The sequence below is a fragment of the Shewanella sp. GutDb-MelDb genome (genome assembly GCF_002836075.1).
Classification (GTDB): domain Bacteria; phylum Pseudomonadota; class Gammaproteobacteria; order Enterobacterales; family Shewanellaceae; genus Shewanella.
The window spans coordinates 1-42108 of the sequence record NZ_PJBM01000249.1; the positions used below are offsets into that span (position 1 = coordinate 1).

Consider the following 42108-nt stretch of genomic DNA (forward strand, 5'->3'; position numbering starts at 1 on the left):
AACATTAATAACGATCCTCAAAAAAAATGCAGAAAATAGATCTTTCTTGATAAGTTATACTCAGAAAAAAAACTTTAAATATTTCAGCCTGTGTAAAAGTGGATCAGCAGTAGTTAAGATCATCAATTAGTCGTATTGATCTTTACTCGAAGATCTACGCCAATATTACTTGATATCAATAACACGACTCGCTTTGCGGTATTGGATCTTCCAACCTATCCAGCGCGGTAATTCCCAACGTGTAGGCCCCTGCTTACGGCCACCTTTAACGTAATCTAAAATAACCAACTTACGTTTTGGTTCATACGCAACCGTCAACTTAAGCTCAGGCAATTGCAGTACCGCAGGATAGAGCTGATCAAACTCTTCGCGCTGCCAATCAGGGATACCGTCAAACAGTAAATCATCACCCTCAAGCAAGCTTAAATCCTCAAAGCTCTCAACCCCTAATTGCACCAGCTTGTCTTTAAGATAAGTATCGAGCACTAAAGGCTGTTTAATCTCATTTTCAAACTCTGCTGTTTTTCCCAGTGCAAACCATATATTCCATGCCGCAATATCAGCCGTTAAGCGCTTAGCAACACCTGACAATTCACGCCCTTGTATAATGCTACGGGCAATAGCCTCTGTCGCCTGCTCACCCGATGCCCGCTCAAAACGAGAATCTATCACTCTGCCAGCATATAGCCGCTCGATAAGCACTTTACGCGTCGATGAGCGCTCTTTATTTTCAGCTAACCTGTCTTCACCTAATCCCGCTTGGCAAATTAGCTGAGTTGAAATGGGCGCCATTATTGAAGCCAAGTTCAATGTTTGCTTCACCCCTTTACCCGCAATAGAGTGTTGGTCAAATACCACCGCAGCAATTGCCGCCTCTTTACCGGCATAATCTTTAAGTTCAGCACTAAAGCGGCTATCACGGCCTATCTGTACTTCACTAAAGCCATTACCTAACGCTTGTACCCGTTTAATACGCCGAACAAACGCCAGCTCTGGTAGTGCCTTAATCACCGCCAACAACCAACGAGTTCGCAAAGCCTCTGATTTACGATCTAACACCGCGGCCTTATTCAGTTTAGGCAGACCTAAACCTTGTCTAATTTGGTTCGCTAGCCTGCGGGCTTCTTTAATGCCGTGATGGTCAATATTAACAAAATCGACAGCCGGCTCTCGAATCAATTTAACCAGGGTAAATGCGTCACATCCCAGCGGTTCCCATTCATGCAGCGACTTAACATCGTATTCTGCCGTTGGTTGCTGATACAAACGCTGTGGCACACTAATCGCCGCAGCTAAATCCACCATTAACTCAGTGCATTCATCATCTGGCATAGCACTAATCAAATGCGCGAACTGCGTATCTATCGGCAACGGGAATAACTTTCTGCCATGAGCTGTGACTTTGCCCTGATTATCAATGGCCCCCATAGCAAGTAAGCGGCTTTCTGCTATTGCTAGCGGTTTACTGTTAATCGCATCAACAAAGGTTAATTCCGCTAAGCGCACACCACTGCATGCCGCGGCCAACATAGGTTCAACTAACTCTTCGCGCTGTAGTTCTGGTGGTGTCATCGCCTCTAATGGCGCGTGCTCACCCCATAAACGCACACATAAGCCCGCTTGAGTTCGGCCCGCGCGCCCTTTTCGTTGATCAGTACTGGCTCTTGATATTCGGGCCAACGACAACACCGTTCGACCATTACGTTGATGTGTGCGCCGCTCAAGCCCTGAATCAATCACGGCCGTCACGCCAGGAATAGTCAAAGAGGTTTCAGCAATATTGGTCGCAAAAATAACCCGCTGTGTATCCGCATTGGCTAACAGCGACTGTTGCTCAGTGGCAGATATTCCGCCATGTAGCGCAACCAGATCAATATGGGGTGTGCTACCCGCTGATGACGTTGATAGAGCTAAAGACTGACACGCCTGTAAACAAGATTGGATTTCGCGTTTACCGGGTAAAAACACCAGAACATCGCCAGTCGTTTTACTCAGAAGTGATGTCAGTGCGGTTTTGACCTTTTGCTCTAAACTGGATATATCCGGTAACTGCTGACTGTCCATTGACTGGTACGTTAGTTCCACGTGAAACATTCTACCTTTTGCCAACAACCTCTTGGACTTAACTCCAATAGAATCAGACAAGTAGTCATTCAACCTTGCACCATCAATCGTCGCAGACGTGAGAATTAAACGGTGTTGTGCACGCTTTTTAAGTAATGCTAACAGTAAATCGGTATCCCAACGGCGCTCATGAAACTCATCAATAATCACCGTATCAAAACAAGCCAAGCCCGCTTTTTCATCTATACCATTGTGTTGCAGTGACAACCCGTCCATAGACAGCCAACGCAACGCGATACCCGGCGTCACAAAGGCAATATCGGTATTTTCATCAACAGTTGAATCAAAACGAATGGCATGGCCTACGTTTAACGGCCTAGCACCTTTTGATAAAGAGCCTTTAGCTAACTCGCCGACAAAACTGGCCAACGCCAAGCACGCCACCCGCCTAGGCTCCACCACCAACACTCGCCTTCTTCTGCCATCACTCTCAGGTTCAGCACACCAAAGCGGTAAACGCGTCGATTTACCCGACCCCGTATCAGACTCAACCACCAAGTGATGGTCTTTAATGGCAGATTTAAACTCATCATAGAGTGCATCTATCGGTAAAGAGTCGATAGCGAAAGAATCGCTGGGAAGAGGAGCTTGCGGTGATTGACACTGTTCGGCTTGAGGCTGCTTTTTCATAGTGGTCGCGTATGGCTAATTATTAACATAGAGGTTGGAAGGCTTATCGGCTAATTTATAATCGAAGTATTTACGATTCTTGGGGCCGGCGACGTTGGCGCTGATCTTATTGGGCTACTTGAGGACTAATGGATCTGTTTGCTGGCTTATGAAGATGTTATTCATGGCTTTGACATATTGTACACCTGTCGTCTGCACCTTGTCTGTTCACAAGATTGAAAGAACTTTTAGCTTTCATCAGCTTTTGTATTCTTGGATAAAGTTATGCTTGGCTTAGCAGAAAGGTAATCTATCTCCTCCATGCAGATACTTCTGCGAGTCGCCGCAAGCACATCTGACCTACAGGGTCTTCTTTAAAGACATTTCCCATATCCCTATGGGTCAGTGGAGGAAATGCCAAATTTTGTAAGGAACAAAATGGGCCCTGTGGGCTCAGCGATTTCAAACAACCTCCATGTTTAAAAGCCAGTTCGGCATCCTTGCCTCTCGTTCGAAGACTATCACTTCTATTTAGCATTTATTTATGATGACCGATTCGGATATTTTCAGTGATGAGTCAATTAAATAGACTATTCGCCTCAACAAATGAGGCGATTAAACCTATTATTTGCCTCATGCTCAATTATCACTTCGATTGAATGACTTAGATATTTCTAAACGGGATAAAAAGGTTCGATTGATAAATTGGATAGATATAGAGCCAGCGCTTCGCTCTCTTCGGTTTCGAACAGGGTGAAACTATGCTCATCATGGCCAATGTTTAGAGAAGTTTCAGGTTCATGCAGTGAGCCAAGATTAGTGGCGGTAACGATAGAATAGCCACTCGTAATCGTGTTCTCTCGTTCCTCTTTATTTGGATAATCGACCCAGAGGACTAGGTATTAGCTGCTGTCCTCTAAGCCTGAGATCTCAGAGTCTATCTTTGCCTTAAACATAAAGCTTGGGCACACATCATTGTGCCAGCTCTTATCGATATATAATGGATAATAACTAAGTTCAAACCCCAGTTCAAATTTTACTGAACTACTGTTTATATTCAATAATTGTGAAAAACACATGAGTTTTTAGATACTTAATTATAGTTTATGAAATGAGTATAAATTTGAGTATTCTTAGATTATCTAAACCAACAAGGATATCAGCGGTTAATTCTGTTAATTGCCTATTTTGAATTTCAAAAGCACCTTCCATGAAGACTGTACTATTACATCTGGTATGAATGGATTAAAAAGTATCGCGATTAAATGGATGTGAATAAACAACCATTCTATCAACGTCCACAGTAGCATCTGCATATGTAAGTCACTCCAAGAGTTATTTTTTCAATATAAATAGTCATAAATTACACAATACGATAAATGTGACTCATAGTCCGTAGACTCATTGTCTACATACAAAGATGATCTTGAAAAACTTTCAAAGGATTCTTCATGGATGATCACTTACTGGTAGCGTTCGGTGCTCATGTAAAAAAATTACGTTTATCTAATTCCTTATCTCAAGAGCAACTAGCTCTCAAAGCAGATATAGATCGAACTTATATCAGTGGTATTGAACGAGGAAAGAGAAACGTTAGTATCATCAATTTGTTCAAAATTGCTCACGCATTGAATATTCCAGCAACCAAACTTTTAGATTTTGCAGTTGAGGATAGATGATGACTCAACGAGCATTTTATTCCGCCACTTTTAAAGAGTTTTTATCCGCAGATTCATGCACTATTGTGGGGGAAATAACTAGCCGTCATACCCAACAATTACAGTTTTTACAAACAAAATCATGGTTAGCAGAAATTGAACTACTAAAAAGTTTATTATCCAAATATAGAGATTTTCAAGGACATATATTCTTCGAGTTTATGATCCCAAGAATGGGGCGTAGAGCGGATGTAATAATAGTATTTAAAGGACATATTTTCGTTATTGAATTTAAAGTTGGCAAGGTGGGTTTTAATAATTCTGATATGAGACAAGCGCACGGATACGCCTTAGATTTGAAGAATTTTCACAGTGCTAGCCATAATAAATTTATAACTCCAATACTCGTTTCAACTAAAACTCACAGCCTCTTTTTTCCGCCAAAATTCGCAGATGATGGTGTTGCAGAAACCTTATGCATTAACGAAAAAGAACTGATTAAAGCCATTAATCAGATAGCTACAACATCTAACCAAGAAAACTTTGATGCTATAGATTGGTCTGAATCCGGATATCTACCAACTCCTACAATTATTGAAGCTGCTCAAGCCCTTTATGCAGAGCATAAAGTCGAAGATATAGCTCGTAGTGAAGCTGACTCACAGAATCTTGGACAAACAAGCTATCGATTACAGCAACTCATTCATGAAGCACGTTCAGAAAAACGAAAGATTATTTGTTTTGTAACAGGTGTACCTGGTGCAGGGAAGACATTGGTAGGTCTAAATATTGCCAGCTCTCACTCAAACCCCGAAGAAGAGGAATATTCTGTTTTCTTAAGTGGTAATGGCCCTTTAGTTTCTGTATTGCAAGAAGCTTTAGCTAAAGATAGGAATTCGCGTACGAGTGAAGGTTTAGGAGAATGTAGACGCTATACAGAACAATTCATTCAAAATATTCATAAATTTAGAGATGATTCCCTTGACGGGAATAAGCCCCCTGAACAAGTTGCTATTTTTGACGAAGCACAACGTGCGTGGAATGCTGAGCAAACAAGTAAATTCATGCAAACTAAGCGCAATCAAATTGGCTTTAATAAATCTGAACCAGAATATCTAATTGAAGTAATGGATCGTCATAAAGACTGGGCAGTTATCGTTGCACTTATAGGTGGTGGCCAAGAAATTAACACCGGTGAAATAGGCTTATCTGGTTGGTTAGACGCTTTAAAAAATAAGTTTTCACATTGGAATGCATATTACTCAGCAGATCTGCTAAACGGAGAATATGTTTCTACGGGACTAGATTCCAACAGTTTATCCAATGGCAACCTAATGCCTTGTCTACATCTAGCAACATCCATGCGTTCATTCCGAGCCGAAAAGCTATCTAGCTGCATTCATTATTTAATAGCTGGAAACAGTGAATTGGCAAAGCAACTCTATGGGACTTTTAAGCACCTATATCCTATTAAAATTACGCGTAATTTGGAGGTAGCAAAGAGTTGGATAAAACTCAAATCTCGAGCAAACGAAAGTAAAGGAATGCTAGCCTCTTCCAATGGTATCCGTTTAAAAGCAGAAGGAATATTTGTTAAAAATACCATAGAACCTAAAGCTTGGTTCTTAGGACAGTCTGAAGATATTCGGTCTTCACATTTCTTAGAAGACGTAGCAACTGAATTTGATGTTCAGGGCTTAGAAATAGACTGGGGGTTAGTTGCTTGGGATGCTGATTACCGGTTTGGTACAAATAAATTTGAGCATTGGAGGTTTAGAGGAACAAGATGGGAGCAGCGAAAAAAAGCAGAAAACCAAAGATACTTAGAAAATGCTTACCGTGTATTAATGACACGATCACGTCAAGGTATGGTCATATTTTTACCTGAAGGTAATGATAATGACATCACCAGAAAAGTAGAGTTTTACGATAATACTTTTAAATACTTAAAAAAATGTGGGATTGAAGAAATTTAATATGCTTACCCATAAAACAACTAAATAGAAGAAACACCGCTTTTAGATAGCAAGTGTAGATACGGCTGCGAGCTTCCAAAACAAGGCCAATAATGTTCCCGACATTATTAGGCATTCCTACTATCCATGTAGGTCAGATGTTTTGGAAGAGCCCAAATGGAAGAAAATGTTCCAGGCATTTTTCTCCATTTCCTACTGTCCATGTAGGTCAGAAGTACTTGCGGCTACTCGCTGAAGCATCTGCACTTTCTGCGAACCGCGGATTATAAATTAAACCAACACCTAACAAAAAATGCTTTCAACCGTATGAATATACAACAACCAACTCTTTGTTTAGCAGCGGTCTAATTCAAACAACACTTCTTGTATTTCTTGCCACTGCCACAGGGACAGGGATCATTGCGACCGGCTTGAATATCGGCAATAAAAGGCTGCTTAGCATCAAGGTTTTCAAAATAGCTATCGTCAAGTTCCTTTGGCGTATTCATCAGGTCGTCAAAAACTGCCATTAGGTCATCATCATTCATATCAGATTCTGAGTTGAAACCCGCCCACTGGCTTAGGGAGTCGATAACATCATAATCCCCGCTAATTAGACCACTTTCCCACTCTGAATAACCGATAGACTGATTATCCCAATCGATGATGCACTGATTCTCTGCAGGGCCTTCGTCTATCACTTTGCTTTTAACATAACCAACAAACTGGCTATGGTATTGATTAAACTCATTAGAAATTAACAGATTAATCAATTCAAAAAGTGCTATTGAGTGATTACTTTTGAGCAGATTTTCGATAAAGCCAGGAACACTTTGATTAAGTGTCTCTCTATCAATTTGGCCGGTATGCAGTTGAGAAAAAAGTGCACTTAAGGCAGACATCTTAACGATTTCGCCCGCTTGATCAGAGTTAACTAATAAACAAAGTTGCTCAGGCTTACCCTCAGCCAAAATGTAGTAAGCAGTGGAAAGATCTGAAGCGATAAAGTCACCGAGTAGCACTTCTAACGGACTATTACAGTCGTCCTTGTTAGTGAGATTTATCAGCGAATCAAAACAACTATATTGCTTACGATCGACAATAAGGCATAACCCGAAGAAAAGAAGGTTGGACTCAGGATCGGTCAGCTCCTCTTTAACGATAAACCTCTGCATCAATTCATCGATAACCGGCAGTAGCTCAGGCCACTGAAGCCTTGCCGCCTGCAAAGCATCAACGGGGAGTTTTGTTAAGTCGCCACGACTCAGTGTGGTCATTATCTCAGCTAATTTCATATTACATTCAAGGTAAAAGGTGATGTTGTCTCATAGAGTAGCAAAAGAGGGCCTTAAAGCCCCAAGTAAAATGGTTATAGCAACGGATAGGCCAATATTGAGCATAAAAAATGGTTAAACAACTCATGCTGTGGCAGTGAGAGTCCAATAGAGAAGATAAATACCATGAGATTTGTGAACTTAAATTAGATTAACTAAATCGGAACCAACGATGCTCAAGCTATGAATATAACGTGGGAACGGCACGACCCTATACCCAGTTCCCTTTGGACAGAGGCTGCAACATTAGTGACTAATTAACGTGAGTCGTATTAACAACCAGAATCGACAATCTCAAATACTGGTGGTGTGGTAGGGCTTTGTGCCTCGGTATACTTGAGGTAGCAATTATCACCACTGAATTTCTTAGTTTGTGGCATAAAACGGATAAATGGCTTAGCTGGATTATTATTAAAATACCAATCAGCTGGTCGTTCGGAGTTAAACACCGAATCTTCAAACTTGGCCATGATCAGTTTACTCCAGCTATTAGCGGCATCAGCAGCGGGATAACCGTAAACTAAATCAATGTCTTCACCATCGATAATGATAACGTTATCTTCACCTGGAGCGGGTTTAGGCTTGCTCTCTAAGCCTTGTAAAACTGACTTGGCATATAGCACACTCATAGCGCCATTCATCTCGGCTTTTAAGCCTTTTAAAGATGAAATTCGAGCATCTGATTGTAGTTCAATAAAACGAGGGACTGCGATCACAGAAAGTATGCCTAAAATAATAATAGTCACAACTAACTCTATAAGAGTAAAACCATTTTTCCGCATTGAATAGTTCATTTTATTAAACAATAAGTGGAACACTATTATATTGAATACTATCCATTTTAAAAAGGTAATTCGCAAATGGTTAACTAACTCAAATTATGCAAAAAGGAATAAATACAGCCTCTAACCTATTAAAAATATCAACCTGAGTCGCGCCAGGCCTAAAGCGGCTTGTACTCGCGTAAACAAAGCCTGCCAACTGTAGATCTCATTTAAACACTACATGACTTTCATTCATGTTGGATAACTGTAGAATCCGCGCCTTGTTTGATTCTTTCCTTTTATATAGTGCATTAATGATGATCGATCTGGCTTTACTTCCTCTTTATTTAACTACCGTAGTCGCCCTACTGTTAATTCCTGGGCCTGACATGTTACTTATCGCCAGCTCAAGCTTGAGCTATGGTAAAAAAGTAGGCGTGTATGCCAGTTTAGGTAATGCCACATCGGGCCTTATTTTGACTTTTCTTGCGGCTATGGGCGTGTCAGCTTTAGTGGCTATGAACCCAATGGCACTAGAGTTATTACGCATTTTAGGTGCCGCCTATCTACTGAAAATGGGTTGGGATTGCATGCGCAGTTCTGCTGCTGAAACACCAGAGATAGAACAACAACATAATCTGGCTAAACAGTTATATCGTCGAGCGGTGATGAGTAATTTGTTAAACCCAAAGGCACTGATCTTCTTTGTATTGTTTCTACCACAGTTTGTTTCAACTCAACTAAGCGCAAGTTCAGGTGAGCAGATGCTAGCTTTGGGCTTATTGCTCAATGTGATGGGATTACTGTTTAACCTACTGCTTGTCGCTATGGTTGGAAGCCTGGGTAAACCACTATTGAAAAATGAGAAATTCAGGGCGAATCAGAATAAGTTTATGGGCTTTATATTCTTTGCCCTCGCCATCTGGTTGTTGGCCTCTCAAGTTCAAACCATGAGCTAAGTAATATAATTGATAAACTGGCACAGCCGGTTATAGATGACTACGGAAGTGAATCTCTCGTAGTCAATTCTCGTTTTTTGCCGTCATGATCCTCAGATACAACTCCCACAAAAACAAAACCATAAGATTTTCCCAGCCGTTTTACAGAAGAGTCACCTAGAACTATTTTTTTTATTAGCGAACACTCCCTCAATATTTGGCGAGTTTGGTCGATAAAGAACATACGCTGAGGGCAGCGATGACCTCATTCCCCCCCAGCCTTAGTGTTTTCGAAAGTGATAAAAGAGATGGCCAGATAAATACCTTCAAATTATTTTAATAAGCTGTATTCAAATAATTTATTTGTTAATACTTTGTTGATTTGAGGCCCTGTATTTTACTTTTATAAAGCAAGAGTTGATATGTTCACCATCATGAAGATGGCTAATGAACACTCCATTTTCTTTTGTTCTGTGACAGAAAAAATGAAGAAAAACCTGATATTAGATCGAATTTTCATTAACACTTTTACCTCAATCTTGTTCAAACAAAGCATCTATTGAAGTAAAATATTTTCAAGCTGTAGCAACAAGTAGACAAAGTGCTGCTTACTGTTAAAGCAATATAATTTGAGCCAGGATGGCCAGCCAACTATCACGCCAAATTTAGGATGATCATAATGAAAGAAGTCGCTTTCCGTTGGATAGACAAGTTTCTGGTAAATATCAAATTACAGGAGAATTTTTTAATCCTGTTTTTCTCTTCGCTGCTGGTAATGCTTATCGTTAGCCTAACTTTAATCAGTGCCGAACAAGATCAGAAAAATAAACAATTACAGCAAGAAATTCACTTGGTATCTAATCTGATATCTAAAACAGAATTAAGTCAAAATGAGCTGTCAGGTATTCTCGCTAACAGTAACCTCAAGCTTGGAAATCAGGGGGCATACGCCACTCAAGTTCCCAATACAAACGTGTCTATAAGCGCCAAAGCACTACCTGGGATTTTCTCTACCTTAGGTCTCGGCCATTACGCCATCATCCTGTTTTGTATCGGCTTTATCATCATCAGTTATTATTACATTAGATCATTTATGGGCGGTGCCCTCTTTAATATCTACGATGCTGTTAAACGTCTGGCCGATGGCGATCTCGCATCCCGCATTGCTTATGCTCCGGCGCGTAATGAATTCAACATTATTGCTCAGACGATCGATAGAGTTTCGGAACGTGAGCATGTATTGGTAAAAACCACTCAGGAAGCCATCGCCCTTATTCAACAGATCAGTTCTCAGTTGCGTCAACGTAGTAATGAAAACGCCACATTAACCAGTCAACAGCAAGAACGTATCGATTCACTGGCCAGTGCAACCGAACAGATGGCCTCCTCTATTCGTGAGGTGGCGAGTCATGCCCATGATTCTTCGACTCAAACCAGTGATGCTACCCAAACCGCAACATTAGGACTATCTCAGGTAGAGTCGACTCAGAGAGCAATTAAAAAGCTGACCTCAGAAATTAATGCCGCATCCGGTGCCGTAGCAGATTTGGACTCGAGTGCCTCACAGATCGATGATGTAGTTTCCACTATTAATGCCATCTCTCAGCAGACAAACTTACTCGCACTCAATGCTGCTATAGAAGCCGCTCGAGCGGGTGAACAGGGACGAGGTTTTGCTGTTGTCGCGGATGAAGTACGCACCCTGGCCGGTCGAACACAAACTGCCACAGTAGAAATTCAGAAGATGATCGAGGCACTGCAGAGTAACAGTCAGGGCCTTATTACAGTGATGAAGCAGACGGTCGCGGAAGCAGAAACCAGTGAGTCCCTCATGGAGTCGGTGAGTAAGAACATCAGCCAAATAACGAGTCAGAACCAATATATCGCCGATCGCAGTGTTGAAATTGCCGCAGCAGCCGAAGAACAAGGCGCCGTGGCAGACAATATCGCCTCCGATGTGGATCTGGTGCGAACAGGTTCAGAAAGTGTTGCCTTAATGGTGACTCAGACAGCCAGCGAAATAGAAACCTTAAACAGCCAAGCCGATGTGCTAGAAAATCTGATGAAAGATCTCAAAGTCTAAGATCTCAAAGTCTAAGATCTTAACGTCTAATATTAATGTAAGCTGTCGATGTCATTCGTGACTCGACAGTTTTTTTCATTAAAATCAATCTCATACCAATCATAATAAAAATTGTTCGCTCAGCGAGAATGTAGTATTTCAGAGGCAAGGCCCTCTATTGCGCCTCGGTTCTGGCATGCTCACAGTAACTCCGTGACGGTAGACTATCGGCATCGTTTAGCTGAATCACTATTAACGACTGGAGAGAAAGAGCTAATAAGTGTGACTAATCAGTATGATGTTGTACTCAACACTGAGGTCATCGAACATGTAGACGCTCAAGAAGCATTGATTAATACCTGCTGCCAATGACTTAAGCCGGGTAGATTGCTGATCATGCCGACACTTAACCGCATAATAAAATCATACCTGATAGGCATATCAGCGCCGAATATCTGATGCATTACCTACCCATAGGGACTCGAGATTGGCGTTTTTTTCGTTACACCGAAAGAGATTCACGCCCCACGGTTTACGCAGCGTAAAAGCAGAAGGAATGAGCTTTAACCCGGTGGAAAGTGACCAATAACGCTGACGAAAACTACCTGCTATATGCGATAAAAAGCTAATACGTTCACTCTATAAACTCAATGATTAGCACTGTAATCACTCTTGCTAGGCAACTCATATAAACCTATTGGCATCGTTCGATTGAGTGCTTCAATTCCATTAAAATCAAGCCAGTACTGACCTAACATAGTCGATGTGCACACTTTCATAGACCCTATTATATTGTTTTCACTTTAGTTAACTGACAATGCCTCAGTCCCCATTTACACATATTAAACGGTAATCTGCTTAGTAAAAATCGGCTTATACCTTATGATTAGCGCAAACATAACGCAGATCGTAACGATAAATTAGATAGATTAGTGATGATCTTATGCGTTAAACACGTACTAAATAGCTCAGTTGAAGATGAGATCAGGAACATATATGGCAAAAGTAGAACTATTAGTAGGCACAACGCTAGGAAGTGCAGAGTATGTTGCTGATGAAATGTCGGCGCAATTGAACGATCTAGGCCATGAAACTATCGTACATTTGGCTCCTAATTTGGATGATCTGGACCCAAAATCGCTATGGTTGATCGCCTGTTCAACTCATGGAGCAGGCGATCTTCCAGACAATATAGTGCCGTTTATGGACGAGATCTTAGCTAAAAAACCGGATCTGCTGACCACCCAATTTGCATTATGTGCGATTGGTGATTCGAGTTACGATACTTTTTGCCAAGGCCCCGAAAAATTAGTGGAAGCACTGGCCTTATGCGGTGCACAAGTTTTTGTGGATAAGATCCAGATCGATGTACAATACGATCCAATTCCAGAAGAACCCGCCCTAGCTTGGTTGAGCGGCTGGCAAGATCAACTTTAAGATCCTTTTCTTGATCGCTTTTACCTATTAACTTTTAAAGCACTCACAGTTTAGATCATACTTATCCACATATTAAGTCAAAAAATAACAAATATGTGGATAACCTATTATTTAGATCTGATTAACCTCTGTATTAATTCACCCTCGATCTGGTCAATGATCCACCCTGTGGATAACTAGCCGATCTATCCCCAAGCTTAGGTGAGTTTGATCGCGATCTAATAACAGGTTTGATCGCTCATTAACTCATGATTCTAATAAGGAATTCGGGTTATCCACCGAAAAAGCCGCCCTTAATAATAAACATAATAAGAGATCTATCTAAAGATCTTAAGATCTATTAAGCAGATCGGTGTTGATCAAAACAAGCAAAATTGATCGTTCACCTTAGGCAAAGCAAATGCTAAAATGATCCGCTCAGAAACAGAATTTTATCCTTTTAACAATCGAAGGCTGTCGAATGCATTTTCATGAACGGTTTGATGTAATCGTTGTTGGTGGTGGTCATGCTGGAACTGAAGCTGCGTTAGCTTCTGCCAGAATGGGTTCCAAAACACTTTTGCTAACCCACAACATAGATACCTTAGGACAGATGTCCTGTAATCCAGCTATCGGCGGCATCGGAAAGGGACACCTGGTTAAAGAAATTGATGCGCTCGGCGGAGCCATGGCAATTGCCACGGATTTTGCGGGGATTCAATTTAGAACATTAAATTCGAGCAAAGGCCCAGCAGTACGAGCAACTCGTGCTCAAGCGGATAGAGCCCTTTATCGACATAAGATCCAAGAGATTTTACAGCACCAACCCAACCTGCGTATTTTTCAACAAGCGGTAGACGATCTTGTGGTTGAAAATGAAACCGTGGTGGGTGTTGTTACCCAAATGGGTTTAGCGTTCGAAGCCCCTGCAGTCGTGTTAACGACAGGTACTTTTTTGAGTGGCAAAATCCACATAGGATTAGAAAATTACAGCGGCGGCCGAGCTGGCGATCCTCCGGCGATAGCCCTGGCTCATCGTCTGCGTGAGTTACCTATTCGAGTGGGTCGTTTAAAAACCGGAACACCACCACGCATAGACTCAAACACCATTGATTTTTCTCAAATGACAGAGCAAAAAGGTGATAATCCTTTGCCGGTTATGTCGTTTGTGGGTGACGTTAGCCAGCATCCAGAACAAGTCTCATGTCATATCACTCATACCAATGAGCGAACCCACGATATTATTCGTGCAGGACTGGATCGTAGCCCGATGTATTCGGGTGTTATCGAGGGTATTGGCCCACGTTACTGCCCTTCCATCGAAGACAAAATTAATCGTTTTGCAGATAAAGATTCGCATCAAATATTTATTGAGCCAGAGGGATTAAATACCACAGAAATTTATCCTAATGGTATTTCAACAAGCTTACCTTTTGACGTGCAACTCAACTTGGTTCGTTCGATAAAAGGCATGGAAAACGCAGATATCATGCGTCCTGGCTACGCGATCGAATATGATTATTTTGACCCACGCGATCTTAAAAATTCATTAGAAACCAAAACTATCAATGGTTTATTCTTTGCCGGACAAATTAACGGCACCACAGGCTATGAAGAAGCGGGTGCACAAGGCTTATTAGCGGGCATGAACGCATCATTGCAAGTTCAAGGCAAAGACACTTGGTGCCCTCGTCGCGACCAAGCTTACCTTGGCGTGTTGGTTGACGATCTGTCGACATTAGGCACTAAAGAACCTTATCGCATGTTCACTAGCCGTGCGGAATACCGCTTGCTGCTACGTGAAGACAATGCTGATATTCGTTTAACCGAAAAAGGTCGTGAACTTGGTTTAGTTGACGACAATCGTTGGGCACTATTTAGTGAGAAAGTGGAATCGATCGAAACTGAACTACAGCGTTTACGTGGCCAGTGGATCCACCCCAAATCACCGCTTGTTGATGTGTTAAATCCACATCTAAAAACCCCGATTGCACGCGAAGCCACGTTTGAAGATCTACTGCGTCGTCCAGAGCTAGATTACCCAACATTGATGTCAATTGACGGATTTGGTCCAGGTATTGAAGATCAACGTGCTGCTGAACAGGTACAGATCCAAGTTAAGTATTCTGGTTACATTCAGCGACAGCAAGACGAGATTGATAAAGCGATCCGTAACGAAACGACTGGGTTGCCGCTGGATCTTGATTATCAAGAGATCCCAGGCTTGTCTAACGAGGTCATTGCAAAGATGAATGAGTACAAACCTGAAACGGTTGGTCAAGCCTCGCGTATCCCTGGCATGACGCCAGCTGCAATCTCAATATTATTAGTTCATTTGAAAAAACGCGGTTTACTGAAAAAAAGCGCCTAAATAACCTTGTTATGCACGATGAAAGGAAGCTTTGAGGCTTCCTTTCATCTTTTTTGCGCTTCATCATACCGATGAATATCTGATTTAAATTGTTTTGAGGACACTACCAGTGTTATTTGCCCAGTTAAACGAATACATGGCTGAAGTTGGCCTAGAGGCTACCGAGCAGCAAAAAAAGCAACTTGTTGACTTTGTTAGCATGCTCAATAAATGGAATAAGGCATTTAACCTAACTTCTGTACGTGATCCGGAGCAGATGCTCATTCGACATATCATGGACAGCTTAGTGGTTTCGCCACACCTGCAAGGATCGCGTTTTATTGATGTCGGTACCGGCCCGGGTTTACCGGGGATCCCGTTGGCGATCTTAAATCCTGATAAAGAATTTGTATTGCTTGATAGTTTAGGTAAACGCATTCGTTTTCAAAAGCAGGTTCAATTTGAACTTGGGATCAACAATATTTCATCGATTGAGAGTCGGGTAGAAGCCTATCAACCTGAAGAGTTATTTGATGGTGTATTGAGCCGTGCGTTTGCCTCGATTCAAGACATGTTGCAATGGTGCCACCATTTGCCAAAAGCTGACGGCTGTTTTTATGCGTTAAAGGGCCAGCTAAGTCAGGATGAGTTGGCAAACTTGCCAGCAGGATTTGCTGTTGCTGACACCATCGAACTTGTTGTTCCTAAGCTTGATGAGCAGCGTCATTTGCTGCGTGTAGTGAAGGTTAGTTAATCTAAGCTGCATCTCCAAACTGGAAATATACTCGTTTGATGTCGTGGTTTAGACCATCTTTAACGATGGTTTTTTGAACCATTAGCGATAAAACGTACTGAACGGTTGCAATCTTTCAGCGCTTCAAGCAATTATATAAAATATGCGCATTAATTCCCCCTCATTTTTTTTAGACAGCCAATGAGAGAGGGCCGGAATACAATAACAGTGACTTACAGGGTGATATTGTGGGTAAAGTGATTGCCGTAGCCAACCAAAAAGGTGGCGTCGGAAAGACAACAACTTGTGTTAATTTAGCGGCTTCTCTAGCTGCAACTAAACGTCGTGTGCTGCTGATCGATCTCGATCCGCAAGGTAACGCAACCATGGGCAGTGGTATCGATAAATATACCGTCGAAAACACCGCCTATGAATTATTGGTTGAAGAGAAGTCATTCGAAGAAGTTGTTTGCCGAAACACTAGCGGAAAATATGATCTTATTGCAGGCAATGGCGATGTCACTGCCGCTGAAATTAAGCTGATGGAGTTTTTCGCCAGAGAAGTTCGCTTGCGTAATGCTATTGCGCCGATTAAAGATGATTACGATTATATCTTTATCGACTGCCCGCCTTCACTCAACATGCTGACCGTTAATGCCATGTCTGCGGCTGATTCTGTATTGGTCCCTATGCAGTGTGAGTATTACGCATTAGAAGGCTTAACCGCGTTGATGGATACCATCACTAAGTTAGGCTCTATGGTAAACAATGGTTTGCACATCGAAGGGATTTTACGGACCATGTACGATCCTCGTAACCGTTTGTCTAACGATGTATCCGATCAACTAAAACAGCATTTTGGTGATAAAGTTTATCGCACTGTGATCCCAAGAAATGTGCGTCTTGCTGAAGCGCCTAGTTTTGGTGCCCCAGCAATGTATTACGATAAATCGAGCGCAGGAGCAAAAGCCTATCTCGCATTGGCTGGTGAAATTATTCGCCGAGCAGAGCAATTGGAACTGGCTGAGCAGGATTAAGGAAGAGAAATGACAGTGAAGAAAAGAGGTTTAGGCAAAGGGCTTGATGCTTTATTGAGTACTAGCCATGCCGCCAGCAAGCGACTTGAACCTAAAACGTTTGAAGGTGAGCAAGATATTAAAAATAATGATCTGATCACCTTAGACATTGATAGGCTTCAACCTGGCAAGTATCAGCCTCGAAAAGACATGTCGGCCGAAGCGCTTGAAGAACTTGCTGAGTCAATTCGTGCTCAAGGGATTATCCAACCGATTGTGGTACGCAAAGTCTCTGTTGAAAACTTTGAAATTATAGCGGGTGAACGTCGCTGGCGCGCTTCGCAGCTTGCTGGGCTGGCAAAGATACCCTGTATTGTTAAACAAGTCGCTGACGAAGCTGCAGTCGCGATAGCCTTGATTGAAAATATTCAACGTGAAGATTTGAATGCGATGGAAGAAGCTATTGCATTAAATCGTTTGATTGAAGAGTTCAATCTTACACATCAACAAATTGCTGATGCTGTAGGAAAGTCACGTGCCACAGTATCCAATTTACTGCGTTTAAACGGTCTCAATGAGCATGTTAAGCGTATGTTGGAGTATGGCGATATTGATATGGGCCATGGTCGTGCTTTGTTGGCTATTGAAGGTGACGAGCAGACAAATTTGGCTCGATTAGTCGTTTCTAAAGAATTGACTGTTCGCGAAACCGAACGATTAGTTAACCAAACCTTAAATCAAACTGAAATCGTCGAAAAAGCACCTAAAGATCACGATGTAGTCCGTCTAGAGAGCCAATTAATTGAAAGACTAGGTGCCAAGGTTTCTCTTACCCATAATAAGAAAGGTAAAGGGAAAATGGTAATTAACTATCAAAATTTGGCTGAATTAGAGGGTATTATCAGTAAAATCCGCTAAAAAACCGACGTTACGACAATATTATGTAATTTTGTGACATCTGTTAATCCTCCACTTTTAGACTTTTGGCGTAGATCACGCTAAAAGTCTCCTTTTTCTAACGGTTAAACTTGCTTTGAAACACTGAAACGGTATACTTTCGCAAGCTTTTTGTACCTCGGGTTTATACGGATATATGTCGTCCGGTCATCGAAACAGGAAGTTATAATGCGGAGAAGATAAATTGAGCAAGGTTTTAGCACGTCGTGGCCGTTGGTCAGCCTATAAATTAGTTTTGATACAGGCGGCGGTGGCTGGAAGTGTTTCTGTTTTCTTTTTCGCCATGTGGGGAGCTCAGTATGGTATATCTGCATTAGCAGGTGGTGCTATTGCTGTACTCCCTAATTTTGTATTCGCAACCCTCGCTTTTTCCCATACGGGAGCAAGCTCCGCAGCTAAAGTTGTTAAGACTTTTTACTGGGGGGAAGCGGTAAAGATGCTGTTAACCATAGCAATGTTTTCGTTTGTGTTTATCAATATAGAAATTGGTTTTATGCCTCTTTTTGTATGTTACACCCTGGCGTTAGTGATGCATTGGACAGCTCCTTTATATTTCAAGCAAAGTTAAGTGGGATGAATCATGGCTGCAACTGGTGAAGCGTTAACACCGCAGGGCTATATCCAGCACCACCTTACCAACCTAAGTGTTGGCGAAGGCTTCTGGACATGGCACATTGATTCATTGTTCTTTTCGGTTGGGCTTGGTGTTTTGTTCTTGTGGCTATTCCGTAGCGTTGGCAAGAAAGCAACTACCGGTGTTCCCGGCAAACTTCAGTGTTTTGTCGAGATGATAGTTGAGTTCGTTGACAGTAGCGTTAAGGAAACCTTCCATGGCCGCAATCCTGTTATTGCTCCGTTGGCATTAACGATTTTTGTATGGGTATTCATGATGAACTTCATGGATATGGTTCCAGTTGACTGGATCCCATCACTAGCACTTGCTGCTGGTATCCCTTACATGAAAGTTGTACCAACGACTGACTTAAACATTACCTTTAGTATGGCTTTAGGTGTGTTTGTGCTGATTATTTATTACAGCATTAAGGTCAAGGGTATTTCAGGGTTTGTTAAAGAACTGACCATGCAGCCTTTTAACCATTGGGCAATGATACCCGTCAACTTTCTGCTAGAAACAGTTACTTTGATCGCTAAGCCAATTTCATTGGCACTGCGTTTGTTTGGTAACTTGTATGCGGGTGAGTTGATTTTCATCCTTATTGCGTTGATGTACGGTGCTAACTGGGCATTATCTACTCTAGGTGTAACATTACAGCTAGGTTGGTTAATTTTCCATATTATGGTTATCACTTTACAGGCGTTTATCTTCATGATGTTGACCGTTGTTTACTTAAGCATGGCGCATGAAGATCATTAAGGAAAGCTGTAAATTTTTAAACTAAATCATTAATAACAACGATTTAGAATATTGGAGATAGAGATGGAAACTGTATTAGGCATGACAGCTATTGCTGTTGCTCTGTTGATTGGTATGGGTGCATTAGGTACTGCTATCGGTTTCGGCCTACTAGGTGGTAAGTTCTTGGAAGGCGCTGCGCGTCAACCAGAAATGGCTCCTATGCTACAAGTTAAAATGTTCATCGTAGCGGGTCTTTTAGACGCCGTAACTATGATCGGTGTTGGTATTGCATTATTTATGCTCTTTACTAACCCTCTTGGTGCAATGCTTTAATAAACGCTTCTGTCTTTAAACTTAATAGGAGGCTGTTGTGAATATCAACGCTACCCTACTCGGTCAGACGGTTGCCTTTTTACTCTTCGTGTGGTTTTGCATGAAGTTTGTTTGGCCTCCTTTGATGAATGCCATCGAAGAACGTCAAAAAAGGATTGCCGACGGTTTAGCTGATGCTGACCGTGCCGTGAAAGACCTTGAGTTGGCACAGGCGAAAGCCACTGATCAACTCAAAGATGCAAAAGCGACTGCTAACGAAATTATTGAGCAAGCTAATAAGCGTAAAGCTCAAATCGTTGATGAAGCTAAAGCCGAAGCTGATACTGAGCGCGCTAAGATTATCGCGCAAGGTTATGCAGAAATTGAAGCTGAACGTAATCGCGTAAAAGAAGACCTGCGTAAGCAAGTCGCTGTACTGGCTATTGCCGGCGCTGAAAAAATTCTTGAACGTTCGATTGATGAAGCCGCCCACAGTGACATAGTTAATAAACTTGTTGCTGAACTTTAAATAAGGAGTTGGAGTTATGGCTGAACAAACCACCATCGCTCGTCCTTACGCAAAGGCAGCTTTTGAATTTGCTCTTGAAAAAGATGCAATAGAGAATTGGGCAGAAATGCTTAATTTTGCCGCACAAGTTAGTGAAAACGAAACTATGCAGACTCTATTGGCTGGCTCTTTAGCCAGTAACCAGCTTGCAGAACTCTTTATTGGAGTTTGTGGTGAGCAGGTCAATGAGCAAGCTCATAATCTGTTAAAGGTAATGGCTGAAAACGGTCGTTTAGTAGTGCTACCAGCTGTTGCTCAACTATTTGTTGAGATGCAACATGAGCATGCGAAAGAAGTTGAAGCGTTCGTCGTTTCAGCTACAGAGCTAACCTCTGAGCAACAACAGGCCATGAGCGCTTCTTTAGAGAAACGTCTAGCACGCAAAGTTAAGCTGAATTGCAGCATAGATGCCAGCCTTATTGCTGGCGTAATTATCACGGCAGGAGACTTAGTCATTGATGGCTCGGTCCGCGGAAAAATTTCGCGTCTGTCTGATACGCTGCAGTCGTAATTGGGAGTTTGAGCATGCAACTGAATTCCACTGAAATCAGCGATCTGATTAAACAGCGGATCGAGCAGTTCGAAGTCGTTAGTGAAGCTCGCAACGAAGGTACAATCGTTGCAGTAAGTGACGGCATCATCCGCATCCACGGCCTAGCCGATGTGATGCAAGGTGAAATGATCGAGCTGCCTGGTAACCGTTTCGCAATCGCGTTGAACTTAGAACGCGATTCTGTCGGTGCCGTAGTAATGGGTCCTTATGCCACTTTGGCAGAAGGCGATAAAGTTAAAACAACTGGTCGTATTTTGGAAGTCCCAGTTGGCCGTGGTCTATTAGGCCGCGTAGTCAACACATTGGGTGAGCCAATCGACGGAAAAGGACCTATCGACAACGATGGTTTCTCTCCTGTTGAAGTTATCGCACCAGGTGTTATTGAACGTCAGTCAGTAGACCAACCAGTGCAAACTGGTTATAAAGCCGTTGACTCTATGATCCCAATCGGTCGTGGACAACGTGAATTAATTATTGGTGACCGTCAGATCGGTAAAACCGCTCTAGCGATCGATTCAATTATTAATCAAAAAAATACTGGCATTAAGTGTGTATACGTAGCTGTAGGCCAAAAGGCTTCTACAATTGCTAACGTGGTACGCAAGCTAGAAGAACATGGCGCTTTGGCGAACACCATTGTTGTTGTTGCTACAGCTTCTGAAGCTGCTGCTCTACAATATTTGGCTCCATACTCTGGTTGTTCAATGGGTGAGTATTTCCGCGACCGCGGTGAAGATGCACTTATTGTCTATGATGATCTTTCTAAGCAAGCAGTTGCTTACCGTCAGATCTCATTGCTACTTAAGCGTCCACCAGGACGTGAAGCATACCCAGGTGATGTATTCTATCTTCACTCTCGTCTGTTAGAACGTGCTTCACGTGTTAACGCTGAGTATGTTGAGAAGTTCACTAAAGGCGAAGTTAAAGGCCAAACTGGTTCTTTGACAGCATTGCCGATTATCGAAACTCAAGCGGGTGACGTATCTGCATTCGTACCGACTAACGTAATTTCGATTACTGATGGTCAGATCTTCCTTGAAACAGACCTATTTAACTCTGGACTACGTCCTGCTGTTAACCCTGGTATTTCTGTTTCTCGTGTAGGTGGTGCGGCTCAGACTAAGATCATCAAGAAACTGTCAGGCGGTATTCGTAGCGCACTTGCACAGTATCGAGAGCTTGCAGCGTTCTCACAGTTTGCATCTGACTTAGATGATGCAACACGTGCTCAGCTTGAGCATGGTGAGCGTGTTACTGAACTTATGAAGCAAAAGCAATATGCCCCTATGAGTATCGCTGATCAGTCTGTGTCTATTTTCGCAGCTGAAAAAGGTTACTTAAAGAGCGTTGAGCTTAATAAGATTGGTGATTTCGAAGCGTCTTTGCTCTCTTTCATGAACAGCGAACATGCTGACCTTATGAAGACCATTAACGATACTGGCAACTATAATGCCGATATTGAAGGTGAGTTAAAGGCTAGCTTGGACAAGTTCGTCGAAACCCAAACCTGGTAATCGAAAGAGGTGTCGTAAGGCACCTCAGGTCCAGATTGGAGAGTTAAGATGGCCAACGCTAAAGAGATTAAAACCAAGATCGCGAGTGTTCAAAACACTCAGAAGATCACGTCTGCTATGGAAATGGTTGCCGCCAGCAAAATGCGCAGAGCGCAGGAACGCATGGCCGCAAGCCGTCCATATGCAGAAAATATGCGTAAGGTGATCGGTCACGTAGCGCAAGGTTCTCTCGAGTATAAACACCCCTATCTAGAGGTGAGAGAGGCTAAGCGTGTTGGTTACATTGTGGTGTCAACCGACCGTGGTCTTTGTGGTGGTCTGAACGTTAACCTTTTCAAAAAGGTTGTCGCAGACGTGAAGAAGCAACGTGCAGCTGGTGTAGAAGTTGAATTCTGCCCAATCGGCGCTCGTAGCGTACAGTTCTTCACTAATTTTGGCGGAATAGTACCTGCTCATGCATCTGGTTTAGGCGACGCTCCAAAGCTCGCTGACCTGATCGGAACAGTACGTGTGATGCTAGAAGAATACAACGAAGGCAAGCTGGACCGTTTGTATGTAGTGTTTAACAAATTCGTTAATACTATGTCCCAAACGCCGGTGATCGAGCAGCTGCTACCTTTGCCAAAGTCAGAAGAGGATGAGATTTCTCATCATTGGGACTACCTATACGAGCCAGATCCAAAAGAACTTTTGGATACTTTATTGGTTCGTTATGTGGAGTCGCAAGTTTACCAAGGTGTTGTTGAGAATATTGCGTCTGAACAAGCAGCCCGTATGGTTGCTATGAAGTCTGCAACCGACAATGCTGGTGATCTTATTAGTGACTTGCAGTTAGTTTACAACAAGGCTCGTCAGGCTGCGATTACGCAAGAACTGTCGGAAATTGTTGCTGGCGCTGCAGCCGTTTAGGCTAGGTAACGAATACAAGTTTTAGAGGATTTATCATGAGCACAGGTACTGTTGTCCAAGTCATTGGCGCGGTTGTGGACGTTGAGTTTCCACAAGATGCCGTACCTCAGATATATGACGCTCTAAAGATCGAAAGTGAAGGCTTGGTGCTGGAAGTTCAGCAACAACTTGGTGGTGGTGTAGTTCGTACCATCGCTATGGGTACTTCAGATGGTCTGCGTCGTGGTCTTGAGGTCGTAAACTCTGGTTCACCAATTTCTGTTCCGGTTGGGGATAAAACCCTTGGCCGTATTATGAATGTATTGGGCGAGCCTATTGATGAATGTGGTGAAATCGGTGAAGAAGATCGCTATGTGATCCACCGTGAAGCTCCTTCATACGAAGATCAATCAAGCTCTACTGAACTTTTAGAGACGGGTATCAAGGTTATTGACCTTGTTTGTCCGTTTGCTAAAGGTGGTAAAGTTGGCTTGTTTGGTGGTGCTGGTGTAGGTAAGACCGTCAACATGATGGAACTTATTAATAACATCGCTAAAGCACACTCAGGTTTATCAGTTTTCGCTGGTGTAGGTGAGCGTACTCGTGAGGGTAACGATTTCTACTACGAGATGAAAGATTCTGGTGTTCTCGACAAAGTGGCCATGGTTTATGGTCAGATGAACGAGCCTCCAGGAAACCGTCTACGTGTGGCACTTACTGGCCTGACTATGGCCGAAAGATTCCGTGACGAAGGAAAAGATGTTCTTTTCTTTGTTGATAACATCTATCGTTACACCTTGGCAGGTACTGAAGTATCTGCACTGCTAGGCCGTATGCCATCAGCAGTAGGTTACCAGCCAACATTGGCTGAAGAGATGGGTGTACTTCAGGAGCGTATTACATCGACTAAAACAGGGTCTATTACCTCTGTTCAAGCCGTTTACGTACCTGCGGATGATTTAACGGATCCATCACCAGCAACAACCTTCGCTCACTTAGATGCGACTGTTGTATTGTCACGTAATATCGCTTCTATGGGTATTTACCCAGCGGTTGACCCATTGGACTCGACTTCACGTCAATTAGATCCTTTGGTTGTTGGTCAAGAGCATTATGATGTTGCTAACGGTGTGCAGACTGTACTTCAGCGCTATAAAGAGCTGAAAGATATTATTGCGATTCTTGGTATGGATGAATTATCTGATGAAGATAAGACAACCGTATCACGTGCTCGTAAGATTGAAAAATATCTTTCTCAGCCTTTCTTCGTAGCTGAAGTATTCACTGGTTCTCCAGGTAAGTACGTTTCTCTTAAAGACACTATTCGTGGCTTTAAGGGCATTCTAGCGGGTGAGTTTGACAGCCTTCCAGAGCAAGCGTTCTACATGGTTGGTTCAATCGACGAAGCCGTTGAGAAAGCTAACAAAAAATAACTGAGTATTCTGTACTGATGTGAAAACATTGGTGCAGAACACTAGTTTAAGGAGAACTGATGGCAGCCATGACAGTACAACTTGATATAGTAAGTGCAGAAAGTAGCATCTATTCTGGCCTTGTAGCACATCTACAAGTGACTGGTTCAGAAGGTGATCTAGGCGTTATGCCTGGTCACGCGCCACTACTGACACATATCAAACCTGGCATGGCACGCATCGTCAAGCAAGATGGGAAAGAAGAGGTGTTTTATCTTTCGGGTGGTATCCTGGAAGTTCAACCTTTTTCTGTTTCAGTATTGGCTGACGTGGTATTGCGTGCCGATGAAATTGACGAAAAGGCTGCTGAAGAAGCCAAGCGTCGTGCAGAATCTGCTATGGCAGATGCTGGCGCTGACTTCAACTATGCAGCCGCTGCGATTGAACTAGCTCAGGCTATGGCTCAATTGCGCGTTGTTGAAACCATCAAGAAAAACATTGCCAGATAAGGTTATTGTTTGATGAAAAAAGGCGCCTAAGGGCGCCTTTTTTGTTTTTAAAAAAGGTTAAAAGCAGGTTCTAGGAAAAGCTAATAAAGGTCCTAGGAAAGGCGAACGCTTCGCTGACGGATAACGGAACGCTCGCAAGCTCACTCTCGGAAAAAACGAAAAGATCAGAGCATATAAAAAAATAAAAAATCGAAACGAAGGCTAGAACCTTCGTTGTAGGTCGGCATTTATGCCGTCTCATATCTGATAATATTAGAACGTGATCTAAGTAAAACCCTCTCTCCTGTTTGAATGCTACCCTCTGGTGATTATTATTAATGCTAGAGAATCTATCTATGCAACACGTTCTAATCATCGTCAATGATGCCCCTTATGGTTCAGAGAAGCTTTTTAACGCACTGCGTTTGGCGATACAACTCAATGAGCAAGAGAGTCCAACTGCGAAGGTGAGTCTGTTTTTGTTATCAGATGCTATTACAGCAGTACTGCCAAAACAGAATCCAGCCGAAGGTTATAACATTCAGCAAATGCTTGAGATTATCATTGCACAAAAAACGGAAGTTAAGTTTTGTGGTTCATGTATGCATGCTCGTGGATTAACTGAGTTAACGGTGATTGATAGCTGTGAAGTGGCGACTATGGATGATCTTGCTCAGTGGGTGTTAATGGCTGACAAAACGCTGACCTTTTAATCGTTGCAGTCTTTACGGTAGAGTCGCTTTTAGCGGGCATTTAGCTTAAAATTAGCGTTCCAAATTTTTTTAAACAAGCATCAGCTCAAGGATTTAGTAATGGCACTGAATGTCGTGATTTTGGCCGCAGGCAAGGGAACCCGCATGCGCTCAGATCTTCCCAAAGTTCTTCACCCAATTGCTCATAAGAGTATGGTTCAACATGTGATTGATACCGCTCATGACGTTGGCAGTGACGCTATTCAGCTTGTTTATGGCTATGGTGCGGATAAGCTACAAGCTAAGCTTGGCGAACAACAACTTAATTGGATTTTACAAGCTGAGCAATTGGGTACTGGTCACGCTGTGGCACAGGCCAATGACAATATAGCTGATGATGACACTGTGTTAATCCTTTACGGTGACGTGCCATTAATACAAGCCGCTACGCTTGATTCCTTGCTCGCAGCGCGAGAAGACGGTGGTCTAGCTATTCTGACCGTTAACCTACCCAATCCAATGGGATATGGTCGCATCGTACGCGAAGCAGATAAAGTGGTTGGCATTATTGAGCAGAAAGATGCTACTACAGAACAGTTAGCTATCAATGAGATCAATACCGGCATTATGGCAGCTCCCGGTAAGCAACTTAAATCTTGGTTGAGCCAATTGTCATCAGACAATGCACAGGGTGAATACTATCTCACTGATATTGTTGCTATGGCACATAAAGATGGCGTGGCAATTACGACCGCTCAGCCTGAATCTGCGGTAGAAGTTGAAGGCGCTAATAACCGCGTGCAGTTGGCACAACTAGAACGTGCTTACCAAGTACGTGCTGCTGAAAAACTCATGCTTGAAGGCGCTAACCTGCGTGATCCTGCCCGCATTGATATCCGTGGTGATGTTACTGTTGGTATGGATGTGATGATTGATATCAACGTGATTATCGAAGGCAAAGTGACTATTGGGAATAACGTCACTATTGGTGCTGGTGCCATTCTTATTGATTGTGAAATTAGTGATAATGCGGTTATTAAACCTTATTCTATTATCGAGAATGCCAAAGTAGGTGTTAGTGCTAGTGCGGGGCCTTTTGCTCGTTTACGCCCAGGTGCTGAACTAAAAGAAGATGCCCATGTAGGTAATTTCGTGGAGATCAAGAAAGCCGTATTAGGTAAAGGGTCTAAAGCGGGTCACTTAGCTTATATCGGTGATGCGCAGATAGGCAGTGGTGTCAATATTGGTGCAGGTACCATTACTTGTAATTATGATGGCGCTAATAAGTTCTTAACGGTTATCGAAGATAACGTCTTTGTTGGCAGCGATACCCAACTTATTGCACCGGTGACGATTGGTAAAGGCGCAACACTGGGTGCTGGTTCTACCATTACCAAAGATGTTGCTGCTGATGAGCTTGTTATCACCCGTGTTAAGCAGCGTCATATATCGGGTTGGGCACGACCGGTAAAACGCTCGAAGAAGTAACTAAACATCTCCTGCCAAAAAGCGACCTTCATGGTCGCTTTTTACTTAGCATCTGCATCCTAAAATCCTCTTTACTTCGTTAAACGCTATAGGTCTCTCCACCTAGTCATTGGTTTAAACCACTGTAACGCTTGGTTACTTATGTTGTGCACTTTGCTTGCCTTTGCTTGTTTTTTGACCTTTGCTTGATGAGTGTCACTTACCTTTGTAAAGGAGTGTAAAGAAACTTAAATAAAAACAATTCTCATTTATATTACGCCCAATTATTACATTTAGGTTTCATTTTTGGGGTTGGCTATGTCTTTTAAGTTTTCTCGTATCGGTCTTGCCGTTGTTGCTGCTTTAGCATCATCAACGACTTTTGCTGAAGAAGTTACAGCAGAATCTAACGTTGTTGTAGAGAGCAACATCGAGCGTATTACGGTTACTGGACGTAGTTTTAACGACTATAAAGTGGGCTCATCTTCAGGTGCAATGCGTGGTGATATCGATATTCTTGACACTCCGCAATCGGTAACCGTTATTCCAGATTTTGTTACCGATGAGCAGTTAGCGACGAACCTAGGTGAAGTACTGGTTAACGATTCTAGTGTGACGGGAGGCAGTGAAAAATGGAATCGCCAAGTTTTTAGCATCCGTGGTTTTGAGTTGTCGTCAGGTTCAGGTTACTTGATCAACGGTCAACAGCAATGGTCTCACTACGTACAGCCCATTGAAACCTTGCAACAAGTTGAAGTACTTAAAGGCCCTTCAAGCATGCTTTATGGTCAATCAGGCCCTGGTGGGCTGATTAATATGGTTAGCAAAAAGCCGACATATGACACTATGCTAGACATTGGTTTTGACACTGATGAACACGGTTCTACCCGTTTTCAAATTGATGCCGGTGGCAGCTTAAATGAATCAGAAACGATTCGTTATCGTACTGTGCTTGTTAAGCAGGACACTCAATACTGGCGTGAATACCAAGATGGCACTAATCAGGAACGTGATCGTTGGTTAGGCTATCTAAACCTTGAGTTTGATATTACTGATGACTTAATGCTGTCGGTTAAATATGACCATACCCAAGACAAAACGGGGATTGATCGCGGTGGCTGGTTAGACAGTAGCGGTGATTTGATTGGTGGCAGTGACATTATTTGGGATCAGCCGTGGGCGTTCACCGATAATACCATCTCTAATATGGGGGCTGACTTAACTTATTATCTAACTGATGATTGGCAAGTTAAGGCCGGCTATAACGACCAGCAGTTTAATCGCCAACGTTTAGATTCATCTCCATCACTGATTAGTGGTTCAGAAGACCCATTTACTGATGGTTACACTGTTAGTCCATTCGATCGCTATGATGATTGGCAACATAAAACAGGTTATGTCGATTTCACTGGTAACTTATATACAGGTGATGTTGAGCATCAATTGCTTATTGGCGCCAACATGCTTGATTACTACTATGGTCAGTTAAAAGAGTCTGGCACGAAAAAACAAACTGTGATGCCTGGTCAGCCGTTACCTAAGCCTGATCTTGATTATAATCGCGATGAAACGTTATACGAGAGTAGCTATAAGCATTATGGTTTCTATGTTCAAGATCTCGTGACGATTAACGATGAATGGCAAGTCCTTGCTGGTGTGCGTTATGACGAACAAAAGAAAGATGGCGACGGTGGTAACAGTTACGCCGTTTCACCTAAATTTGGTGTTATTTATTCACCTGCTGAAAATGGCAGTATCTACGTAAACTACTCTAAGAGCTTCACTCCGCAAGGGATTGTGAATAACGATGAAGATGCTAGCAACGGCATGAACCTTGACCCTGAATACGGTGAGCAATATGAGATTGGCACTAAGTGGGAACTGTTTGATGGCAGCTTGCTATTAACCGGTGCCATATTTGATATTACCGTTTCAAACGTTACCGTGCAGCAAGAGCTAGAAACGCCAGATGAAGATGGCAATATCTACAAAACGACTCAACAAGGTGAGCAACGCCATAAAGGTTTTGAAATGGGTGCTCAAGGTCAAGTGAGTGAGAAGTGGTTTATGACCGGCTCAATGATGTATCTTGATGCTGAATATATAACTAGCGCAAATGATCGAGATAGCTTAGATGGTTTGACACCTGTTGATGCACCAGAGTGGTCTGCCAACGTATGGACGCGTTATGAGATGACAGAAGCACTAGCACTTAACTTTGGTGCTATCTATGTGGGTGAGCGTTTTGCTAATACCAGCAACACCATCAGTAAAGACGGTTATGTTCGTTTCGATATGGGCGCGGCATATACCATGGATATAATGGGTAGCGATGTCAGTGTTCGTATGAACGTGAAAAACCTATTCGATGTTGATTATCTAGCGGGTGGTACTAACACTGATGTCACTGTGGGTGAAGGTCGTAACTTTAGCTTGGCATTAGAAGCTAAGTTCTAAGCTCTTTTATAACAAAAAGCTCCTATCGAAAGATAGGGGCTTTTTTTTGACTAAAATTCAGCTTATATAGGTTTTATAAGTTTCAAAACTGGCTTTTAAGTTTCGTTTGTCTATAATCCACCTTTCGAAACGAAACTTAAATGCTAAATTATGAATAAACGTAACACTCAACAACGACGTCACAGCATTATTAGCCTGCTTAATGAGCAAGGCGAGGTGAGTGTTGAAGAGTTATCCTTACGTTTTGAAACTTCTGAAGTCACCATTCGTAAAGATCTCGGCACGTTAGAAAAGACAGGCCTCTTGCTTCGGCGTTATGGCGGCGCGGTAGCCGTACCTGATGAAGTGACTCAGCAATTTAGTGCCAAAATCGCACCGAATAAGCTATCTATCGCTAGGGTTGCAGCTGAACTGATAAGAGATCATAACCGTATTATCATCGATAGCGGCAGTACAACTTCAGGCTTAATTGCGCAGTTAAATGCTAAGCGTGGATTGTTAGTCATGACTAACTCTCTCACTCTGGCCAATGCCATACACGATCTCGAGAATGAGCCTACGCTATTAATGACTGGCGGGACTTGGGATCCGCATTCGGAATCATTTCAAGGCCAAATAGCGGAACAGGTTTTACGCTCCTATAATTTTGACCAACTGTTCATTGGAGCCGATGGTATTGACCTTGAACGTGGCACAACCACCTTCAATGAGTTAACCGGCCTAAGTAAGGTGATGGCTGAAGTCTCACGCGAAGTGATCGTGATGCTCGAATCTGAAAAACTGGGTCGACGTATCCCAAATTTAGAACTGCCTTGGAGCAATATTAGTGTGCTTGTATCTGATGACAAGCTACCTACTGAGGCGGTTGAGAGTATTTCAAAGCATGGGGTGCGAGTCATTCTTGCGCCGTATGTGGGGTAACTGAGGTTATCCATTTTTAAATTCAATTTTTAGTTTTTAATCTCAAATTAACTCTTCGTTAGAGAGTCTAGGTAATCAAAATGTGTGGAATAGTTGGCGCAGTAGCGCAAAGGGATGTTGCAGAAATTCTAGTTGAAGGATTAAGACGACTTGAATACCGCGGTTATGACTCAGCAGGTGTTGCTGTACTTCATAATGGTGAATTAAGCCGTACTCGTCGAGTAGGTAAAGTGCAGGAATTATCATCAGCACTTGAAGAGCAGCCGTTGACTGGCGGTACTGGTATTGCTCATACGCGCTGGGCTACTCATGGTGAGCCGAGTGAACGTAATGCGCATCCACATGAGTCAGAAGGTGATATTGCCGTGGTCCATAACGGTATTATCGAAAATCACAATAAACTGCGCGTCATGCTTAAAGGCTTAGGTTATACCTTTGCATCTGACACCGACACCGAAGTTATTTGTCACTTGGTTCATCATGAACTTAAAACTCATGACACTTTACTTGCTGCGGTTCAAGTAACAGTTAAACAGTTAGAAGGCGCTTACGGTACTGTGGTTATCGACCGTCGTGACAGCCAACGCATGGTTGTGGCACGCAGTGGCAGCCCATTAGTGATTGGTTATGGCTTAGGCGAAAACTTTGTCGCTTCTGATCAGCTAGCATTACTGCCTGTTACTCGCTCGTTTGCGTTCCTTGAAGAGGGTGATGTTGCTGAAGTGACTCGTCGTGAAGTTAATATCTTTGATATTGATGGCAACGCCGTTGAGCGTGAAATGAAAGAGTCTGAAGTTACCCATGATGCGGGTGATAAAGGTGAATATCGTCATTACATGCTAAAAGAGATCTATGAGCAGCCAACAGCAATTGCCCATACGCTTGAAGGCCGCATTGCAGGTGGTAAAGTTCTAGATTCAGCATTTGGTGAAAATGCCGCTGAATTCTTAAAAGATATTAAGCACGTACAGATCATCGCCTGTGGTACCAGCTACCATGCGGGTATGGCGGCGCGTTATTGGTTAGAAGATTGGGCGGGCGTTTCTTGTAACGTCGAAATTGCTTCTGAATTCCGTTACCGTAAATCGCATTTGTTCCCGAATAGTTTATTAGTGACTATTTCACAGTCTGGTGAAACCGCTGACACATTAGCGGCAATGCGTTTAGCCAAAGAGATGGGCTACAAAGCCACACTGACTATCTGTAATGCAGCCGGTTCATCGTTAGTACGTGAGTCCGATATGGCTTACATGATGAAAGCGGGCGTTGAAATTGGTGTTGCATCCACTAAAGCGTTTACGGTGCAGCTCGCAGGATTGTTAATGCTAACCACCGTGATTGGCCGCCATAATGGTATGTCAGCAGAGATGGAAGCTAATATTACGCAAAGCTTGCAATCGATGCCGGCTAAAGTCGAACAAGCATTAAGTTTAGATGATGCGATTGCGGAACTGGCTGAAGATTTTGCAGATAAGCACCATGCACTATTCTTAGGTCGCGGCGATCAATACCCGATTGCGATGGAAGGTGCGCTAAAGCTGAAAGAGATCTCTTATATTCACGCTGAAGCGTATGCATCGGGTGAACTTAAACATGGTCCTCTTGCGCTGATTGATGCTGATATGCCCGTTATCGTCGTTGCACCTAACAACGAGCTACTTGAAAAGCTAAAGTCTAACGTTGAAGAGGTCCGTGCTCGTGGCGGTTTAATGTATGTCTTTGCCGATAAAGACGCTGAGTTTGAGTCAGACGATACTATGAAGGTGATCCCTGTGCCTCATTGTGATGAGTTTATGGCACCGCTTATCTACACTATTCCTTTGCAGTTATTGTCATATCATGTGGCATTGATCAAAGGGACTGACGTTGACCAGCCGCGTAACTTGGCTAAGTCCGTCACCGTAGAGTAAGCCCGATTAAATACTCATAAACAAAAAAAGCCTCCTAAATTTAGGAGGCTTTTTTAATGCAGATAAAAACGCTTTGAACTACTTCTCAGCAGCTCCTTTCTCTTTTGCTATTTTTATATCGAAATTATCCAGCAGTAACAAGGTATCAGCAATTGCTGCTTTGAGTTTTCCTGCGGGTGGCGAGCTGAGTTTTTTAGCTTGTTTTAATGACTCTCGTCGAGTGACAAACTCAAGCATGGTTTCGAGTTTTTCCGGGCAATCAATATCGAGAGGAGGGAGCTTTTTAGCTGCCGCATTATTATAGATTTCGAACTCACTTTTTAAGTGTTCTTGAGCTTCTCTGATTCTTTCCATATAAGTTCTAACCCCTGTATATGATTAACCCATAACTCGAAGCTAACTTATTAACAAAATTTAAACAAGTCACTCGGCAAAAGTTAATCCGTTAGAGGGGGATGTGTTTTTGTAGATTACCTTTTGTACTCATTTTTACGGTTTAAGGGGCTTCTTATATAGGCGAATAATATAAGAGTTCTTAAATTCGAACTCGTTGCCTGCCAATATAGACTCCTTTACTTGCGGGAGTTGATCTAGAGGTAGCCCTTTAGAGAGTAAGATAAGTAATGCTTGAGAAAGGTGCTTGGTTTCTGAACAAAGTGATTTATTGTTATAGATTTCGACCTGCATATACACCCTAAAAACACTGTGTTGACTCTGTCGATATCAACTTTTGGCTGAAAAGAAGTGCTTGCTGACGTTGGTCACAAGCGGAATGACAGAATTTACAATAATGGTTTAATTTATCAAGTGTTAGCTTTTTAGTACGTTAAGTAGATCCTTATCTAATGATAAATAATCTGTTCAGTGGGAATAAAGCGAAGAATTGGTGCGCCCATGTAAGAAAATGGGCGTCTAAATTTAAGATACGAGCTTAACCAAACTCTCCGCTGACATAACCCTGAGTACGTTTGTCTAGCGGATGATTAAATATCTGGCTTGTTTCACCGTGTTCGACCAACTCACCCATCCAGAAGAAAGCGGTTTTATCTGAGATGCGTTTTGCTTGGTTCATAGAATGGGTCACTATCACTATGGTGAATTTTTTACGCAGTTCATCCATTAACTCTTCAATTTTATGAGTTGCAATAGGGTCAAGGGCGCTGGTGGGTTCATCCATCAAGATCACTTCTGGCTTCATTGCTATGGCACGGGCAATACACAGTCTTTGTTGCTGACCTCCAGATAAGCCTTGGCCTGGTGAGTCGAGCCTGTCTTTGACTTCATCCCAAAGGGCCGCGCTACGAAGCGATTCCTCTACTGCTTCAGCTAAAACTCGTTTATCTCTGACACCTTGGGCTTTTAGTCCAAAAGCGACATTCTCAAAAATGCTCATTGGAAATGGGTTAGGCTTTTGAAAAACCATACCCACGCGCATTCTAAGCTGTTTTACATCAACATCTTTATAGATATTGTTTCCCTCAAACATCACATCACCGTCAATCTTCACGCCTGCGACCAAGTCATTCATGCGATTGAGAGTACGAAGCAGTGTTGATTTTCCGCAGCCAGAGGGACCAATAAGTGCGGTCACTTGGCGTGATGGTATTGCCATTGAGATATTTTTTAGCGCATGGTTATCGCCGTAAAATAGGTTTAAGTTGTTCACTTCTAGCTTATTCATAGGGATAGCCTTTTAAGATTTGCTTAGACGTGTAGCAATGAATTTGGTGGTCATATTGAGCAGCAGCACTAATACAATCAGCACTGTTGCGGTGGCATAAGCCTGATCCCACTCATGTTGGGTAAAGAGTTCTTGCGTGAGCTTATAGAGGTGAACAGTTAAGGTACGGCCCGAATCAAGCACCGATTCGGGTATTTGCGTTACCATTCCCGCCGTTAAAAATACCGGAGCAGACTCACCGATGACTCGACCTGTGCTTAAGATCACTGCGGTGACAATACCGGGTAGAGCACTGGGGAGAATAAGGCGCCAGATAGTGTAGATTTTTGAGCTGCCAAGGGCATAACCGCCTTCACGGTAGCTCATAGGTACCGCGAGTAGTGCTTCTTCTGTGGTTCGGATAATCACAGGTAATATCAACATAGCCAGTGTTAAGGAGCCTGAAAGAATAGAGAAGCCCAGCCCTAAGGTTGTGACGAAGAAAGTCATACCAAATAAGCCATAAACGATGGATGGGATCCCAGCAAGTGATTCAGTACAGAAACGAATGGTTTTAACCACTTTACTGCCCGGAGCTGCATATTCGGTTAGGTATATGGCCGTCATAATGCCGATAGGCGCGGCGATGCTGAGTGACAGACCCACCATATATACGGTTGATACTATCATTGCCCAAATACCCGAGGCTTCACCAATACGGGTGTAGGATCCAGTGATGAACTCCCAGCTAACATAGGCCAAGCCATTACTTAAAATGTGCCAAACAACCCACAGGAGGAACAAAATCGTGATGGCAGCCGCGGCCCAAATTGCGCCAAACAGCAATTTGTCTTGTATGCCTCTATTGAAAATACGCTTATCTTGAAGCATTAGTCGCTCCTCTTACGGTTTAGATATAACAAACTAGCGTTAAGTAAAACGATGAACAGCAATAACACGATACCTGTTGAGTAAAGGGCGCTGGAGTGAATGCCTGTGGCATAAGACATCTCCATCGCGATATTGGCCGTTAATGTTCTTGCGGGCTCAAGTAACGACCCTGGCATGGCTGGCGCGTTACCCATCACCATAATAATGGCCATCGTCTCGCCAATTGCGCGGGCAACACCGAGCGCTACACCTGTGAATATACCGCTGCGTGCCGCAGGTATAAGCACTTTGAAAATACTGTAAATATGCGATGCGCCAAGCGCTAATGCACTCTCTTTATACACCGGAGGTAGCGCGCGTAGTGAGGTTTCTGAGATGGTGATTACGGTGGGCAAAATCATGATTGCCAATACAATGATCCCCGCAAGAATGGTGTTACCCGCTGGAATGTTAAAGATGACTTCGATTGCAGGAACAATAATGACGAGACCAAAAAATCCGTATACAACTGAAGGAATACCGGCTAACAGCTCGACAGCAGGACGTACAATATCAGCCAACCACTTAGGAGCGAGCTCCGCTAAGAAGACCGCTGTTAGAATCGCAATGGGTACGCCAATGATTACCGCGCCCGTTGTTGATATGAGGGTCGAGACTATCATCGGAAAAATGCCGTAAAGGGCTGGTGGTAACCATTCACGACCAAAAACCAAGTTGAATATGCCAGCTTCTTTAAACGCAGGCAGTCCCTCTTGGAATACAAACCAACCAATGGTGGCGACGGACACCACGCCAATCATGGCACTGGCTAGAAATAACAGATGAAAAAAGAGCTCTTTCCAATCATGTTTTTTTGCTGGGGCGAGTTGCAGTCCTTGCGCTCGGGCTTTACTGGCAGTGCTCATCACTTGGCCTCGATATCTTACGGCTTATAAATAATCGGCTGATCAATTAACTAAACAGAGAGCAGCAAAGCTGCTCTTTTTTTATGACCTTGTAAGCTTATTGAACGCGGATATAACCTTCGCTTGCGACAATGTTCTGTCCGTCTTCAGACAAGATGTATTTAATAAAGTCTTGCGCATTACTCGGTGCGTTCTTGTCCATTAACACAATGAAGGGACGAGCGATTTGATAGTCACCTGTGGCAATGTTGTCATCTGTTGCGGCAACCCCATCAACATCGATTGCACGTAGGCTGTCATCGACGCTGCCTAATGAGATATAACCGATGGCATATGGGTTGTTAGCCACAATGGTCTTGATCATGCCGTTGCCATTACCGACTTGGGCTCTAGGGGTGATAGCGGTAACTTTATGACCGTTGATGTTACGTTGTAGCTTCATTATCTCTTCGAAAGCCCCGCGAGTTCCTGATCCATTTTCACGAGTAACGACGACAATAGGGCGTGACTCGCCGCCAACTTCACTCCAGTTTTTAATTTCACCGCGATAGATTTTCGAAATTTGAGCTTGGGTTAAACTTGTTACTAAGTTGGCATTGTTAACAGCCGCTGCGATGCCATCGCGTGCGATAACAACTTTTTTGGTGTCACTGCTAAGCTCACTTTGTTTTACGTTGCGTGATGACATGCCTATCATGCTGGTGCCATCTTTAGCGGCGCGAATACCCGCTGAAGATCCTGTGCTCTGCACTTCAACATTGTTCTTCGTGGTATTTTGGTAATTCTCTGCCAGCACTTCCATTACGTGTGCTACTGAAGTTGAACCCGATACGGTAACAGTGCCAGCTTGAACCAGTGGCGATACCATCAAACCGACAGCGGTTAATAAGCTAATAACTTTTTTCATTACTTTTCCTACTCTGTTATAAGTTGTCTAAATACGAAACCAAATGAGTGCCTCACTGAAGGCGATTGCATTAAGACAGAGATATATGACAGTTAGGTGACAGTGTTTTATTGATGTAAAAGCTGAATTGAAAATGTAAATGCGCTTTACTTGAGTAAAATGCAGGGACTTTATTAGATTGGTAACATTTAAGACGACTTTTCTTAAATGCTATTTTAAAACCACTTTTGAGGGCTTGGTATGTGTTGCAGTTGGTTTTGGTGACTTAACTTACTAGTGTGCTTCATGGGGTTCACTTAGCGTTAAGCTTAATTTAAGGGTTAACCTAGTGTTTTGTAGTATATTTAACGTTGAAGAATGCTTGATAAATTTATTGTTAAACTTTTATGACAGTAATCGGTTGGCCGCATTAATTATTAGCTGATAATTGCAACCTATTCGGTTATTGCAATTTAGTCTACTAAGCTACATAAATGGTTATAAAGCGGATTTATATTTCGCTCACCGCACGCGCTAGGTTTTAACACTCTCATTAGCTCTACTTACTTAAGGACGTTTTATGACGACTGAAATGATCATGATTGGTATGTCTATTTTGATCTTAGTCGGAATATTACTGCATCACCCTTCAAGAACATTAGGGATCCCTTCACTGCTTATTTTTATGGCTGTGGGCTTAGTGTTAGGCAACGGTGAGTTCAACTTTGTTTATGATGACTTGGGTAAAACGGCTTGGATTGGTGGGCTGGCGCTAAACATTATTGTCTTTGTTGGTGGCATAAACACATCAACTGATAAGATTAAAGTGGCCTATAAAGAAGGCGGTGTATTGGCTTCTTTTGGGGTCTTGTTTACCACGATGTTTTTTGCGGTCATTTTATATTGGCTGCTTGATTTCGATTTTATCACCTGCCTGCTATTTGCTGCCATCGTGTCATCGACCGATGCCGCCGCCGTATTCTCTATCTTAGAATCTAAAAAGTTAAAGCTGAAAGAGCAAACTGACACCATATTGGAATTTGAATCTGCAACTAATGACCCGGTTGCTATGTTACTAGTGATTTTCTTAACCGATATGGCACTTTCTGCGAGTAAAACGGTAATAGCCTCTGAAATTGCGCTTGAATTAGTAACACAGATATCGGTGGCGATAATCGTCGGTGGGCTGGTGGCTAAGCTGGCTGTTACGTTACTTAATCGAATTCATCTTTCCGAGTTCGGTCTTATCCCTGTTTTTGTGCTCGCAAGCTTTGTGGTGGCAACTTATGGCGCTGAAATGCTCGGCGGTAATATCTTATTAGCGTCTTATATAGCGGGTGTAGTGATAGGCAATGGTATTAAGCGTGGGCAATCGGTTAATCAACACTTCCTTAATAGCTTGTCTTGGTTAGCTCAAGCACTGATGTTTATTGTGTTGGGCTTACAGATCTTCCCGCAGTCGCTAGCAGCGGTATTTGTGAGTTCATTATTACCTGCAATATTGCTGATGTTGGTTGCAAGGCCATTGGCTGTGCAACTTTGTTATCTGCCATTTGTAAAAGCGAGCTGGAAGAAGCGATTGTTTATTTCGGCCATTGGCTTAAAAGGGGCTACCCCTATTGTATTTGCATTAATTCCTGCCGCAGCGGGTGTTCCAGGTTCGCTCGAAATCGTGCATATGGTGTTCTTTATCGTGCTGTTCTCTGTGTTTATCCAAGGTGGGGCGATAGCGCCTCTAGCGAACAAGCTCGGTTTGAACAATTCAGATAAAGACTAAAGTGGCACTGGAACCTAACTCTTTATGCCGTGGCGCTTTGTAAGGCGTTTTTAGACTCAATACTTTTCCAGATTTTTTCATGGAAATAGAACACTACGGTATTAATAGCGGGCTCTATTAAGGCTATTGCACCACCAATGATAACGCTGCCTGTTAGCAAATAAGTCACTGTGAAGGCGACGCTAAAATGAAGAATCGCAAAGGTCATAGTCTTGGTCATGAGGGTACTCCTTTAAAAGTTAATCAAATGATAACGATTATCATTTGCAATTGAAAGAGGTTTATATAGATAAGTTTGATAGGAATATTCGATTGGAAAGTCTTTTTGGGTATAAACCCATCAACATCTTTAATGTATTGATGGGTTTACATCATCTCTGATTAATTGCTCAATCTGTCAATTAGTAGTGCCATGGAAATGATGAGAAGTCTTTATCACGCTTTTCTAAGAATGCGTCACGTCCCTCTTGAGCTTCCGCTGTACCATAAGCCAAACGTGTTGCTTCACCTGCAAAAAGCTGTTGTCCCACTAAACCATCATCAGGTAAGTTAAACCCATATTTGAGCATGCGCATAGCCGTTGGCGACTTGGAGTTAATCTCTTTCCCCCAGTTTAACGCTTCGGTCTCAAGCTCTGCATGAGGAATAGCCCGGTTAACCATACCCATATCGAAGGCTTCTTCTGCTGTGTAGTTAAAACCAAGGAAGAAGATTTCTCGAGCACGTTTTTGGCCAATCATCTTGGCTAAATAAGCGCTGCCGTAGCCAGAGTCAAAGCTACCAACGTCAGGATCTGTCTGTTTGAATACTGCGTGTTCTTTTGAAGCTAAAGTTAAGTCACAGACCACGTGCAAACTATGCCCTCCGCCCACAGCCCAACCAGGTACAACAGCAATAACCACTTTAGGCATAAAGCGTATTAGGCGCTGTACTTCAAGAATATGTAGGCGGCCCATTCGAGCGACATCTGGCGTGCCCTCTTCAGCCCCTTCGTATTTGTAACCATCTTTGCCGCGGATCCGTTGATCACCGCCAGCACAGAAAGAGTGTTGCCCTTTAGCTGATGGGCCGTTGCCGGTAATTAACACGCAGCCTACATCAGACCATTGGCGAGCATGATTGAGTGCCGTGTAAAGTTCATCTACCGTTTTTGGTCGGAACGAGTTCAGGCAATCAGGACGGTTTATCGCAACGCGAACGGTTCCCTGAGCTTTAGCTCTGTGGTAGGTAATATCTTCGAAATCAAATCCAGGAACGACATCCCATAATGCGGGGTCAAAAATATCAGATACTTTTTCAGTCATGAGCAGCTAGCCTTTTCATTTCGTTATATAACAGTAATGAGTAAAGGCTAGGCGGAATCAGATCTCAGGTCAATTAACATTAATCGCTAATGCGTGAACTGAGATCTATCGCAATGGCTTATTGGTTAGGCTATCGCTGCCTAATTCAATTTGTCGCATAGATAAGTTTGGTTTTCTTTACTAAAGCTACTGTGCCTCTCGGCACCGTTGCCACAATAGCGCTCTTTATAGTCATCTAGTTTGACCTGTGACTGGCTAATGAGTTTTAGGGCTTGTTGCTCTGTAACCGATAGTCGTTCTGTTATATCAGTCGTTAAGAGATTAACTTTAGCGTCAATACGCTTCATTTGCGTGCCAGTCATGCTATCAAGTTTGTCCTCAGCTTGTTGATAAATAGCCTGTACTTCGGCAACAGGTTCATCAAGTGTGTCCGTTTCGGTATAGAGGTAATAAAGGATACCGCCAATTAACGCTATTAAAATCCAGCCTTTCATCAATTAGTCCTATATAGGTGAATAACTTGTATTATAAGCGTTATAATAAGCTAGTTTTCTAGCAATATTAAAGCTGTAAGGCTACAAAATGAACGAAGAGCAAAATAAAAAAGATTTTTCAAAAGTAGAAAGAATCAAAATCCATCAACCAGATGCTAGTAAGGCGGATAGGTTTAATCCTCGAAATCGAATCTATGTAAGGGCTGTAGAAGGCTTATGGAGCACACTGCGTCGACGTTTAGGTTGGATCGCGATGCTGTTCTTTTTACTGTTGCCTTGGATCCCTTGGGGAGACAGGCAAGCTGTATGGTTTAACTTAGCAGAGCAAAAGTTTCATGTGTTCGGCTTAACTATATGGCCACAAGACCTCACTTTGCTTGCCGCACTACTGATGATAGCAGCCTTTGGATTGTTCTTTATTACCACCTATCTAGGGCGGGTTTGGTGCGGTTATACCTGCCCCCAAACGGTTTGGACCTTTATCTTTATTTGGTTTGAAGAGAAGCTCGAAGGCGCACGTAATAAACGTATAAAGCTAGATCAGATGCCATGGAGCTTTAATAAGCTTTGGCGTAAAACGGCAAAACATGCGGCTTGGTTGCTGGTATCGTTATTAACCGCAATGACGTTTGTTTCCTACTTTGTGCCTACACGAGAAGTCTACTTAGAAGTATTCAGCTTAAGTGCCAGTGGTGGGATCTATTTCTGGGTGATCTTCTTTACCTTTGCGACTTACGGTAACGCCGGTTGGATGCGCGAGATAATGTGTATTCATATGTGCCCCTATGCCCGTTTTCAAGCTGCTATGTTTGATAAAAATACCTATATAGTGGGCTACGATACTCAGCGCGGTGAAACGCGAGGGCCAAGATCACGCAAAGCGGACCATAAAGCGATGGGCTTAGGCGACTGCATTGATTGTGACTTATGTGTACAGGTTTGCCCAACGGGTATCGATATACGTAACGGTCTACAGTACGAGTGCATTAACTGTGGTGCATGTATTGATGCTTGCGATACCACGATGCAACGCATGGGATACGACAAAGGTTTAATCAGTTATACCACTGAGAACAAGTTAGAAGGGGTAAAAGAGAAAGTCTTACGTCCTAAGCTTGTTGGCTACGGTGTCATTCTATCGGTGATGATTTTAGTCTTTATATATGCCACTGCGACAATTGCTCCGATCCGCATTGATGTTATCCGTGACCGTAACCTATTGTTTAGAGAAACTGACCAAGGTTTAATTGAGAACACCTTTACGCTAAAGATCCTTAATAAGACCGAAAGTACCCATATCTATAATATGACAGTGGCAGGCTTAACTAACTATGAATGGATTGGCCCACAACAAGTGACTTTAAATGGCGGGGAGGTATTAACACTTCCGATCAGTATCGCTGTTGACCCAGTTGATCTCACCAGAGCGATGACACATATCAACTTTGAAGTAGAGACTAATGATGGTGCTATAGAAGCTAAACAAGAATCACGCTTTTTTGGTAACTAATCTAGCGATATAAATGGTAAAAAAGGGGCTTTCAGCCCCTTTTTTGTACGTATCGTTTGATAACCATGCGGTTGGCATGATTGTTTCACTTTTATGAAGAAAGACCCTTGCGCTTACTGAGGAATTCCCTATAATTCGCACCCACTGACACGGCACAGCAGGCCAACTACTTAGGTAGTACGGGACTTGCAGCGGTGTTAGAGAGTTAAAACTCTTCGGAGATTTG

The 42108-nt window shown here is 42.8% G+C and carries 37 protein-coding genes; 26 read left to right on the top strand and 11 right to left on the bottom strand.

Annotated features, from left to right (window positions below):
• Window positions 1-165: 165 nt before the first annotated feature.
• Entirely contained in the window at window positions 166-2754 is a 2589-nt protein-coding gene (locus tag CXF82_RS16620) for a helicase-related protein (protein ID WP_102044601.1), read from the bottom strand.
• A 1430-nt stretch (window positions 2755-4184) separates the two neighbouring features.
• On the opposite strand from CXF82_RS16620, the gene CXF82_RS16630 reads away from it, so the two are divergent.
• A complete protein-coding gene (locus tag CXF82_RS16630) occupies window positions 4185-4412 on the top strand; it encodes a helix-turn-helix domain-containing protein (protein WP_102044602.1) in 228 nt (75 codons plus the stop codon).
• On the top strand, window positions 4412-6367 hold the full coding sequence (locus CXF82_RS16635) for a DUF2075 domain-containing protein (protein ID WP_102044603.1): 1956 nt from the start codon (window positions 4412-4414) through the stop codon (window positions 6365-6367). The genes CXF82_RS16630 and CXF82_RS16635 overlap by 1 nt, the downstream gene beginning before the upstream one ends.
• Before the next feature lie 344 nt (window positions 6368-6711).
• On the opposite strand, the gene CXF82_RS16640 is transcribed toward CXF82_RS16635, so the two are convergent.
• A complete protein-coding gene (locus tag CXF82_RS16640) occupies window positions 6712-7641 on the bottom strand; it encodes a DUF1186 domain-containing protein (RefSeq protein WP_102044604.1) in 930 nt (309 codons plus the stop codon).
• 311 nt (window positions 7642-7952) lie between these two features.
• Complete coding sequence (locus CXF82_RS22705; protein ID WP_101089538.1) at window positions 7953-8474, bottom strand: type II secretion system protein; 522 nt, start codon at window positions 8472-8474, stop codon at window positions 7953-7955.
• 284 nt (window positions 8475-8758) lie between these two features.
• On the opposite strand from CXF82_RS22705, the gene CXF82_RS16650 reads away from it, so the two are divergent.
• From CXF82_RS16650 to glmS, 22 genes are all read left to right on the top strand, one after another.
• Complete coding sequence (locus tag CXF82_RS16650; RefSeq protein ID WP_101089537.1) at window positions 8759-9403, top strand: LysE family translocator; 645 nt, start codon at window positions 8759-8761, stop codon at window positions 9401-9403.
• A gap of 658 nt (window positions 9404-10061) precedes the next feature.
• Window positions 10062-11465, top strand: coding sequence for a methyl-accepting chemotaxis protein (locus CXF82_RS16655; protein WP_102044605.1), 1404 nt, complete (start codon window positions 10062-10064; stop codon window positions 11463-11465).
• A 192-nt stretch (window positions 11466-11657) separates the two neighbouring features.
• Window positions 11658-11816: a class I SAM-dependent methyltransferase gene (locus tag CXF82_RS22380; protein ID WP_180961221.1), complete on the top strand. Its 159-nt coding sequence runs from the start codon at window positions 11658-11660 to the stop codon at window positions 11814-11816.
• 624 nt (window positions 11817-12440) lie between these two features.
• Window positions 12441-12881, top strand: a complete 441-nt coding sequence (gene mioC / locus CXF82_RS16665; RefSeq protein WP_101089534.1) for an FMN-binding protein MioC — start codon at window positions 12441-12443, stop codon at window positions 12879-12881.
• A 460-nt stretch (window positions 12882-13341) separates the two neighbouring features.
• Window positions 13342-15231, top strand: a complete 1890-nt coding sequence (gene mnmG / locus CXF82_RS16670; RefSeq protein WP_102044606.1) for a tRNA uridine-5-carboxymethylaminomethyl(34) synthesis enzyme MnmG — start codon at window positions 13342-13344, stop codon at window positions 15229-15231.
• A 109-nt stretch (window positions 15232-15340) separates the two neighbouring features.
• Complete coding sequence (gene rsmG / locus CXF82_RS16675) at window positions 15341-15964, top strand: 16S rRNA (guanine(527)-N(7))-methyltransferase RsmG (RefSeq protein ID WP_102044607.1); 624 nt, start codon at window positions 15341-15343, stop codon at window positions 15962-15964.
• A 227-nt stretch (window positions 15965-16191) separates the two neighbouring features.
• Window positions 16192-16980 carry a ParA family protein gene (locus tag CXF82_RS16680; protein WP_101089531.1) on the top strand — a complete coding sequence of 263 codons (789 nt, stop codon included), beginning with the start codon at window positions 16192-16194 and terminating at the stop codon, window positions 16978-16980.
• A gap of 9 nt (window positions 16981-16989) precedes the next feature.
• The gene (locus CXF82_RS16685) at window positions 16990-17877 is read left to right on the top strand and encodes a ParB/RepB/Spo0J family partition protein (protein WP_101089530.1); all 888 of its coding nucleotides are present in this window, start codon (window positions 16990-16992) and stop codon (window positions 17875-17877) included.
• Between the two features lie 223 nt (window positions 17878-18100).
• Window positions 18101-18484, top strand: coding sequence for an ATP synthase subunit I (locus tag CXF82_RS16690; RefSeq protein ID WP_101089529.1), 384 nt, complete (start codon window positions 18101-18103; stop codon window positions 18482-18484).
• 12 nt (window positions 18485-18496) lie between these two features.
• Entirely contained in the window at window positions 18497-19291 is a 795-nt protein-coding gene (atpB, locus tag CXF82_RS16695; protein ID WP_101089528.1) for a F0F1 ATP synthase subunit A, read from the top strand.
• A gap of 63 nt (window positions 19292-19354) precedes the next feature.
• A complete protein-coding gene (atpE, locus tag CXF82_RS16700; protein WP_011639455.1) occupies window positions 19355-19606 on the top strand; it encodes a F0F1 ATP synthase subunit C in 252 nt (83 codons plus the stop codon).
• A gap of 37 nt (window positions 19607-19643) precedes the next feature.
• Window positions 19644-20114 carry a F0F1 ATP synthase subunit B gene (gene atpF / locus CXF82_RS16705; RefSeq protein WP_101089527.1) on the top strand — a complete coding sequence of 157 codons (471 nt, stop codon included), beginning with the start codon at window positions 19644-19646 and terminating at the stop codon, window positions 20112-20114.
• A gap of 16 nt (window positions 20115-20130) precedes the next feature.
• The gene (gene atpH / locus CXF82_RS16710) at window positions 20131-20664 is read left to right on the top strand and encodes a F0F1 ATP synthase subunit delta (protein ID WP_101089526.1); all 534 of its coding nucleotides are present in this window, start codon (window positions 20131-20133) and stop codon (window positions 20662-20664) included.
• 14 nt (window positions 20665-20678) lie between these two features.
• Window positions 20679-22220, top strand: a complete 1542-nt coding sequence (gene atpA / locus CXF82_RS16715; RefSeq protein WP_101089525.1) for a F0F1 ATP synthase subunit alpha — start codon at window positions 20679-20681, stop codon at window positions 22218-22220.
• Between the two features lie 48 nt (window positions 22221-22268).
• Window positions 22269-23129 (top strand): F0F1 ATP synthase subunit gamma, encoded by an 861-nt coding sequence (gene atpG, locus CXF82_RS16720; protein ID WP_101089524.1) that lies wholly within the window; start codon window positions 22269-22271, stop codon window positions 23127-23129.
• Between the two features lie 35 nt (window positions 23130-23164).
• Window positions 23165-24541, top strand: coding sequence for a F0F1 ATP synthase subunit beta (atpD, locus tag CXF82_RS16725; protein ID WP_101089523.1), 1377 nt, complete (start codon window positions 23165-23167; stop codon window positions 24539-24541).
• 59 nt (window positions 24542-24600) lie between these two features.
• A complete protein-coding gene (locus tag CXF82_RS16730; RefSeq protein WP_101089522.1) occupies window positions 24601-25029 on the top strand; it encodes a F0F1 ATP synthase subunit epsilon in 429 nt (142 codons plus the stop codon).
• A 335-nt stretch (window positions 25030-25364) separates the two neighbouring features.
• Window positions 25365-25721: a DsrE/DsrF/TusD sulfur relay family protein gene (locus tag CXF82_RS16735; protein WP_102044608.1), complete on the top strand. Its 357-nt coding sequence runs from the start codon at window positions 25365-25367 to the stop codon at window positions 25719-25721.
• Between the two features lie 99 nt (window positions 25722-25820).
• Complete coding sequence (gene glmU, locus CXF82_RS16740) at window positions 25821-27188, top strand: bifunctional UDP-N-acetylglucosamine diphosphorylase/glucosamine-1-phosphate N-acetyltransferase GlmU (protein WP_101089520.1); 1368 nt, start codon at window positions 25821-25823, stop codon at window positions 27186-27188.
• Window positions 27189-27485: 297 nt separating this feature from the next.
• On the top strand, window positions 27486-29624 hold the full coding sequence (locus tag CXF82_RS16745; protein WP_180961222.1) for a TonB-dependent siderophore receptor: 2139 nt from the start codon (window positions 27486-27488) through the stop codon (window positions 29622-29624).
• 150 nt (window positions 29625-29774) lie between these two features.
• Window positions 29775-30545, top strand: a complete 771-nt coding sequence (locus tag CXF82_RS16750) for a DeoR/GlpR family DNA-binding transcription regulator (RefSeq protein ID WP_101089518.1) — start codon at window positions 29775-29777, stop codon at window positions 30543-30545.
• An 80-nt stretch (window positions 30546-30625) separates the two neighbouring features.
• On the top strand, window positions 30626-32455 hold the full coding sequence (gene glmS / locus CXF82_RS16755; protein WP_102038665.1) for a glutamine--fructose-6-phosphate transaminase (isomerizing): 1830 nt from the start codon (window positions 30626-30628) through the stop codon (window positions 32453-32455).
• 78 nt (window positions 32456-32533) lie between these two features.
• Here the strand turns inward: glmS and CXF82_RS16760 are convergent, their stop codons facing one another.
• From CXF82_RS16760 to CXF82_RS16785, 5 genes are all read right to left on the bottom strand, one after another.
• Window positions 32534-32809, bottom strand: coding sequence for a hypothetical protein (locus CXF82_RS16760; RefSeq protein WP_101089516.1), 276 nt, complete (start codon window positions 32807-32809; stop codon window positions 32534-32536).
• A gap of 577 nt (window positions 32810-33386) precedes the next feature.
• A complete protein-coding gene (gene pstB, locus CXF82_RS16770) occupies window positions 33387-34136 on the bottom strand; it encodes a phosphate ABC transporter ATP-binding protein PstB (protein WP_101089514.1) in 750 nt (249 codons plus the stop codon).
• A gap of 12 nt (window positions 34137-34148) precedes the next feature.
• The gene (gene pstA / locus CXF82_RS16775; RefSeq protein WP_101089513.1) at window positions 34149-35006 is read right to left on the bottom strand and encodes a phosphate ABC transporter permease PstA; all 858 of its coding nucleotides are present in this window, start codon (window positions 35004-35006) and stop codon (window positions 34149-34151) included.
• Window positions 35006-35911: a phosphate ABC transporter permease subunit PstC gene (pstC, locus tag CXF82_RS16780; RefSeq protein ID WP_102044610.1), complete on the bottom strand. Its 906-nt coding sequence runs from the start codon at window positions 35909-35911 to the stop codon at window positions 35006-35008. Before pstC ends, pstA begins: the two co-directional genes overlap by 1 nt.
• A gap of 97 nt (window positions 35912-36008) precedes the next feature.
• Entirely contained in the window at window positions 36009-36818 is an 810-nt protein-coding gene (locus tag CXF82_RS16785; RefSeq protein ID WP_101089511.1) for a phosphate ABC transporter substrate-binding protein, read from the bottom strand.
• A 559-nt stretch (window positions 36819-37377) separates the two neighbouring features.
• On the opposite strand from CXF82_RS16785, the gene CXF82_RS16790 reads away from it, so the two are divergent.
• The gene (locus CXF82_RS16790; protein WP_101089510.1) at window positions 37378-38574 is read left to right on the top strand and encodes a potassium/proton antiporter; all 1197 of its coding nucleotides are present in this window, start codon (window positions 37378-37380) and stop codon (window positions 38572-38574) included.
• Window positions 38575-38596: 22 nt separating this feature from the next.
• Here CXF82_RS16790 and CXF82_RS16795 read toward each other — a convergent pair whose 3' ends face one another.
• The 3 genes from CXF82_RS16795 to CXF82_RS16805 all read right to left on the bottom strand — a co-directional run bounded on the left by CXF82_RS16795 (window position 38597) and on the right by CXF82_RS16805 (window position 40372).
• Complete coding sequence (locus tag CXF82_RS16795) at window positions 38597-38794, bottom strand: DUF2061 domain-containing protein (RefSeq protein ID WP_101089509.1); 198 nt, start codon at window positions 38792-38794, stop codon at window positions 38597-38599.
• A 181-nt stretch (window positions 38795-38975) separates the two neighbouring features.
• A complete protein-coding gene (locus tag CXF82_RS16800) occupies window positions 38976-39878 on the bottom strand; it encodes a 1,4-dihydroxy-2-naphthoyl-CoA synthase (RefSeq protein WP_101089508.1) in 903 nt (300 codons plus the stop codon).
• Window positions 39879-40018: 140 nt separating this feature from the next.
• Window positions 40019-40372, bottom strand: a complete 354-nt coding sequence (locus CXF82_RS16805; protein WP_101089507.1) for a hypothetical protein — start codon at window positions 40370-40372, stop codon at window positions 40019-40021.
• 88 nt (window positions 40373-40460) lie between these two features.
• Here CXF82_RS16805 and ccoG point away from each other — a divergent pair, with 88 nt between their 5' ends.
• A complete protein-coding gene (gene ccoG, locus CXF82_RS16810) occupies window positions 40461-41882 on the top strand; it encodes a cytochrome c oxidase accessory protein CcoG (protein WP_101089506.1) in 1422 nt (473 codons plus the stop codon).
• Window positions 41883-42108 lie beyond the last annotated feature (226 nt).

Excerpts from the sequence above, each read along its gene's own strand:
- mioC (WP_101089534.1), top strand. The coding sequence starts at position 12,441 with ATGGCAAAAGTAGAACTATTAGTAGGCACAACGCTAGGAAGTGCAGAG.
- CXF82_RS16685 (WP_101089530.1), top strand. The coding sequence starts at position 16,990 with ATGACAGTGAAGAAAAGAGGTTTAGGCAAAGGGCTTGATGCTTTATTG.
- CXF82_RS16760 (WP_101089516.1), bottom strand. The coding sequence starts at position 32,809 with ATGGAAAGAATCAGAGAAGCTCAAGAACACTTAAAAAGTGAGTTCGAA.
- pstA (WP_101089513.1), bottom strand. The coding sequence starts at position 35,006 with ATGCTTCAAGATAAGCGTATTTTCAATAGAGGCATACAAGACAAATTG.
- atpA (WP_101089525.1), top strand. The coding sequence starts at position 20,679 with ATGCAACTGAATTCCACTGAAATCAGCGATCTGATTAAACAGCGGATC.
- atpB (WP_101089528.1), top strand. The coding sequence starts at position 18,497 with ATGGCTGCAACTGGTGAAGCGTTAACACCGCAGGGCTATATCCAGCAC.
- ccoG (WP_101089506.1), top strand. The coding sequence starts at position 40,461 with ATGAACGAAGAGCAAAATAAAAAAGATTTTTCAAAAGTAGAAAGAATC.
- CXF82_RS16620 (WP_102044601.1), bottom strand. The coding sequence starts at position 2,754 with ATGAAAAAGCAGCCTCAAGCCGAACAGTGTCAATCACCGCAAGCTCCT.
- CXF82_RS16790 (WP_101089510.1), top strand. The coding sequence starts at position 37,378 with ATGACGACTGAAATGATCATGATTGGTATGTCTATTTTGATCTTAGTC.
- CXF82_RS16650 (WP_101089537.1), top strand. The coding sequence starts at position 8,759 with ATGATGATCGATCTGGCTTTACTTCCTCTTTATTTAACTACCGTAGTC.
- CXF82_RS16805 (WP_101089507.1), bottom strand. The coding sequence starts at position 40,372 with ATGAAAGGCTGGATTTTAATAGCGTTAATTGGCGGTATCCTTTATTAC.
- mnmG (WP_102044606.1), top strand. The coding sequence starts at position 13,342 with ATGCATTTTCATGAACGGTTTGATGTAATCGTTGTTGGTGGTGGTCAT.
- atpD (WP_101089523.1), top strand. The coding sequence starts at position 23,165 with ATGAGCACAGGTACTGTTGTCCAAGTCATTGGCGCGGTTGTGGACGTT.
- glmU (WP_101089520.1), top strand. The coding sequence starts at position 25,821 with ATGGCACTGAATGTCGTGATTTTGGCCGCAGGCAAGGGAACCCGCATG.
- CXF82_RS16635 (WP_102044603.1), top strand. The coding sequence starts at position 4,412 with ATGACTCAACGAGCATTTTATTCCGCCACTTTTAAAGAGTTTTTATCC.
- CXF82_RS22705 (WP_101089538.1), bottom strand. The coding sequence starts at position 8,474 with ATGAACTATTCAATGCGGAAAAATGGTTTTACTCTTATAGAGTTAGTT.
- atpG (WP_101089524.1), top strand. The coding sequence starts at position 22,269 with ATGGCCAACGCTAAAGAGATTAAAACCAAGATCGCGAGTGTTCAAAAC.
- CXF82_RS16745 (WP_180961222.1), top strand. The coding sequence starts at position 27,486 with ATGTCTTTTAAGTTTTCTCGTATCGGTCTTGCCGTTGTTGCTGCTTTA.
- CXF82_RS16655 (WP_102044605.1), top strand. The coding sequence starts at position 10,062 with ATGAAAGAAGTCGCTTTCCGTTGGATAGACAAGTTTCTGGTAAATATC.
- CXF82_RS16640 (WP_102044604.1), bottom strand. The coding sequence starts at position 7,641 with ATGAAATTAGCTGAGATAATGACCACACTGAGTCGTGGCGACTTAACA.
- CXF82_RS16735 (WP_102044608.1), top strand. The coding sequence starts at position 25,365 with ATGCAACACGTTCTAATCATCGTCAATGATGCCCCTTATGGTTCAGAG.
- CXF82_RS16795 (WP_101089509.1), bottom strand. The coding sequence starts at position 38,794 with ATGACCAAGACTATGACCTTTGCGATTCTTCATTTTAGCGTCGCCTTC.
- atpH (WP_101089526.1), top strand. The coding sequence starts at position 20,131 with ATGGCTGAACAAACCACCATCGCTCGTCCTTACGCAAAGGCAGCTTTT.
- pstC (WP_102044610.1), bottom strand. The coding sequence starts at position 35,911 with ATGAGCACTGCCAGTAAAGCCCGAGCGCAAGGACTGCAACTCGCCCCA.
- pstB (WP_101089514.1), bottom strand. The coding sequence starts at position 34,136 with ATGAATAAGCTAGAAGTGAACAACTTAAACCTATTTTACGGCGATAAC.
- CXF82_RS16800 (WP_101089508.1), bottom strand. The coding sequence starts at position 39,878 with ATGACTGAAAAAGTATCTGATATTTTTGACCCCGCATTATGGGATGTC.
- CXF82_RS16785 (WP_101089511.1), bottom strand. The coding sequence starts at position 36,818 with ATGAAAAAAGTTATTAGCTTATTAACCGCTGTCGGTTTGATGGTATCG.
- glmS (WP_102038665.1), top strand. The coding sequence starts at position 30,626 with ATGTGTGGAATAGTTGGCGCAGTAGCGCAAAGGGATGTTGCAGAAATT.
- atpE (WP_011639455.1), top strand. The coding sequence starts at position 19,355 with ATGGAAACTGTATTAGGCATGACAGCTATTGCTGTTGCTCTGTTGATT.
- CXF82_RS16630 (WP_102044602.1), top strand. The coding sequence starts at position 4,185 with ATGGATGATCACTTACTGGTAGCGTTCGGTGCTCATGTAAAAAAATTA.
- CXF82_RS16730 (WP_101089522.1), top strand. The coding sequence starts at position 24,601 with ATGGCAGCCATGACAGTACAACTTGATATAGTAAGTGCAGAAAGTAGC.
- CXF82_RS16750 (WP_101089518.1), top strand. The coding sequence starts at position 29,775 with ATGAATAAACGTAACACTCAACAACGACGTCACAGCATTATTAGCCTG.